Origin of the sequence: Symbioplanes lichenis, assembly GCF_030709675.1 — a bacterium.
GTDB lineage: Bacteria > Actinomycetota > Actinomycetes > Mycobacteriales > Micromonosporaceae > Actinoplanes > Actinoplanes lichenis.
On the sequence record NZ_JAUZQD010000010.1, the window covers coordinates 226,774 to 284,444 of the forward strand.

The window sequence follows — 57,671 nt, forward strand, 5'->3', positions numbered from 1 at the left end:
TCAGCCTGCGGGGCACCGTCGAGGACGCGGTCGCCGCCGCGATCGTCTCCGGCGAGCTCGCCCCGGGCACGCTGGTCACCGCACCGACCCTTGCCGCGCGCTTCGGCGTCTCCGCGACCCCGGTCCGCGAGGCGATGCTCAACCTGCAGAAGCGCGGGTTCGTCGATGTGGTGCGCAACAAGGGTTTCCGGGTCACCGACGTCAGCGAGCAGGACCTGTGGGAGATCGTCCGGCTGCGCCAGCAGCTGGAGAGCCCGCCGATGCGCGAGATCGCCCGCGCCCTGCAACCCGTCGCGGCGGCCGAGCTGCGGGCGAAGGCGCAGGTCATCGTGGACGCCGCCGCGGCCGCCGACCTGGCCGCCTATCTCGCCGCCGACATGGACTTCCACCTGCGGCTGCTCGAGCTGCACGGCAACCGCCGCCTGGTCGCGCTGGTGAAGGACCTGCGGCAGCAGACCCGGATGGTCGGGCTGGCGGACATGATCGGCTCGGCCGAGCTGGCCCGGTCGGCGGCCGAGCACCACAGCCTCGTCGACCTGCTCGAGGCGCGGGACGGCCGGGGGGCGGAGACGCTCATGAACGCGCACATCGGGCACGTGCTCGGCTGGTGGAACGGGCGCGCCGAGGACTGACACCGCTCGCGTCCGGGCCGGTCACCGTACGGTGGCCGGCCTTTCGTCTTGGTAAACAACTTCGTGCGAACTCTTCACGTGCGAGGTGTGACATATTACTGTCTCCCCATGGTGATCCGGGTCGCATCCGGTACCCCGCGCACTTCCTGATCGAGTTATTCGCGGAAGGCAGGACCCCCCTTGAAGAGAACCGCACCTCCCGTGGCCCTGGCCGGCCTTGTCGTCACCACCCTCGCCCTGCAGGCCTGCTCGGGCGGCTCGTCGTCCGGCCCGTCCGGCGCCGCAAGCAACGGCACGGCCGTCAGGGGCGGCACCGTGCACGTGCTGCAGGCCGACGACTTCTCCTACCTCGACCCGGCCCGCGGCTGGGACGGCGGCGTGAACGCCTTCTACCGCCTCGTCTACCGCCAGCTGGTCACCAAGGCGCCGAACGACGCCCAGGACCCCAACGCGATGGTCCCCGACCTGGCGCAGAGCCTCGGGAAGGTGTCCGAGGACGGCCTGACGTGGACCTACACGCTCAAGGACGGCATCAAGTTCGACACCGGCGCCCCGATCACCGCCAAGGACGTCAAGTTCGGCATCAGCCGCAGCTGGGACCCCGAGATCGGCATCGGCTCGCCCTACCTCAAGCAGCTCGTCGACGCGCCGGAGGGCTATGAGGGCCCGTACCGCTCGGGCGACCTGAAGACCATCGAGACGCCCGACGACAAGACGATCGTGTTCCACCTCAAGGCGCCGTTCCCCGAGTTCGACGCGGCGCTGTCGATGCCCAGCGGCACGCCGTTCCCGGCGGGAACCGGTTCCGGTGACTCGTTCATCAACGACATCGTGTCCTCCGGCCCGTACGACCTGGAGAAGTTCACCCCGGGCAGCACCATCCAGCTCAAGCGCAACGAGCAGTGGGACGCCTCCACGGACACCGTCCGGAAATCGCTTCCGGACAAGTGGCAGTTCGACATCGGCATCGACGGCGCGACCATCGACGAGCGGCTCATGGCGGGCCAGGGCGCCGACGTCAACGCGATCGCCGGCAGCGTGCAGACGGCCACCATCGCCCGGCTGCAGGCGCCGCAGTTCACCGGCCGCGTCGTCAAGGCGCCGTCGACCTGCCAGACCTACATGGGTCTCAACTCGACGAAGAAGCCGCTCGACAACGTGCAGGTGCGCCAGGCGGTCAGCTACGCCGTGGACAAGAGCGCGGTGCTCAACGCGACCGGCGGCAACCAGTTCGCCACGGTGTCGACCACGATCCTGCCGGCGACGGTCTCCGGGCACACCGACTTCGACCTCTACCCGAGCGCGAACCACGCCGGCGACCCGGCGAAGGCCAAGGAGCTGCTCACCCAGGCCGGGCTCGCCGGCGGCTTCACGATGACCCTCGACGTACGCTCCAACGCCGTCGCCCAGCGGCAGGCCGAGGCCATCCAGCAGTCGCTGGCCAAGGCCGGCATCACGGTCAAGCTCAACGTGATCGACGTGTCCACCTACTACGAGACCATCGGCACCCCGTCGCAGCAGCACGACGCCGCCATCACCGGCTGGTGCCCCGACTGGGCGTCGAGCGCCTCGACCTTCCTGCCGCCGCTGTTCGACGGCCGGACGATCACCCCCAAGGGCAACCAGAACCTCGCCCAGATCAACGACGACGCCGTGAACAAGGCGATCGACGCGGCGAAGAACCAGACCGACCTGACCGCGGCCAACACCGCCTGGGGCGCGCTGGACAAGCAGATCCTCGAGCTGGCGCCGATCGTCCCGCTCAACGTGGAGAACCGCATCTACCTGCCGGGCACCAACGTGGCCGGAGTGGTCGCGCCGACCGGTGACGTCGACTACGGCATCGTGGGTCTCAAGGACGCGTCGAAGGGCTGAGGCTGACGTGTCGATCCAATCCCCGGAACTCGAGGCCGCCGCCCCCGCGGTGGTCACCGAGGATCCCCGGCGCAGCGTCTGGCACGCGCTCCGGCGCGACTGGGCGGCCGTGGCCTGCCTCGCGTACATCGGGCTCGTGGTCCTGATGGCGGTGTTCGCGCCTCTGATCGTGAAGCTGAGCGGCTGGGATCCGTACCAGTTCGACCAGAGCGCGATCAACCCCGACCTGGGCGGCGTGCCGCTCGGGTCGTGGGGCGGCATCTCCGCCGACCACTGGCTCGGCGTCGAGCCGGGCAGCGGGCGCGACATCTTCGCCCGCATCGTGTACGGCGCCCGGTCGTCGATGCTGATCGCGCTGGGCGCCACCGCGCTGACCACCGTGCTCGGCGTGGTGTTCGGGCTGGTGGCCGGCTACTTCGGCGGCCGCACGGACATGGTGGTCTCGCGGGTCATGGAGTTCCTCATGGCCTTCCCCGCACTGATCTTCATGATCGCGGTGCTCTCCGCGCTGCCGGCCGACGACCGGCAGTACCTGCTGGTGCTGGTGATCTCGGTCTTCGGCTGGCCCTATCTGGCCCGGATCGTGCGGGCCCAGACCATGTCGCTCAAGGAGCGCGAGTTCGTCGAGGCCGCCCGCGCGTCGGGCGCCTCGCGGACCCGGCTCGTCTTCACCGAGATCCTGCCCAACCTGCGGTCGACCATCCTGGTGATGGTCACCCTGGCCGTGCCCGGCTACATCGGTACGGAGGCCGGCCTGTCGTTCCTCGGCGTCGGTCTCGTGCCGCCGACGCCGTCGTGGGGCCAGATGATCGCGAGCTCGGTGAGCTGGTACTCCGTCGTGCCCACGTTCTTCCTCGTGCCGGGCGCGTTCCTGGCCCTGCTCGTGCTGGCGTTCATGGTCCTCGGTGACCGTGTCCGCGCGGCCGTGGACCCGGGAGGCAGGGCATGACCGACTGCACCGAGCGGCACCCAGCCGCACCCGGAAACGGCCTCGCAGGCGAGGGCCAGGAGGGCATGCCGAAGGAGGGCACAGCGTGACTCGCTATGTCGTGCACCGGGTGGCGGGCATGCTGCTCGTGCTCTTCCTGGTGTGCCTGTTCACGTACATCATCTTCTTCGTGCTGTCGCCCGATCCGGCGGTGCAGATCTGCGGCAAGAACTGCACGCCGGACCGCATCGACCAGATCCGCGCGAACCTCGGGCTGGATCAGCCGTTCCTGACGCAGTTCCTGCAATTCCTGCAGGGCCTCTTCGTGGGGCGCGACTACGGCAGCGGCGCCTCGGTCGTGCACTGCCCGGCGCCGTGCCTCGGCTACTCGTTCCAGACGTCGCAGATCGTCACCGACATGATCATGCAGCGGCTGCCCGTGACGGCGGTCGTGGCGATCGGCGCGGCCGTGCTCTGGCTGCTCGCCGGCGTCATCGGCGGCCTGATCAGCGCGGTGCGCGAGGGCAAGTTCGCCGACCGGTTCATCGCCGGGCTGACCCTGGGCGGCATGTCGATCCCGAACTACGTGCTGGCGCTCGCTCTCCAGTACGTCTTCGTGGTCAAGCTGCAATGGCTGCCGTTCCCGCAAGCGGTCCCCTTCGCCGATGATCCGGCGCAGTGGTTCCTCAACTTCATCCTGCCGTGGACCGTGCTGGCGATCGGCTACGCGTCGTCGTACACCCGGCTCACGCGGGCCAACGTGCTGGACACGCTCGGGGAGAACTTCGTGCGTACGGCGAAGGCCAAGGGGTTGCGCCCGGACCTGGTGTGGCGGCGGCACGCGCTGCGCCCGGCCCTGACGCCGATCGTCACGATCGCCGGCATGGACTTCGCCGGGCTGCTCGGCGGCGCGCTGATCACCGAGACGGTGTTCGGCATCAACGGGGTCGGCAAGCTCGCCGCCGACTCCATCACCAAGAACGACCAGCCGGTCATCATGGCGGTCACGCTGCTCGCCGCGTTCTTCGTGGTGGTCGGCAACATGGCCGTCGACCTGCTCTACTCCGCGATCGACCCGCGGGTCCGGGTGGGGATGGGGACATGAGCCTTCTTTCCGTACGCGACCTGACCGTCCGCTTCGGGTCCTCCGCGCCGCCCGTGGTCGACGGCATCGGTTTCAGCGTTCCCGCCGGCGGCGCTCTCGGCATCGTGGGGGAGTCGGGGTCGGGCAAGTCGATGACCAGTCTCGCGATCATGGGGCTGCTGCCGCCCGGCGCTTCTCGTACTGGAACCGTTTTCTTCGATGGTCAGGAGCTCACCGCCCTGAGCGAGCGGAAGATGCGGGAAGTCCGCGGGAACCGGATCGCGATGGTGTTCCAGGACCCGCTCTCGTCGCTGAACCCGTACTACACGGTCGGCACCCAGATCGCCGAGGCCTACCGCTCGCACCGCTCCGGAGTCGGCCGCCGCGCGGCCCGGCAGGTGGCGATCGAGGCCATGGAACGTGTGCACATCAAGGAAGCCGGCCGCCGCGTCGACGACTACCCGCACCAGTTCTCCGGCGGCATGCGCCAGCGGGTGATGATCGCGATGGCGCTCAGCACCGAGCCGGAGCTGATCATCGCCGACGAGCCGACCACGGCGCTCGACGTCACCGTGCAGGCGCAGATCCTCGACCTGCTGGCCGAGGTGCGCCGGGACACCGGGGCCGCGCTGATCCTCATCACCCACGACCTCGCCGTGGTCAGCGAGGTGGCCGACAACGTCGTGGTGATGCGGCACGGGAACGTGGTGGAAACCGGTTCCACCGAGCAGATCTTCTCCGACCCGCGGGAGGCGTACACGCAGGCTCTGCTGGACGCGGTGCCGCGAATCGACGACGAGATCGCCTCACTACGCAGCCTCGGGGGTGACCTGTGACGCTTCTGGAAGCACGGAACCTCGTCAAGGAGTTCGCCGTCGCCGGGACGGCCGGGTTGTTCAAGCCGGCCGCGAAGTTCACCGCCGTGGACGACGTGTCGTTCGAGCTGCACGCCGGGCAGACGCTCGCCCTGGTCGGCGAGTCCGGCTCGGGCAAGTCGACCACCGCCCGCCTGGCCGCCCGGCTGCTCGACGTCACCTCGGGCACGGTCCTGCTCGACGGGCAGGACGTCACCCGGGCCGAGGGCGACGACCTGCTGCGGGTGCGCCGGACGATCCAGGTGGTGTTCCAGGACCCGTTCTCGTCGCTCAACCCGCGGCACACCGTGGAGCAGATCGTCACCGCCCCGCTGCGCTACCAGAAGCGGCCGATCCCCGGCGGGACCCGGGCCGTCGCGCAGGCGTTGCTGTCCCGCGTCGGGCTGAACCCGGATCACGTCGGCCGGTATCCCGCGCAGTTCTCCGGCGGGCAGGCGCAGCGGATCGGCATCGCCCGGGCGCTCGCCGTCGGCCCGCGCGTGCTGGTCTGCGACGAGGCGGTCTCGGCGCTCGACGTGTCGGTGCAGGCGCAGATCATCAACCTGCTGCGGGACCTGCAGCGCGAGGAGGGCTTCGGCTGCCTGTTCATCGCGCACGATTTGGCTGTGGTGCGGCAGATCGCCACCTCGGTCGCCGTCATGACCGCCGGCCGGGTGGTCGAGACGGGCGAGCGGGACGCCGTGTTCGGGGCCCCGCAGCACGAGTACACCCGGAAGCTGCTGGCCGCGGTCCCGCGGATCCGGCCCGAATGGGAAGCCGCGCGGCGGCGGAATGCGGTGGCCCGATGACAGTTGAGTATCCGATTCCCGGGGCGTGGATCCGGGAGTTCACCGTTCCGGTCCCGCTGGACTGGTCGGACCCGTCCGGCGCCTCGATCGAGGTCTTCGTGCGCGAGCTCGTGGATCCCGACCGGCGCCGGGAGGATCTGCCGCTGCTGACCTATCTGCAGGGCGGGCCGGGCGGGGCGAATCCTCGGCCCACGGGTGTGGATGGCTGGCTGGCCGAGGCACTGCCGCACTATCGCGTGGTGCTGGTCGACCAGCGGGGGACCGGGCGCAGCACCCCGGTCGACGGGACCGTCGTCGCGGGTTTCCCCTCCGGGGCGGCCGCCGCCGACTACCTGCTCAAGTTCCGGGCCGACTCGATCGTGCGCGATCTCGAGGAGGTGCGGCGGACGGCGTACCGGGGAAAGAAGTGGGCCACCCTGGCGCAGAGCTTCGGCGGCTGGCTGACCCTCACCTACCTGTCGATCGCCCCGGAGGCGCTGGCCGCCTGCTATGTGTGCGGCGGGATCCCGGGGCTGCCGCCGAGCCCGGACGAGGTCTATCGGCGCACGTTCACCCGGGCGGCGGAGAAGACAGCCGACTTCTACCGGCGCTATCCGCAGGACGTGGAAACGGTTTCAGCGATTGCCGATCGGCTGGCGGACGGGGATGTCTTGCTGCCGGACGGGTCGCCGTTGTCCGTGCGGCGATTCCAGTCGCTCGGCGGCGATCTGGGTTTCGGGCCCGGGCATCTGCGCCTGCATTGGCTGGTGTCGGAGGCGTTCGCGCCGGGCGGCCGGCTGACTGACGACTTCCTGGAATCGGTTCTGGTGCGTTCCTCGACGGCGGGCAACCCGCTCTTCTGGACGTTGCAGGAGACCATCTACGGCGACGGGGCGAACGGGCCGTTCCGCTGGGCGGCGCAACGCGAGCGGGATCGGCGGCCGGAGTTCTCACCCTCCCGCCGGCCTTTGCTCTTCACGACGGAGATGGCGTTCCCGTGGATGTTCCAGGAGATCACCACGCTGCGGCCCTTCGCCGCCGCGATGGAGGAGCTGGCCGCGGTGGAGAAGTGGACGCCCCTCTACGACCCGGAGCGGCTGGCCGCCAACGAGGTGCCGCTGGCCGCGGCGGTGTACTTCGACGACGTGTTCGTCGACTCCGGCCTGCAACGTGACACGCTGGCGAAGGTCGGCGCCACGCAGGCGTGGGTGACCAACGAGTTCGAGCACGACGGCATCGGCAGTGGGCGCGTTTTCACCCGGCTGCGCGAGATGGTCCGCGACCGAGGAGGAGAGCAGCGATGAGCGACACCATCCGACAGGCCGGGGCCATTCCTTCGGCCGGGGCCGTTTCGCCGGCCGGGGTCGTTTCGCCGGCCGGCGTCACCCGGCCGGCCTGGGCCGGGACCAAGCCGCCGCGGTTGGCCGACGACAGCCCTGGCTTCCGGGCGCTGATCGGGCAGGGCTGGGCCGACCAGCACGTTCCGGCGCCGGTGGACTCCGCCGCGGCCCGGGCCGCCGCCGACCACCGCGCCCGGCTCAGCGCCGCGCTGCCCGGGCGGACGATCGTGCTGACCGCCGGGGTCGCCAAGAACCGCAACGGCGACGCCGACCACGCGTTCCGGGCCGACAGCGACTTCGTGTGGGCGACGTCGTGCCAGGCCGAGGGGGCGGTGCTGGTGATGCGCCCGCACGCCGGTGGCCACGATGCCGTGCTGTATCTGCCGCCGCCGGCGCGCCCGGGGGAACGGGACTTCTACGCCAGCGCTGCCTACGGGGAGCTGTGGGTCGGGCCGTCCGCCGGGCTGGACGCGTGGGCCGAGGCGCTGGACCTGCCGGTGCGGCCGCTGGACTCACTGGTCATGCCGTCGGAGGTCGCGGACGCCGGCGAGGTGCTGTCGGACCTGCGCATGATCAAGGACGAGTGGGAGATCGGGCAGCTGCGGGCGGCTGTCGACGCCACGGTCGGCGGGTTCGAGGCGGTCGCGGGCGAGGTGGCTTACGCCGTCTCGCGGGGTCTGGGGGAGCGCTGGCTGCAGGGCACCTTCGACCGGCACGCGCGCACGTTCGGCAATGGTCCCGGCTACAGCACCATCGTCGGATCCGGGCCGCACGCGCCGATCCTGCACTGGGTGCGCTGCGACGGGCCGGTGCTGCCCGGCGAGGCGCTGCTGCTGGACATGGGCGTCGAGGCGCGGTCGCTCTACACGGCGGACGTGACCCGGACGATCCCGGTGGGAACCGGTTTCAGCGCGGCCCAGCGGCAGGTGCACGACCTGGTCGAGGCGGCGCACCGGGCGGGGATGGCCCAGGTGCGGCCGGGCGGGCAGTACTCGGACTTCCACTTCGCGTCGATGGAGGTGCTGGCGCGGGGGCTGGCCGACTGGGGGCTGCTGCCGGTGTCGGTGGACGAGGCGCTCGCTCCCGAGGGCCAGCAGCACCGCCGGTACATCGTCTGCGGAGTCGGACACCATCTCGGCCTGGACGTGCACGACTGCGGAAAGTCGGAGTACGACAAGTACCACGGTGCCGCGCTGGAGGCGGGCATGGTGCTGACCGTGGAGCCTGGGTTGTACTTCCACGCGCACGACGAGACCGTGCCACCGGAGTTGCGAGGAATCGGCGTCCGGCTGGAGGACGACCTGCTCGTGACACCGGCCGGCAACGAGGTGCTGTCCGGGGCGCTCCCGATCGACGCGGAAGGAATCGAGCAGTGGGCTTCCCGTTTCGCGAAGTGACCCTTCTCGACGGGGTGCAGGCTCGGGCGCAGGAGCAGATGCTGCATCTGGCCCGGGTCTATCCCGTGGATCGGCTGCTGGCGGTTTTCCGGGCCAACGCCGGCCTCGACACCCGGGGCGCCGAACCGCCGGGGAACTGGGAGGACTTCGGTCATCCCGCGGAGGAGCCGTGGGGCGAGGCGGACTACCCGGGGGCGGGGGTCGCTCCGACGGCGTCACTGCTGCGCGGGCACTATGCCGGGCATTTCCTGTCCATGCTGGCGCGGGTGCCGGCGTTGCGGGACAAGACGGGCGAGCTCGTGGCGGGGCTCGCGGAAGTGCAGGCGGCGCTGGCGGCCACGGGACGGTTCACGCATCCGGGATTTCTGGCGGCGTACGGGGAATGGCAGTTCTCGCGGCTTGAGGAGCTGGCGCCGTACGGGGAGATCTGGGCTCCTTGGTACACCTGCCACAAGATCATGGCGGGGCTGATCGACGCCCATGTCCACGCCGGGAACGCGCAGGCGCTCGAGGTCGTCACGCGCCTCGGGCACTGGGCCGCGCAACGGATTCTGCGCGTGGATCCGGCGCAGCGGCAGCGGATGTGGTCGCTCTACATCGCCGGCGAGTACGGCGGGATGAACGAGAGCATGGTCGCCCTGCACCGGCTCACGGGTGAGCAAGTGTTCCTGGACGCCGCGGCCGCCTTCGAGATGGATACGTTCCTCGATGACGCGGTCGCCGGCCGGGACGTTCTGGATGGCATGCACGCCAATCAGCACCTGCCCATGCTGGCCGGCCACATCGCCCAGTACGAGGCGACGGGCGAGCGCCGTTACCTGGATGCGGTTCTGAACCTGTGGGATCAGATCGTGCCCGGCCGCACATTCGCGCACGGCGGCACGGGCGAGGGTGAGCTGTGGGGCCCGGCTGGCGCGGTGGCCCGATTCGTGGGCCGGCGCAACGCGGAGAGCTGTGCCACGTACAACCTCATAAAGATCGCTCGGGGGCTCTTCGCGCACACCCGGGACAGCCGCTATTTCGACTATGTCGAGCGGGCGTCGCTCAACCACATCGTCGGATCGCGGGCCGACGTCATCTCGGACACGAGTCCCGAAGTCCTCTACATGTATCCCGTCGACCCCGGCGCGGTCCGCGAGTACGACAACGTGGGCACATGTTGTGGCGGCACCGGCCTGGAAAGCCACGTCAAGCACCAGGACTCGATCTACTTCCGGGACGGCACCGAGCTGTACGTCCTCCAGTACGTGCCGTCCGTTCTCGACGGCGTGCTCACGGTGCACACCCGGTACCCGCGCGACGGGCACGTGTCTCTGACTCTGCACACCCCGGACATCACGGCGCTGCATCTGCGCATCCCGCCCTGGGCCTCCGTACCCGGGGCTGTGAACGGCTTTCTGACGATTCTGGAACCTTCTGGAACCGTTTCCCTCGACCTGCCGATGCCGTTGTGGCTCGTGCCCACGCCGGACGACCCGGCGCTGGTGTCCGTGGAGTGGGGCCCGACCGTGCTGCTGGCCCGCGACGACGCGACGACCACGCTGCCGATTGCCCCGGCCGCCTTCCGGCTGCTCGACGGCAGCATCGGCGACTTCACGGCCGCCGACGACCTGGTGTCCGCGCTGGGCCGCACGTTCGAGCCGGCCTGGTCCGGCGGCGACCACCGCTATCACATGTACCTGCGGCTCGACGACGAGCGGATCGCCTTCCGCGGCGCCGACCCCGGCGTCCCCAACCGCCGCGACCAGGACGGCTGGTCCTTCCTGACGGCGCTGTGGGGCTCGGGCGGCTATCTCTCGGTGAGCGACTTCCTCACCGCAGTTCATCGGTACGCCCTCCGCGCCGCCGACGCGGGCCTGCTCACCCGCTCCGAGGTACAGGCGGTCCTGGTCGCCGCCGCATCAAGCACCCTGGACGCGCCGCCGCCGTCGCCGTCGCCGTCGCCGTCGCAGCCGCCGCAGCCGTCGTCGGTGTTGCCGTCTTCGTCATCGGCTTCCTCGCCGTCGTCGGTGCCATTGTTGTCGGGCGCATTGCCGCGTTCCGGTGCCTTGACTGCGCCCGCCGGGCTCGAATGGGCGCGGGTTGCTGTCGATATCCCGGCCGCCACGGTCTGGCGGTCCTCCACCGCAGAGGTAGTGGTCTGGGACCTGCCGCCGGAGATCGGGGCAGCGGACGCGGTCCCGGTGCTCCGGATCGATGTGGCCGGGGCGCCCGCCGCGTCGGGCTGGTACACGACGATGCCGTCCGCCGCGGTCACCGTGGTGTCGCCCGGCCCCGGCATCGCGTCGGTGTCGTCGCTGGACGAGGTGGTATCCGAGGGGCGTCACGTGCTGCGGGCCCGGGCGACCGACGCCTTGGGCCGCACCGTTCACGCCACGCGCGAGGTGGCCGTGGACACCGCCCCGCCCGTGGTGACCGCGCGCCTCCGCGACCTGGGTACCAATGTCGAGGTGACGCTCGACGCGGTCGACGAGGTGTCCGGTGTGGACCGGATCCAGTGGCGCACGGCGGAAACGTTCTGGGGCGTGTTCCAGGAGCCGTTCACGCGGGTGTTACGCGACGAGCCGCAGACGCTGGAGTTCACCGCGACCGACAGGGCGGGCAACACCACGCCGGTGCAGACGGTCATTCTCCCCGCCTTGTCCCGCGACTGAAGGCCCCCTCCGCCGGTTCCGCATCGGCGGAGGAGGCTCTCTTACGCTGTGCGGAAAAGGCTCCCGCGGCGACCGGGGAACGCGCGTGCTTCAGCTGGAAGCGGTTCCCGCACCGGCCAGAGGAGTTCATGCGTCAACTGGAAGCGGCTTCTGCACCGGGAGAGAGCGGCCTCTGCACCGGACGGGCAAGGCTCCCGCGACGGCGGAAGGTCTTCGCGCCGGAGCGCCGGGCCTTCCTCAGGCATGGGCGGAGGGTCTTCGCGCCGGAGCGTCGGGCTTTGCTCAGGCATGGGCGGCGGGGAGCAGGGTGGGAATGCCGTCGTAAGCGGCGAGGTCGTGGGCCGGCACGATCTGCAGGGTGCCGTCGAGGGCGATCATGCGTTGCAGGCCTTGGTGCACGCGGGTGGGATCCACGTCGGCCAGCTTGCGCATCAGCCACGGGCGTTCGGCGCCGCGGCGGATGCCGTCGAGCTGCCAGGTCAGGTCGCCGATGAAGGCATAGCGCCGGCCGGACGTCGCGGTCACGAAGACGATGACTGAGCCGGTCGTGTGGCCACCGGCCAGGGCGATGACCACGGAACCGTCGCCGTGCACGTCGTGACTCGCGGGGAAGCTGAGGTGGGCGCCGTTGTCGAACGCGTACTCGTGCAGCTCGTGGCCCCGGGAAACGTGGCGGAACACGTCACCGTCCGGCTCGCTGGTCGCGTACCGGAGCTCGTCCTGGTTGATCCAGACGGGTGTGCCGCCGAGGCCGTCCAGGCCGCTGACGTGGTCCCAGTGGGTGTGCGTCAGCACGACGCCGAGCAGCCGGCTCCGGTCGTAGCCCGCCGCGTCGAGCTGGTCGGCGGCCGTGCGGCCCAGTTCGTGGGGTGCGCGCCGATATCGGGGCAGCAGCGCGAGGTGCTGAGCAAGACTGGAACCGAATCCAGCGTCGATCAGCAGGTCTCCGTCCGGGTGCCGGACGAGGACCGCGGAGGCGGCGAACTGCCGCTTGTCCCGCCACGAGCCGCCCTGGACGGCCAGGGCGGCCCGGGTTTCGTACGTGCCGGTGGGCAGGTGGTGGACGGTGATCCCGGCGGGCGCTGGCATGGGGCTCCTCGGTCGGACGGCGGGAAACCGACTGTGCGGCACCCGGGCGGCCGGCGTCCAAGTCCTCTTTCCTGGAACCGATACCAGGCGGGTATCGTCGCTGGTGATGGAGCTTCGACTGCTGCGCTATTTCGTGGCCGTCGCCGAGGAACGGCACTTCGGGCGGGCGGCGGCGCGGCTCACCATGACGCAACCGCCGCTGAGCCGCGCCATCAAGCAGCTGGAGACGGACCTGGGCGTCGTCCTGCTGCACCGCTCGGCGGCCGGTGTCGAGCTCACCGCCGCCGGAGAAGCCCTCTATGCCGAGGCGACAGCCCTTCTCGCCCAGGCCGACCAGGCCCGCGCCCGGGTGACGGCGGCGGGAACGGCGACGCTGACGATCGGCACGCTGGGCGGCGGCGACAAGGCGGCCGGCCGGCTGGCGGCGACTTTCCGGCGCGCTCACCCGGCGGTCGCCGTGCGCTTTCGTGAAGCCGATTTCACCGATCCCACGGCGGGGCTGCGGGCCGGGCTGGCCGACGTGGCGATCACCCGCCGTCCGTTCGACGAGACCGATTTCCACGTACGCGAGTTGCGCGCGGATCCGGTCGGGGTCGTGTTGCGTACGGATGATGCGCTCGCAGGCCGGGCCGCGCTGAGCGTGACCGAGCTCGCCGGCCGTCCCTGGTTCCAGCTGCCGGAGGGCACGGATCCGCTGTGGCGCGCCTACTGGAACGGGGGAGAGCTCGCCGGCGACCGCCCCGCGGGTCTCGTCGTCCGCACGGTCGCCGAGTGCATGCAAGCTGTCCTCTGGAACGGAACGGTGGGCATCGCGCCGCTGCAGACACATGTTCCGACCGATGAGCTCGTGTGCGTCCCGCTGACCGACATGCCGCCGAGCCGGCTCGTCGTGGCCTGGCGCCGGGACCGGGAGAGTCTGTTGGTCCGCTCGTTCGCCCAGATCGCGGTCGACATGTACCGCTCGTGAATCATGGGTCGCGTCAGACGGCTTTCCATCGCAGGCGGCCGTCGACGACTTCGGCCACATAGCTGTCTGCAAACGGTTTCTTCGGTCGTCTGCCAGGCGACTGAAGAACCGTCGTCGTACCAGCCTTCGTCGTCCCGTGCGGGGTCGCACAGCGCCAGGCAGGCCGCCACCAGGCTCAGCGCCAGGAACACGCCGAGAATCAGGAGCACCACCCGCTTCCCGCTCATCGGCCGGCGCGGATGGCGGCCCACCTTGACCGCAGCGATCGGCGTCTCCGCGGTCGTGGAGTCGTCCGACGCCCCCGGTCCGGCCGGTGCTCGACCGGTCTTCTGCCGTCCGCCGGACGCGTGCAACATCGGGTGCAGCCGCTCGCGGGCAACGGCCTCGAAGCCGTTCGCCGCGTCGGTGTCCGACGGGATCCGTCCCGCCGGCGCCACCGGAAGCACGTCGAGCAGATCTCGCAGCGCAGCCTCCTCGGTGGGTGGATCGACAGCACCGGTGGCCTCGACGGGCGGATCGGCGGGTGCGGACACGGCGGCGTCGATCGTGAGGAGGGCGGCCGGGACGGAATGGCCTTCCAGCACGCCGAGGGCCAGCGTCGTGCTGTTCAATGCTTCCGGCCCGGCGCCGGCCAGCAGCACCACGGGCGCGTTCAAGGTGCCGGCCAGGTCGGCGAGGGTCCAGTCCGGGCCGGCCGCCGGCACGAGCAGGCCCGGCGCTCCGGTCACCAGGACGAGTCCGTGCGTGCGGGTCAGGGCACTCACGAGGCGGGCCACGTCGTCGAGCCCGAGCGGATCGGCCTCGCCCGCGGTCAGCTCGACCGTCGTTGCCACGTGCGCGGCCAGCTGCCCGGCGGCGCCGGGGGCCGGCGGGGCCAGGGTCACTACGGCGACGCGTACCCAGGAAGCCGCTGCCAGCGTCAGCGCCGCGTTCTCCCAGCGCACGCCCGCGGTCGTCGGCGCCAGGAGCCACGGACCGCCCGCCGGCCACTCGTGGCCCAGCGGCGTCCTCGCGGCCGTCCCCACCTGCGACCCACCCCCGCACCACGCCCGGACGACGCGCACGGCGGCGGTATCCGAGGCCCCCGTGCCTGGTCAACGCCCTCAGCCTAGCCGCGCACCGGCCTCGGGTACGGGCTTCCACGAGCCTCCGGCCCCGCCGTGTGCCCGCTTCTGGAACCGGCTGGAATCGGTTCCAGCGGGTTTCAGTCCAGGGGTGCGGTCGACTCCCGGGTGATCAGGCGGCAGCCGATCGTCTCGATGCCGGAGCCCAGCGTGCCGTCGATCGCGGCGAACAAGCGCTGAGCGGCGAGACGGCCCAGCGCCTCCAGGTTCATGTCGACAGTGGACAACGGCGGGCGGGCGTTCGCGGCGAGGATGTTCCAGTTGTCGAAACCGATCACGGCGACCTGGCGGGGAATGGCCAGCTTCTCCTGGTGCAGCACGTCGAGGACGCCGCGGGCGATCTCGTCGGAGCCGGCGAACACGGCGTCGATGTCCGGGTCGCGCTCGAGCAGCATGCGGGTGGCGCCCCGGCCCCAGGCCTCGGACCAGGAGCCGAACCAGACCTGGCCGCCCGCGAGCTCGAGCCCCTCCTCGGCCAGGCGGTCGAGCGCCCCGCGCGCCCGGTCGTGCGCGGCCCCGTACGTCGGATCGCCCGTGATGTGAGCAATGCGCCGGCGGCCGTGCCGGATCAAATGGTCGACGGCGAGCCGTCCGCCGCCGACATTGTCGGTGACCAATGAGAGATCGGCCGGATCCTCGGAGGGAGAATACGCATAGATCACGGGTACGGGCAGATCGCGGCCCAGCGACGGCCGCGCGTCCGGCCGGGCGCCCACCACGATCAAGCCGTCGACGCGGCGGGACAGCAGCGCGTTGAGGTGGTGGCGTTCGCGCACATTGTCGCCTCGCGCGTCGCACAGGAAAACCGACGTGCGGCCGGTGCCGAAGGCGTCCTCGGCTCCCATCAGGATCGGGATGGAGAAGCGGCCCTCGAGGTCGGAGGTGAGCAGGCCGACGGTGCCGGTGCGCTGGGTGATCAGCGCCTGGGCGAGCGTGTTGGGGGAGAAGGACAGCTGCTCGGCGGCCCGCAGCACCTTGGCCCGGGTCTCGGCGCGGACCTGCGGCTGGTTGTTGAGAGCCTTCGACGCGGTCGCGATCGACACGCCGGCGAGCCTCGCCACGTCGCGCAGGGTGGGGCGCCCGGGCCCGCCATCCATCGAAGCTCTTGACAACGTTTTTGCCTCCGTATTACGTTTTCGAAAACCTTTTCGGTCGGCTGGGAAACCATGGCGACCAGCGCTGACAGTACCTGCAGAACCCGCCATGACCGAAATGGTCCGGAGGTGCATTGTGCGGCTCGGCAGAAGGAAAATCATCGCGGCGGCGGTCATTGCCACCCTCACTCTGACAGGACTCGCCGCGTGTGGCGACGGCGGGGACAACGGCTCGGCGGCCGATCCGGCCGGTGCGGGCGTCGACGGTGCCGACGACGGCACCAAGCTCACCCTGTGGACCCGGGCACCGCTCGAATTGCAGGCCAAGGCCCTGGTCACCGCCTACAACGGCAGCCACAAGAACCAGGTCGAGCTCACCATCGTCCCGAACGACGACTACGTCGCGAAGGTCGGCGCGGCGGCGGGCAGCGGCGACCTGCCCGACCTCTTCGCCGCCGACATCGTCTATGTGCCCAACTGGGCGCAGGCCGGCCTGTTCGCCGATCTGACGGACAGCATCGCCCGGCTCCCGTACGCGGACAAGATCAATCAGGCGCACCTGCGCGCCGGCACGGTCGAGGACAAGAGATACGTCCTGCCGTTCGTGCTGGATCTGTCCGTCATGTTCTGGAACAAGGACCTCTATCGGGAGGCCGGCCTCGACCCCGAGAAGGGGCCCACGACCCTCGCCGAGTTCAAGGACCAGGCCCTCGCCGTCCAGCGCCTCGGCAAGCCGGGCGTCTCCGGCACCTATTTCGGGGGCAACTGCGGCGGCTGCGGCGTCTTCACGTGGTTCCCGATGATCTGGGCGAGCGGCGAGGAGGTCATGAACCCCGAGGGCACCAGCTCACTGCTCAACGGCGCGGCCGCCAAGCAGGTGTACGCGACCTGGCGCGAGCTGCAGGCCGCCGGCGCCGTCGCCTCCGGCTCTAAGGACGAGACCGGCGCCACGTGGGTCGGCGCGTTCCAGGAGGGCAAGGTGGGCGTGATGCCTTATCCCGCAACGCTTCTGCCCACCGCGGACAAGACGGTGAAGGTCGGTGTGGCACCGATTCCCGGCGTTTCAGGCGGCGCGTCCACCTTCGTCGGCGGGGACGGCATCGGCGTCTCCAAGGACTCGGAGAAGGCACAGCAGGCCTGGAACTTCCTCGCCTGGCTGATGTCCGAGAAGGCGCAGACCGACGTGCTCGCGAAGAACAACAGCAGCCCGGCGCGCAGCGATCTGACCAAGAGCAGCGACCCGCGCGTGACCCTTATCAATGAGGTCGCGGCCGCGGCGAGCAGCAAGACGCCGGTCGCGGTGAACTTCCAGCAGGCGTTCAACGCTCCCGGCAGCCCGTGGGTCACCCTCTTCCGCAACCAGGTGTACGGCGACCCCGGGCGCTTGGACGAGGACAACGACGCCGTCACCCAGGTGCTCGCCCAGTGACCGTGGTGGCGGGCCGGCGCACGAGGGCCGGGGCCGACGGCCGGGGCTCGGGTTCCGGCCGTCCCCGCGGCCGGGGCCCGGGCCGGAAGACGCTGGCCGGCTGGGCCTACGCGACGCCCACGGCGGTCTTCGTCGCCGTCTTCTTCGTCGTCCCCATCGCCCTCGTGGCCCGCATGTCGCTCTCCGAGTGGAAACTGTTCACCGGCGACAACGGCTGGAACGCCCCGGCGAACTACGAGGCGGTGCTCGAGGACCGCCTGCTGTGGCCGGCCGTGTGGTTCACCGTGAAGTACACGGCCCTCACCACGGTCATCCTGCTCGCGCTCGCGCTCGGCCTGGCGCTGCTCGTGCAGGAGTCGACCCGCTGGACCGGTTTTCTGCGGACGTCCTTCCTCGTGCCGTCCGCCCTCGGTCTGGCCTCGGCGTCGCTGCTCTTCTACGCCCTCTACTCACCGCAGAGCGGCCCTTTCGAAACCGCTTTCCTCGGTACGCCCACCAGCGCGCTCTGGTCCACGGTGGCGCTGATCGTGTGGCGCTTCGCCGGCTTCTACATGCTCCTGCTGCTGGTCGGGCTCCAGGGCATCTCCGCCGACGTCTACGAGGCGGCGCGGCTGGACGGCGCGAACCGGTTCCAGACGTTCCAGCGCATCACGTTGCCGTTGCTGCGCCCGTCGATCGCGCTCAGCACGATCATGTGTGTCACCGGCTCGCTGCTTGCCTTCGACCAGTTCTACATCCTCACCAAGGGCGGCCCGGACAACAGCACCATCACCATCGTCCAGCTCGTCTACAACGCCGCCTTCCAGGGCCGCAACGACCTGGGACGCGCGGCCGCCCTGTCGATCCTGGTGCTGGGCGTGCTGCTGGTCGTCAACGTCGTGCAGTTCAAGGGCCTCCGGGGCAGGGAGAACTGAATGCTGCGCACCCCGTCGCGCGTACTCACCGGCGCTCTTGCCTTGTTGTTCCTCTTCCCCCTGCTCTGGGCGGCGGTCGCCTCGGTCAGCCCGCAGGGCGGCACCGCGCAGACCAACGGCTGGGGCTTCGCCAATTACGTGACCCTGGCGCATTATCAGGCGGGCATCGGCCGCTATGTGCTGAACTCCACCGCCGTGTCACTCATGACGGTGCTGTTCACCCTGAGCGTCTCCCTGCTCGGCGGGTACGCGTTCGCGATGTTCCGCTTTCCCGGGCGGAACGCGCTCTTCCTGGTCACGCTGGCGATCCTCATGGTTCCCTACGCCACCCTGCTGATCCCGCTCTACGTCCTGCTCAACAATCTCGGTCTGCAGAACTCGCTGGTCGGGCTGGCGCTCGTGCTCACGATGTTCCAGCTGCCGTTCGCCGTCTTCATGATGCGCATCTCGTTCGAATCGGTTCCGGGAGAGCTCCGCGAGTCGGCACTCGTGGACGGCTGCGGCAGCTTCCGTGCCCTGCTGCACATCCTGCTTCCCGCCGTGCGACCCGGGCTGGTCACGGTCGGCATGTTCGCCTTCCTGGCCGCCTGGAACGACTTCATCACGCCGCTCGTGCTCATCAGCGACTCCGCCAAGGCGCCGCTGCCGCTGGCCGTGGCCAACATGCGGCAGCAGGTCATGGGCATCGTCGACTACGGCGCCACCGAAGCCGGCGTGGTCGTCCTGGCGCTGCCCTGCATCGTGCTCTTCCTCGCCCTCCAGCGGCACTACGTCCGCGGTTTCATGTCCGGCGCACTCAAGGGGTGACCCACGTGACGATCGAAGAAACCGATTCCAGCTGGATCACCCGGGGCGGCACGCCCGCGGCTCCGCACAGCGGCCGGCTGCACCCGCTCGGTCTGCGCGAGGTCCGGCTGCGGCCGGGTTTCTGGCAACAACGCCAAAACACCAACCGCACGGCCTCGCTGAACCACATCGAACAATGGCTGGAACGCGCCGGCTGGCTCGGGAACTTCGACGCCGCCGCCGCGGGAACGCTGCCCGGCGCCCGGCGGGGCCGGGAGTTCTCCGACACCGAGGTCTACAAGCTGCTCGAGGCGATGGCCTGGGAGTACGGCCGCACGGGCGACCCGGGTCTCGACGAGCGCTACCGGGCGATCGTGCGCCGGGTCGCCGCCGCCCAGGAGCCTGACGGCTATCTCAACACGAACTTCGGCCGGCCCGGGCAGGCGCCCCGCTACAGCGACCTGGAGTGGGGCCACGAGCTCTACTCCTTCGGCCACCTGATCCAGGCCGGCGTGGCCCGCGCCCGTACGGCCGGCCACGACGAACTGGTCCACGTGGCCGTCCGCGCCGCCGACCACGTCTGCGAGGTCTTCGCGGACCGCGGCCTGTGCGGCCACCCCGAGATCGAGCCCGCCCTGGTCGAGCTCTATCGCGTCACGGGGGAGCGGCGCTATCTGGACCAGGCCCGCAAGTTCGTCGACCGCCGGGGCCACCACGAGCTCGCCGACATCGAGTTCGGCCGGGCCTACTTCCAGGACGACGTTCCCGTACGCGATGCCGAGATCCTGCGTGGCCATGCGGTCCGAGCCGCCTATCTCGCCGCGGGCGCCGTGGACGTGGCGGTCGAGACCGGGGACACGGCCCTGCTGGATGCGGTCACCCGGCAATGGCACGCGACGGTGGCCCGGCGTACCTATCTGACCGGGGGCACGGGATCCCGCCACCAGGACGAAGCATTCGGCGAGGACCACGTCCTGCCGCCCGACCGCGCCTATTCCGAGACGTGCGCCGCCGTCGGCTCGATGATGCTGAGCTGGCGCCTGCTGCTGGCGCACGGCGACGCGGTCTACGCCGACCTCATCGAACGCACGCTCTTCAACGTCATCGCCACCAGCCCGGCCGACGACGGCCGCGGCTTCTTCTACACGAACACGTTGCATCAGCGCGTTCCGGGAACGGTTCCCGACCCCGGTCAACTCGTTCCCCGCGCCGCCTCCAGCCTGCGCGCGCCCTGGTTCGCGGTGTCCTGCTGCCCGACCAACCTGGCCCGCACCTTCGCCGGCCTCGCGGCCTACCTCGCGACGCGCGACGACGACGGCCTGCAGATTCATCAGTACGCCGCCGCGACGCTCGCCACGACCCTGCCGGGTGACCGCCGCGTCGCCTGCGAGATGGACACCGAGTATCCGGTGGACGGCCGCATCACGATCCGCGTCACCGAGTCGCCCGCCGACCCGTGGACCCTGAGCCTCCGCGTCCCCGCCTGGGCCGTCGGCGCCACCCTGGACGGCACGCCCGTGACGCCCGGCTGGAACCGGTTGCACCGCCGTTTCAGTCCCGGCGACGTGGTCGTGCTCGACCTGCCCGTCCGTGCCCGGATCACCACGCCCGATCCGCGCATCGACGCCGTCCGGGGGTGCGTGGCTGTCGAGCGCGGACCCCTCGTCCTCTGCGCCGAATCCGTCGACCTGCCCGTCGACGTCAATGCCCTGCAGATCGTTCCTCAGCTCACCGAGCGCGACGGCTCGGTGTTCGCCACCGGCCGTCGTGTCAGCGATCCACCCGGTTCCTGGCCCTACAACACCTCCGCCTTCTCCGGCGAGTCGGCCGGCGAGGCTCCGGCCGGTGACCCGGGCGAGGCGGACGGATCCGGCCGTCCGGACGGCACGTTCGAGCTGCCGCTGCACCCCTATCACCGCTGGGCCCGCCGCGGCCCGTCCACCATGCGCGTCTGGCTGCCCCTCGCCCCCTCCGCCGTGCACCGCGAGCCGGCGCGGGCACCGGAAAACCCGGCAGCGCAACGCCCGGACCCCACCCCCGAAGGGACCGCGTCATGACCTCCCGCCGGCACGTCCTCCAGTACGGCACCGCCGCCGCGACTCTCACCGCCCTCGGGCTCCCGGCATCGGCGTCCGCCGCCGCCGCAACTCCCGCTGCCCTCGCTTCTTCCGGCGCCCGGGCGAAGCGGCGCGTCAACGGCTATCCCGTACCCGCCGCCTGGCAGGCCGTCCCGTTCGACCTGGACCAGGTCGACCTGCTCCCCAGCGTCTTCACCGAGAAGCGCGACCGCATCCTCGCCTACGCCCGCGCGTATCCCGCCGACCGCATCCTGGCCAACTTCCGTGCCGCCGCCGGCCTCGACACCCGCGGCGCCGAGCCCCCGGGCGGCTGGGACGACGCCACCGGCAACCTGCGCGGGCACTACAGCGGCCATTTCCTGTCCCTGCTCGCCCAAGCCTGGGCCGGCACAGGGGAAACCGTCTTCAGGGACAAGCTCGACTACCTCGTCGCCGGCCTGAAGGAGTGCCAGGACGCCTGGGCCGCGCAGGCCGGCCGGCCCGGCACGCCGCCGCCCGCACCCAGCTGGACCAGCGGCCGGACCGGCGGCGCCCTGCAGCTCACCGGCGACGGCCGGGACGCGGCGGTCGTGACCGGCACGGGCGGCGCACCCGGCCCGAGTCACGCGGGATTCCTGGCCGCCTATCCGGAGACGCAGTTCATTCTGCTGGAGCAGTACGCCACCTACCCGGGAATCTGGGCGCCCTGGTACACCTGCCACAAAATCATGCGGGGCCTGCTCGACGCGCACACTCTGACCGGCAACGCCACCGCGCTCGACATCGTCACCGGAATGGGGGAGTGGGCGCACAGCCGGCTCGGCAAGCTGCCGCGCGAGCAGCTCGACCGCATGTGGTCGCTCTACATCGCCGGCGAATACGGCGGCATGAACGAAGTCATGGCCGACCTGCACGCGCTCACCGGAAATGCCACCTTCCTCGCCACGGCGCGCTGCTTCGACAACACCGCACTGCTCGCGGCGTGCGAGGCGGGCACGGACATCCTCGACGGCAAGCACGCCAATCAGCACATCCCGCAGTTCCTCGGCTATCTCCGCCTCTATGAGCAGGGCGCCGAGGCCGGTTACCGCACCGCTGCCCGATCGTTCTACGACATGGTGGTGACCCACCGGACCTATGTCCACGGCGGCACCGGCCAGGGCGAGATCTTCCGCAAGCGCGACGCCATCGCCGCGACCATTGCCGGCGACACCAACGCCGAGTCGTGCGCCGCGTACAACATGCTGAAAGTGGCGCGCAACCTGTTCCTGCACGCGCCGGCGGCCCACTTCTTCGACTACTACGAGCGGACGCTGGTCAACCAGATCCTGGCCTCGCGGCGCGATGCCGACAGCACCGAGGACCCGCTGGTCACGTACATGGTGCCGGTCGGGCCAGGCGTCCGGCGCGGCTACGGCAACATCGGCACCTGCTGCGGCGGCACCGGCCTCGAGAACCACACGAAATACCAGGACTCGATCTATTTCCGGTCGGCACGCGGCGACATTCTTTACGTCAACCTCTTCATCCCGTCGACGCTGCGCTGGGCCGAGCGCGGGCTCACAGTGACGCAATCCGGCGACTTCCCGCGCACGGACCGCACCACGCTCACGATCTCCGGCCAGGGCCGGCTGGATCTGCGCCTGCGGATTCCGTCGTGGGCTCGCCAGAATGTCACGGTCACCCTCAACAGCAAACCTTTCCCCGTACGCCCGGAGCGCGACGGTTACGTGCGGATCGACCGCAGCTGGCGCGACGGCGACCGCGTCGATTTCCGTTTCCCGTACCGTCTCGTCGTCGAGAAGACCTTCGACGATCCGACGCTGCGCGCCTTGCGCTTCGGTCCCCTGACATTGATCGCCAAGTCCGCGAGCACCGATTACCTGACCGTGCCCCCGACATATCGGCAGGGAACCGATCCGCTCACTTTCACCGCCGGGGACGTGACCTTCGAGCCGTTCTTCCGCGGCGACACCGACCGCTACCACGCCTACTTCCGGGAGGCGTGACGATGAGACGCCTCATCGGTGCGGCTGCCGTCCTCGCCGTCGTCCTGGTACCGGTTCCGGCCCGGGCCGGCACGCACAAGGTTCTGCAGGCGCCCACCGCCGAGACTCCGTACCCGGTCTTCAAGGGCGACCCGAACCCGGTGCCGGACCAGCGGACGGGGTTTCACGTTCGCAATCAGCTGCAGGCGATCTTCGACGCGGACGTGGCAGCGGGCGCTGGAACCACGGCTGGAAACGATTTCTGGGTCGACCGCATGCTCGCCCGCACCGGTGACCAACCGGGCGGCACCAACGGTGACGCCAACCGGTATCTGTTCAGCCGGGGCCGGGCCGTGTTCATGAAGACGCACCAGCCGGGGACGCTCGGCTTCGGCGGCGAGGTCGCCTACATCGAGACGATCGCCGGTGGGCAGGGCGCCTACACGATCACCGCGGACGGCGTGACGCTCACCGAGGACGCGGCCCAGCGCCGGCAGACGCCCAGTTACTGGCGGGGTGTGTTCACCGGGGACGGGCTCCGCGTGGTGCAGACCAAATACATCATCGACCAGAACGTGGCTGTCACGGATCTCGAGGTGTCCAGCACGGACAACGTCGCACACACCGTCGCCCTGACGGCCACGTCGCCCTTCGCGCGGACGGTCACGGAGAACGAGCTGACCGGTGCGGTGCGGGCCTTCAACAACTTGACGACCGTGTTCCCGCGGTTCTCCGGGAACGGGTTCCGAGCCGTTTCCGGGACGCTGCGGCGGAGCCTTTCCGTGCCGGCGGCGGGCTCCGTGCGTACCAAGGTGCAGTTGGGCTTTGTCACCAAGGAGCTGCCCGCGTCGCTGAGCGAGTATCGGCACTACCGGGAATCCCCGCCGGCGCGCGCCTTCACCGAGCATGTGACGGCCTACAACCGGTGGTGGGCGGAGAACGTGCCCTACCTGGACACGCCCGAGGACAACATCGACAAGACGTTGTTCTATCGCTGGTGGCTCATGCGCTACAACTTCCTCGACGCCGATCTGCCCGGTAACGACTACCAGTTCCCGACGTCGATGGAGGGTGTGCTCGGCTACAACAACGCGATCGTGCTGACCACCGGCATGTTCGTCGACGACCTCAAGTACTTCCGTGATCCGGCCTACTCCTACGGGCCCTGGATCTCCGCCGGTGAAGTGGCCAAGAGCTCGAAGTACGTCGACAACCCGGGCGACCCGGCGAACTGGTCCAACAGCTACACCGAATACATCTCCGAGGCGGCGTGGCGCTCGTATCAGCTGCACGGTGGCCCGGCGGCGGTCGCGGGCAATCTCGCCGAGTATGCCGAGAACGATGTGAAGGGTCTGCAGGACGCCTACGACTTCGACGGCAACGGGCTCATCGAATACAACTGGGGCGCCATGACGGGCAACGACGCCGACGCGGTGTCCTTCCACTGGCGCCCGGGTAACATGGACCGCACCGAGAACGCCTACCTCTATTCCAACGCCCGGGCGAGCGCGGTGGCCTATCGCACTGCCGGCAACACGGCCAAGGCCGCGGAGATGGACGCCTTCGCCGAGCAGATCCAGGCAGCGGTGCTGCGGTACCTCTGGAACGAGGACCGGAAGCTGCTGGAACACCGGCACGTCGAGACCGACAGCCACGTGCCGTGGAAGGAAATCAACAACTACTATCCGTTCTCCGTAGGGCTGATGCCCGACACTGCCGAGTACCGGGAGGCTCTGCGCCTCTTCGCGGACGACGAGCAGTACCCGATCTTCCCGTTCTTCACCGCGAACCAGGCGGACAAGAAGGCCGCCGCCGAGCAGGGCGAGCCGGGCAGCAACAACTTCTCGGTCATCAACTCCACCGTGATGTTCCGGTTGCTGTCCTCGGTGCTGCGGAACTATCCGACCGGTTACCTCGATGCCGAGTGGTACAAGAAGCTCCTCTACTGGAACGCCTGGGCGCACTTCCAGAACAACGGGGACAACCGCTTCCCCGACCAGAACGAGTTCTGGGCCGACGGATCCACCGCCGGCGGCGGCAGCATCGGCTACCGCTCGTGGATCCACCACACGATCCTGGGCGCCACGAACTTCACCGTCATCGAGGACGCGATGGGGCTCCGGCCGCGCGCCGACGCCAAGCTCGAACTGGATCCGATCGACATCGGCTGGGACCACTTCACCGCGAACAACATCCGCTACCGCGACCGGGATCTGACCGTCGTCTGGGACCAGCCCGGCGGCGCGCGGCATTACGGCGGCTCGGTGCCCGAGGGCTATTCGGTGTATCTGGACGGCCGGCTGGCCTTGACGGCTGACCGGCTCGGCAAATTGGTCTATGACCCCGCGACCGGGGAGGTGACGGCCGGCGACGGTGTGCGGGTCACGAACAACCGGGCCGTGCGGGTCAAGGCGCCGCAGGAGGTCACGTTCGCCAAGGATGCGCGGATCACCGACGTGCTGGCCAAGGCGGGCATCACGAGACGGGAACCGGTTCCCGCCGTTTCAGCGTCGGCGACCTTCTCCGCGCCCGGACGTGGTCCCGAGGGCGCGATCAGCGGCACCACGATCAACGAGCCCTTCTGGGGTACGGCCGGATCGCCCTCTGCCACCGACGCGTTCACGGTCACGCTCGACGGCCCTCAGCGGGTGGACGACGTCCGCGTGTACTTCTACAAGACGAGCACCACGGCCACGGTCCAGGGCTATGCGCCGCCGGCCCAGTTCACCGTCGAGTACGACGACGGGTCCGGCTGGCGGACTGTGCCGAGGCAGAGCCGGGCCCCGGCCTATCCGCGTGGAAACCTCAATCAGGTCCGGTTCCCGGCGGTCACTGCCGAACGACTTCGCATCACCGTGCAGCACGCGTCCGGATTCAGGACCGGCATCAAGGAAATTCAGGCCTTCGGTAGTGGCATTCCCGCGCCGGCTGCCACGAATATGCCGCCGCTGGCCGATGCCTGGCTCGACTCCGCTTATCGTCAGGCCGGATCGGCTCGGATCATCGGCGTGGCCCAGGACGACGGTAAGAGCGGCAGTCCGGTCACCGCGCGCTGGTCGGTCGTCAGCGGCCCGGACGGCGGCGCGGTCGCCTTCGACCCGGTGGATGCGCCGACCACGACCGCCCGGTTCAGCGTCTCGGGCCGGTACACCCTGCGCCTGACCGTCGGCGCTGCTACTTGCGCTCCGGCGACGAAGGCAGGCTCGGCGCTGGAACCGATTTCGGCGCCAAAGTCGAGCGGGGCGGGCCACGGGGAGGTGGCGACATCGGCCGGAACAGGGACACCGGCGGCGAGAAGGTGCTCCAGCAAGGACGTCGTCGTCGAGGCCACGGCGCTGGAGGAAGGGGAGATCAATGTGGCGGCCACGGCTACGGCTTCCGCGGAGTTCACCGCGGGCTGGAATGCTGTGACCGCTGTCAATGACGGCAAGCCGGCCTTCTTCGAGGGCGGGGCCCAGGGCGACCTGTGGGGCACCTGGACCGGGGCGGAACCGGCCACGCGCTGGTTGCAGTACGACTTCCCGTCGGCTGTCCGGGTCGACCGGGCGTCCATCGACTTCTGGTCGGACAGCACCACCGGCGGCAGCGGGGTCGCGGTGCCGGCGTCGTGGGGGCTGCAGTTCTGGGACGGGACGGCGTGGCGGGACGTCAGCGGGGCGACCGGGTTCGATCCGGCGGTTCGCGGGCGGACGAATGAGGTTTCCTTCGATCCGGTGACGACGACTCGGCTACGGGCCACCTTCCGGGCGTTGCCCGATGCCGCAGGGACGGCCTGGTCCGCGGTCGGCGTATCTGAGTGGCGCGTGTACGCGGCGGCGGCGAGCGGGATCCGAACGGTGGATGTGCGGACACGGGTGGGAACGATTCCCGAGCTGCCGGCGACGGTCGAGGTGGACTATGCCGACGGCGCCCGGGTCCCGGCGGCCGTGACGTGGGCTGCGATCACACCGGATCAGGTGGCCTCGGTCGGCGACTTCACGGTGGTCGGCTTCGTCGCGGGAACCGCGCTCACCGCCACCGCCCACGTGTGGGTGCGCGGCGGGGATCCGGTGCAGATCACCACGGTGGAACCGGTCTCCGTGGCGACGTCCGCCGGGGTCGCCCCGGTGCTGCCCGGCGGGGTCACGGTCGGATACAACGACGGCTCACGGCAGAGCGGTGTGGCGGTCACGTGGGCGGCGATCGACCCCGCGAGGTACGCCACGCCGGGCACCTTCGACGTGTCCGGGCAGATGGAAGGCACCGACAAGACCGCCATCGCCACCGTCGTGGTCACGTGAGACGGCCGGGGCGTGCGCGCTGCCGGTGAGGGGCCGGCCGCGGCGACGGCGATGGGTCAGGTGGTGGGGCCGGGGCGGTCGGGGGCGGGGTTGCGTACCTCGGCTCGGAGCGCGGCCACATCGGCGCGCAGCTCGCGGATCTCGGCCAGGAGGCCCGCTATGTCGCGGTGGGTTGCCTCGTGTTCCTGCTCGTCTGCGCCGATGCGGTCGACGATCCATGTGGCCAGGGAGCCGGTCACGAAGCCGATCAGGCCGATGCCGCCGATCATCATGGCCAGGGCGACCAGGCGGCCCTCGGCGGTGACGGGGGCGAGGTCGCCGTAGCCCACCGTGGTGATCGTGACGACCGCCCACCAGAGGGCGTCCGGGTAGGTCTCGATGGTGCTGCCGGGGTGGCCGCGCTCGGCGTCGAGGGCGGCCAGCGCGGCCACGGCGACGATGAGGACCGTGGTCGCGCCGACGTAGAGGGCCAGCTTTCCCCTGGTCAGCACCTCGGTGCGGCGGTTGAGGATGCGCAGCGCGGTGAGGAGGCGGAGGGCGCGGACCGGGCGCAGGACGGGCAGCACCAGGATCACCGCGTCGAACCAGTGGGTGCGGGCGAAGCGGCGCCGGTCGCGGGCGAGGACGAGCCGGATCGCGTAGTCGGCGCCGAAGAGCAGCCAGACGACCACGTTCGTGACCGCGCAGGCGTGGCGCCACCCGGCCGGCAGCCCGGGATCCAGGATCGGCGCCGCGTAGACCGCGATGAAGAGCAAGGACAACAAAGTCAACGGCACCGCCGTCGTACGCTCCCAGGCCGCGAGCCGTTCCTCCGTCACAGGCCGATGGTACGGACCGGGGCGCCGTCAGCTGGCCTTCGTCACCGTGACCGCGCTGACCGGGGTGTTGTTGAGCCGTTCCTTGGGCGTGCCGGTGCCGTTGCCCCACGTGCCGTTCGCGACGGCCGCGTCCTTCTGCGCGACGAGCGCGTCATAAGTGGCGCGGGTCAGCCGGTCGACGCGGATCGTCCATTTCTGGCCCACGCCCTCGCCGGAGGCCGAGCCGAGCGTCACCGCATAGGTCCCGGTCTTCCCGATCGGCCCGTCGAGGAAGCACCACCCGGCGACGCACACGGTCAGGGCCAGCCGGGTGTCCTTCGCGGCCGCGTCGGCGCGGGAGATGTCGAGCTTCACCGTGAATTGCCGTGGGACGCGCGAGCCGGAGGCGGGAGTGGCGATTCGGGTGACCATCGGACGGGTCGATGTGGTCTTCGGGCGGGCGGCTGGTGACGTTGCTGGAACCGATTTCAGTGTGCTGGAACGAGCCGCCGCGGACGGGGACGCAGGGGCGGACGCGGGGCTGGAGGTGTTCGCGGGGGCGGGCCGGGTCATCGACGGCAGGGGGAGTGGACCGAGCGGCAGGGCCGGGGTGGCGGCGGGAGGGGCGGCCGAGGGCTGCGAGTCCGGGCGGACCAGCACCACCACCAGCATGACGACGGCAGCGACGACTGCGGCCGCGGCGACGATCCATGGCGTCCGGGAGCCACGCGCCGAGCCGCCGGATGAGCTGGGCGACCCGAGCACCGGTGGCGGTGGGGCGGCAAAAGTGGGCGGCCCAGAGATGGGCGGTCCGGAGGCCGGTGACGTTGAAGGGGCGGGGGACTGCCGGGCGCGGATGACGGCCGGGTGGTCCGGGCCGAGTGCCGCCGGTCCGTGCTCGGCGACGAGGGCGAGATTCCGGCGGGCTTCGTGCCGGTTGCCGAGCTCGTCGGCGACTTCGGCCAGGTCGGACGCCAGGAGCACCATCAGCGGATCCGCCGGCCCGAGGCGGTGACCGGCGGCCTGGGCCTCCTCGAGCAGCCGCCGTGCGCCGGCCGGGTCGCCGGCGCGGGAGTGCAGCCCGGCGAGCTGACGCATGGTCGCCAGCAGTTCTGGGTCGCCGGCCGCGAGACCGGGCCGGCCCTGCTCGACGGCCTGCTCGAGCAGCGCCCGCGCGCCGGACACGTCTCCGGCGGCGGCGAGGTGGTCCGCCTGCTGACGGGTCTGCGGGTACGAAGGCACCCGGACATAGTTCCCGATCAAGCTCGGCCCCGCCAGCCGCCCGACCGCGCGCGGGAACGCCACGGCCGCCCCGGCGACGGACCAAGGCCGCGCGCGGGAACGGCTCGGCCGGCCCGGCGACGGGCTCAGGTCGCGCGCGGGGACGCTGCAGCTGGGGGAGGCGAGGGGCTCAGACCGTGCGCACGATGGTGCCCGCGGCGGTCAGGGCGGCCACGTCCTCCTCGGTCGCGTCGGTGGTGGTCACCACCATGCTCAGGGCGGACACCGGCGCCACGAAGGCCAGGGCCGTGCGGGAGAACTTGGCCGGCTCGGCGACCGCGACGACGCGGCGGGCGGAAGCGATGACGGCGCGCTTGATCGCGGCGTCGGCCAGGTCGAAGGCGGTCAGGCCGGCGGCGGTGAGGCCGCAGCAGCCCAGGACGGCCGTGTCGAAGCGCAGCGCGGCCAGGGCGGACTCGGCCAGCGGGCCGGTCAGGGCCAGCTCGCCGGGGCGGGGCTCGCCGCCGGGCAGCAGGAGCCGGAGCTGCGGCGCGCCGGTCAGGGCGTTGGCGGCGTGCAGGGACATCGGCATGACGGTCAGCCGCCGGGGCGCGAGCGCGCGAGCCACCTCGAGACACGTGGTGCCGCTGTCCACGACCACCGCCTCGCCGTCCACGAGGAGGTCGGCGACGGCCGCGGCGATGCGCTGCTTGGCGTCGTGGCCCTCGTGGTCTCGTACGGCGAAGGGCTGGTCCTCGCCCCGCAGGGCCAGGCTGCGCGCGCCGCCGCGATAGCGCTCGATCAGGTTGGCGGCGGCCAGTTGCTCCAGGTCGCGGCGCACGGTCATCTCGGAGGTGCCGGTCAGCTCGGCCAGCTGCGCCACGCTGAGCTGCCCGGTCTGCTGCACCGCGTCGAGGATCCGGCGGTGCCGGTCGTCGGCTGTCACCCCGGCATTGAACACCAGGCGGCCGCCGATTACCAAACTTCCGAACAAGAAAAGTGTTTGTTATGTTCGGAAGCATGTTCACATCGTTGCGGGCCGCCCGGGTGGCGACCTTCTCGTACTTCGCGCTCAACGGCTTCGTGCTGGGCATCTGGGTCGTGCACATCCCGGCCGTCGAGCAGCGGGCGGGCATCAGCCACGCCACCCTGGGCTGGCTGTTGCTGCTGCTCGGCGGGGGTGCGTTCGCCGGGATGCAGATCACCGGGCCGCTCACCGACCGGTTCGGGGCCCGGCTGGTCGTACCCGTCAGCGGGGTGTTCCTCAGCGCCGCCCTGGTGCTGCCCGCGCTGGCGACCGAGGCGTGGGCGCTCGGTGCCGCGCTGCTGGTACTGGGGCTGGGCAACGGCTGCCTCGACGTGAGCATGAACGCGCACGCGGTGCAGGTCGAGGCCGCCTATCGCCGGCCGGTCATGTCCGCGTTCCACGCGATGTTCTCGATCGGGGGCGTGCTCGCGTCGGTGCTGTCCGCTCGTACATTGAGCTGGGGTTGGGGTCCGGCAACCACGCTGAGCCTGGTCGCGGTGGCCGGAGTGGTCGTGGCCGTCGTGTCCTTCCCGGGCCTGCTGGCCCGTCCGCAGAACGCGCCGGCCGAGGAGGAGCCGGCGGAGCGGAAGCGCCGGCCCGTGCCGTTGCAGATCTGGGTGCTCGCCGCGCTGGCCCTCATGCTGATGCTGAGCGAGGGCGCGGCCGCCGACTGGAGCGCTTTGGCCATGCGGGACGTGCTCGGGGCGAGCCCGGCGACCGCGGCCCTCGCGTACGGCGCGTTCGCCACCGCCATGACCGCCGGCCGGTTCGTCATCGACCGGGTCGCCGCCCGCGTCGGGCCGGTCGCCGTGCTGCGCTGGGGGGCCGCGCTGGCGGCGCTGGCTCTGGTGCTGGTGGTCTGGTCACCGTCGATCCCGGTCGCGCTGGCGGGCTGGACCCTCTTCGGTGCCGGCCTGGCGGGAACGATTCCCCAGTTGTTCAGTGCGGCCGGGCACAGCGATCCGGCCGCCGCGGCCACGAACGTGTCCCGGGTGGCCGGGCTCGGATACCTCGGCATGCTGGCCGGGCCGGCCGTCATCGGCGCGCTCACCCACGTCGTGCCGCTCAACGTCGCCTTCCTGCTGCCGCTGGTCTTCTGCGCGATCGCGGCCGTCAGCGCGGGCACGTTGCGGAAAGGGGGACCCGCCGGCGTCGCTCGGGGGCACGGGACGCCGGCGGGGGTCGGCGAGGGCTACCAGCCCAGATAGCTGCGGGTCAGCGCGGCGACGTGCTCCACGACCGCGATGCCGTCCTGCTGACTCGCGTGGCCGTGGGAGAGGACCGAGATCGACACGTCGGTCTTCTCCCCGGTGATGCGGCCGGTGCTGTTGATGATCCAGCGGTTGTCCTCCTCGGCGCGGGCCAGCCAGCCGTTCTTGAGCGCGACCTGCTCGCCGTCAAGGGCGGCGGCGCTGACACCCCAGGTCTGGTCGGCGTTGACCGACGCCATGAGACCCAGCAGGTACTCGCGTGAGGTCTTGTCGAGCGGGCTGCCGGCGTCGCGCAGGGCGAGCAGCATCCGGGTCTGGTCCTTCGCCGTGGTGCCGCTCAGCCCGGACGACGCGGCCGGGGTGGTGTCGTGCAGCCCGAACTGGTCCAGGGCAGCGCTGAGACCGTCGGCGCCGCCGACCGCCGCGTACATCTTCTTCGCCGCGTTGTTGTCGCTGGCCACGATCATCTTGCGGGCCCGGGTGCGCTCGGTGGCGCTCAGGGCCGGGCCCTGGAGGAGCCGCGCGGCCAGGACCTCGACCTTGATGACGCTCGCCGCCAGGAACTCGCGGTCGCCCCGGTAGTCGTACCGGCGGCCGGTCTTGCTGTCGACGACCGCGACGCTGAAGTCCGGCACCGTGCCCGCGTAGTCCTCGAGGGCGGCGGTCAGCCGGCCGACGCGCTGCGACCAGGATCCGGTTGCCTTCGACTTGTCGACCTGGTCGCCGCGGCGGGGTCCCGGGAAGACGACATTGGGTCCACCGGCCTTCTTGAAGGCGATCAGGCTCTCCGGCGACATCGTCGCGAGCGGCTCGGCGCGGGCGGCGCGACCGACGTTCGCGGCGGGAGCGAGGGGTTCGGGCGTGGCGCCGCGCAAGGCGCGGGCCATAAAGGCTTTCCAGATGTCGTACGGCATCCCGTCGCCATTGATCGCCTTGCCGTCCTCGGTCCGGATCGCGCCCGGCTTGTCCCGCCCGACCCAGGTGACCGCGGCGAGCCCGTCGGCCCAGCCGGCCGTCCAGGCGTCGGAGGTGTCCGTGGTGTCGCCCCACTGCTGGGTGCCCGTCTTCGCGGCGGCCTGCACCCCCGGGACCTCGCCGTCGTGCTCGACGACCTTGGCCAGCACGGCGCCCATGTCCGCGGCCACCTCACGGGACAGCACGCGCGACGACTCGCCCTCGTGTTCGTAGAGCGGAGTGCCGTCGGCGCGCGTGACGGAGTCGGTGAAGTAGCGGTCGGTGCGCCGGCCCCCGCCGGCCAGGGTCGCGTAGGCGGTGGCCAGGTCGGCCGGGGCGACCGGATAGCGGCCCAGCGCGATGTCCGACCGGGTCCGGCCGGGCTGGGGCTCGCCCTTGAGGTCCACGAGCGTGTCCTGCTCGCCGTACTGCTCGGGGACGCCCAGCCGATGGGCCAGATCCGCGACGGTCCCCGCCCCGATCTGCTCGGCCAGCGCGTAGAACGGCGTGTTGAGCGAGTGCACCATCGCCGTGTCGAGTGAGCACATCGGACACTGCAGGTTGTCCTGGTTGTAGAGCGGTGCGCCGCCGCGATCCTTGAAGAGCCGGGGCGAACTGCCGTCGTAGAACGAACTGAAACCGATGCCCCGTTCCTCGGCCGCGGCGAGCACGATCGGCTTGAACGTGGACGCGGGCGGCCGGGGCGCCAGCGCGTCGTCGAAGTAGCCGCTGCCACGGTTGCCGCCGTAGTAGGCCCGGACGGCCCCGCTGGCCGGGTCGACGGCCACCAGCGCGGTCCGCAGCTCCTCCGGCTGGCCGCGCAGGGCGTCGCCGATGCTGCTCGTGGCCGCGGCCTGGGCGGTCGCGTCGATCGTGGTGCGGATCTGCAGCCCGCCGGTGCGGATCTGCTGACGGCTGATGCCCGCCGCCGCCAGCTCGCTCTCGACCCGGTCCGTGATGAGCCCGGCCGGCCCGCCGACGGTGCTCGCGGTGACGGACTTCGAGGCGACCTCCGGGTACGGCTGGGTCAGCTCGGCGGCCGGCAGCCAGCCCGCGTCGGCCATCGCGCGCAGGATCCACTTCCACCGGTTCTGGGCCCACTTCAGGTCGACGGCCGGGTCGCCGATCGTCGGGTCCTTCACCATCGCGGCGAGGACGGCGCCCTGGCCGGCGGTCAGCTTGTCGACGCCCGTACCGAAGAAAGCGCGCGCGGCGGCCTCGATGCCGTAAGCGCCGCGCCCGAAATAGATGGTGTTCAGGTAGCGTTCGAGGATCTCGTCCTTGCTGAATTTGTGCTCCACCTTGAGCGCGAGCGCGGCTTCCTTGGCCTTGCGGCTGACGGTGCGCTCCTGCGTGAGGTACGCGTTCCGCACGTACTGCTGCGTGATGGTGGACGCGCCCTGCCCGTCGTCGTGGGCGATGTTGCTCCACAGCGCGCGCAGCAGGCCGCGCACCGAGACGCCGGAGTGGTCGTAGAAGCCGCGATCCTCGGCCGCCAGGAAGGCCCGCCGCACGGGTACGGGCACCTTGGCCAGCGGCACGTCGGTGCGATCGGTCGTGCCCACCCGCGCGAGCACCGTGCGCCCGTCGCGGTAATAGACGACGGAAGCCTGCGGGGGCACCGGATCCGGCGGCAGGTCGACGCCGAGGACGTAGCCGGCGGCGGCGACACCGAGCGCGAGGGAGGTCGCCGCGAGGGCAGCCACCGTCCGCCGGATCCACCGTGGCACCCGCAGCCACCATGTCGGCGCTCCGGGGATCCAATTCGGCCGCGTCGGTCTCCATCCGGGCATCCGTGCGTGTCCCTTCGCCGGGGGCGAGCGCCGGACCGCGCTCGACGGCTTGACGCCTCCCGGAAGGCGGCAGGTTGCAACGAAACGGAACAAATTCGGAGCGCGATCGGCGAATTACGGAGCAGAAGGTGTCACGGTGTGGCCGCTTCACCGGGCACGATGGGGCGCATGCCGAAGACCTCCGCGCGCCTGCTCGCCCTGTTGTCGCTGCTGCAGGCCCGCCGGGACTGGCCCGGCACGGCGCTGGCCGATCGGCTCGACATCAGCCTGCGTACGGTCCGGCGTGACGTGGACCGCCTGCGCGAGCTCGGGTATCCCATCGCGGCGATCAAGGGTCCCGACGGCGGGTACCGGCTGAGCGCCGGCACCGAGCTGCCGCCCCTGCTCTTCGACGACGACCAGGCGGTGGCCCTCAGCGTCGCCCTGCAGATCGCGGCCACCACCCCCGGCAACGGCATCGCGGAGGCCGCCGCCCGCGCGCTGACCACGGTTCGCCAGGTCATGCCCGCCCGCCTCCGCAACCGGATCAACGCCCTGCGGGTCACCGTGGTCGAGCGCCCGACGACCCGGCCCGCTACGCCGGTCGACGGATCGCTGCTGCTGGCCGTGGGCGCTGCCGTCCACGCGCAGGAGGTGCTCCGGTTCGACTACGGCGCCGAGTCCGACCGGCCGCCGCGCCGGGCCGAGCCGCATCACCTGGTCACCTGGGACGGCCGCTGGTACCTGGTCGCGTGGGACCTCGACCGCGCGGACTGGCGCGTCTTCCGGGTCGACCGCATGCTGCTGCGGACGCCGAACGGCCCGCGCTTCACGCCCCGGGAGCTGCCCGCGCCGGACGTGGCCACCTATGTCGCCGGGAAGTTCCGTGGGTCGTCGGAGGGATCCCGCTGGCCGTGCGAGGGCGTCGTCGTCCTGGACAAGCCGGCGGCGACGGTCGCGCTCTACACCGCCGACGGCATCGTGGAGGAGCTCGGCCCGGACCGGTGCCGGCTCACCCTCGGCTCCTGGTCGTGGCCGGGGCTGGCCGCCGCGATCGGCCGCTTCGACGCCGACATCGAGGTCGAGGGGCCGCCCGAGCTGAGCGCCGCCTTCGCCCTGCTCGCCACCCGCTACTCCCGCGCGGCGGGCTCGTCGGCCGGGCCGAACACCTGAGCCGGAATGTCGGCGGCCACGCTACTCCGGCGCTTCGCCGAAGACCTGAACCGGAATGTCGACGGTGAAAGTGGAACCGATTCCCGGAGTGCTCAGCGCGGTGACGTCGCCGCCGTGGGCGCGGGCGAGCTGGCGGGCGATGGCGAGCCCGAGGCCGCTGCCGCCGGTGGCCCGGGTACGGGAGGTGTCGGCGCGCCAGAAGCGGTCGAACACCTTCGGGAGGTCTTCGGCGCTGATGCCCGTACCTGTATCGGTGACGGCGATGCGCAGACGCGACTCCCGTACGCTCAGGTCGACGGTGACCGAGCCGCCGGGCGGGGTGTGGCGGACGGCGTTCGAGACGAGGTTGCCGACGATCTGGCGCAGCCGCACGGGATCCACCGTCACCTCGGGGTCGCCGGACGCGTGCAGGGCCAGGGTGACGGCGGCGGTGCGGTGGGCGTCGAGGACCTGCTCGAGGAGGTCCTTCACATATGTGGGGGAGGGGTGCACCCGCAGGTTGCCCGCCTCCGCCGCGGCGAGGTCGCGCAGGTCGTCGACCACGTGGTGCAGCAGGACGGCCTCCTCCACCAGCAGGTCGAGCACCTCGGCATCGACCGGGACAGCCCCGTCGCGGGCGGTCTCCAGCCACGTGCGGATGGTGGTGAGCGGGGTGCGCAGCTCGTGGGCGATGTCGTTCACCATGGCCTGGCGCTGACGTTCCACCGCTTGGCGGCGCTCGGCGAGGTCGTTGAAAGCGGTTGCCAGATAACCGATCTCGTCGCGGGTGGTCACCGGGACGGCCTGCTGCGACTCGACGGGGCGGCGGGCGGCGGCGGTCAGCACGCGCAGGGGCCGGACCAGGCGCAGCCCGGCGACGACGGTGACCGCGCAGGCCACGACCAGCACGGCGGCGGCGGTGGCGACGATGCGCAACCGGTTGCCAGGCGAGAGGTCGACGGACGGCGCCGGGACGGCCTGGCCGGTGACGAAGAGCAGGGCGGGCGGGGCCACGTACGGCTGGAGCTGGGCCCGGCGGGCCTCGTCGAGGCACATCTGGCTGCTGCCGTCCGTCTCGCCGGCGACGGTGAACTGCGGCGTGACCTTCACCGGGCCACCACACTCGGCCATCCGCGCGGACAGATCTTGCAGCGGCTCGCGTTCGGAGGCGACGGGCGTGGCGAGCTCCCGGGCGGGGCAGCTGGCTTGGATCCCGGCGCTGATCTGGCGCACGGTGGGGCGGCCGCTCGGTGTGTCGACGACCTCGGCCTGGATCCCGTACGCGGACAGGCAGTCGATCTGGTCCTCGGCGGCCTGGCGGAGCGCCCGCCGTTCGTCGCCGGTGAGCCGGTAGGGGCCGACGGCGCGCGGATCGATGCGGCCGCCGGAGACGCGCGCGATGCCGGGGTCGAGGAACAGCGGGTCGACCGTGGCGGTGGGCACCTCGGACACCGCGACGGCGTCGGCCGCGTCCGGGCTGGAGCCGGCGATGAGCGTACGGCCGGGGGTCGTCAGCGCGATCCGGCTGCGCGTGAGCTCCCCGAGCCGGGTGATCTTGCTGCCCGCCCCGTCCCACGAGTCGTGCGTCGCCGCGTACTCGATGAGCGCGTCGTAGATGTCGGTGTCCGCGGACAGCGTCCGGCTCTGCTCGTGCGTGACGGCCCGCTTGGTGAGCTGGACCGAGAGCCAGGCGGTGGCGGCGATCGCGCACAGGGCGATGAGCAACGACGCGGCGAGCAGTCGCGTCAGCAGGCTGCGGTGCAGCGGCACGGCGTTCATCCGGCGCCGGCCATTTTGTATCCGACGCCGTAGACGGTCAGCAGCAGAACGGGACGCCGTGGATTCGGTTCCAGTTTGCGGCGCAGATTGGAGATGTGCGTGTCGATGGTGCGTTCCGTCGACTCCTTGCCGCCGCCGCTGGTCTGTTCGAGCAAGGCGGCCCGGGTGAACACTCGCTCGGGCCGGCGCATCATCGCCACCAGGATCGCGAACTCGTCGGGCGTGCACTCGACGAGCCGGTCGCCGGCGCGCACCTCGCGGGTGTCCAGCGCGACGGTCACGGGACCGGCGCGGAGGAGGTCGACGGCGACGGGCCGGGTCCGGCGCAGCAACGTCTGGATCCGGGCCAGCAGCTCGCGAGGCCGGTAGGGCTTGGTGAGGTAGTCGTCCGCGCCCTGCGCCAGACCCAGCAGCAGGTCGTCCTCGCTGGTCCGGGCGGTGAGCATGAGCACCGGGACGGCCGACTCGCGGCGCAGGATCCCGCACAGCTCGATCCCGTCCAGGCCGGGCAGCATCACATCCAGCAGGACGAGATCGGGACGAACACGGCGGGCGGTGGCGAGCGCCGTGGGACCGTCGTGGGCGACCGTGGCGCGATGCCCGGCCGACTCCAGACAGCGGCGCAGGATCTCGGCGTGCTTGACGTCGTCCTCGGCGACCAGAACATGGGCTGACACCCGGCCGACTATAGGAGCCCCGGCCACCCTGACAACTTCTTGTCAATCGGTCGGCAGGATCCTCGGCGTGCTCAAACAAGTGTCGGTCGCGGTTGTCGTGCTCGCCGCCGCGGGGGCGACCGCCGTGGTGCTGACCAGGGACGCTCGCGCGCAGAAGACGCCGGGGGCCGAGCGGATCGCGGTCGAGACGGTCGAGATCACCAAGGGCGACCTGTCGACGAGCAGCTCGCTCACCGGCACCCTCGGGTACGGCGCCGCGCGGGTGGTCAAGGGGGCCGCCGCCGGGGTCGTCACGTGGCTGCCCAAGACCGGCAAGGTGGTCAAACGGGGCGGGGTGCTCTATCGCGTGAACGATGCGCCGGTTCCCCTTTTTCTCGGCAGCCCGCCGCTTTATCGCCCGCTCGCGGCCAAGGACACCGTGGGGCGCGACGTCGCCATGGTGAACCGGAACCTCAAGGCGCTCGGCTATGCCACGGGCGTGCAGCCCCGGACGGCCGGCCCGCTCGGGAAAGAGGTCCGGAAAGGCGAGGACGTGCTGACGGACAGCCTGCTCAAGGCGATCAAGCGCTGGCAGCGGGACACCGGGCTGCCCGAGGACGGCAAGCTCGAGGTCGGCGACGTGGCGGTGCTGCCCGCTGCCGTCCGGGTGGAATCGGTTTCGGCCGTTCCCGGCGACGCCGCCGCGGGCGAGCTGATGACGGTCACGCCGACGAAGAAGGTCGTCACGGTCCCGGCGTCGCCGGGCGCGGCCGGGTCGCTCGGCGAGGACGACAAGGTCGGGCTGCGGATGCCCGACGGCACCGAGTCCACCGGCCGGATCAGCGCGATCGCGACCGTGGCGCAGCCGGGCGACGATCCGGGCGCGCAGCAGCAGGTGGCGGTCACGGTGACGATGGACGACCCCGAGGCGGCGGGGCGGCTCGACGGCGGCAGCATCGAGGTGCGCGTACCGGGGGAGAGCCGCAAGGGCGTGCTGACCGTGCCGGTGAACGCTTTGCTCGCGTTGCAGGAAGGCGGTTATGCCCTGCAGTTGCCGGACGGCCGCCTGGTGCAAGCGGAAACCGGTCTCTTCGCCCAGGGCATGGTCGAGGTGTCCGGCGCCGGGCTGCGCGCGGGCCTGCGGGTGGTGACCACCTCATGACGAGCGTGCTGACCCTGCGCGACGTCGGCCGCACCTATCCCGGCGGCGTCACGGCCCTCGACGCCGTCTCGCTCACCATCGGGCGCGGCGAGCTGGTCGCCATCGTCGGGCCGTCCGGGTCCGGCAAGTCGACCCTGCTGAGCATCATGGGGACGCTCGACCGGCCCACCCGGGGCACGGTCGAGCTGGCCGGGCAGGACGCGGGCCGGCTGCGCGACCGCCGCCTGTCCGCACTGCGCGGCCGGTGGCTCGGCTTCGTCTTCCAGCAGTTCCATCTGACCGACGGCATGACCGCGGTGGAGAACGTCAGCACCGGGCTGCTCTACGCCGGGGTGCCGCGGCGGCGCCGGCGGGCGATGGCGGAAACCGCTCTGGAACGCGTCGGGCTCGCGCACCGCGTCACCCATCGGCCGCACGAGCTCTCCGGCGGCGAACGGCAACGGGTCGCCATCGCCCGCGCGATCGTCAACGAGCCCGCCCTGCTGCTCGCCGACGAGCCGACCGGGGCGCTGGACACCGCGAACGGCCGGGCGGTGCTCGACCTCTTCACGCGGCTGCACGCCGAGGGATCGACGATCGCGATCATCACGCATGACCGGGACATCGCGGCCCGGCTGCCCCGGCAGGTGGAGATGCGCGACGGGCGGGTCGTCGCGGACACCGTACGGGCGCGCTCGTGAATGTCGTTGATCTGCTCGCCGTCGGCACGGTCGGGTTGCGGATCCGCAAGACGCGGGCCGTGCTCTCCGCGCTCGGCATCGCCATGGGCATCGCCACGATGGTGGTGGTGACCGGGATTCCGGCGTCGAGCGAGCGCGCCCTCATGGACGAGCTGGCCGCGCTCGGCCCCAACCTGTTGCAGGTCACGACGGCTCCGCGCACGGGCGACGAGCCCGCCCGCCTGCCGCGCGAGGCCCCGGCGATGGTCGGTCGCATCGGCCCGGTCACCAGCGTCGCGGCGGTCGCCAACACCAACACCGTCGTACGTCGTAACGACCGCACCGACCCCCGCGACGGCTCCGGCCTGACCGTCCTCGCCGCCGAGCCGGAGCTGCTGGGCACGTTGCAGGTTTCACTGCTCGCCGGGCGCCTGCCCGACACGTTCCCGACCGTGGTCCTGGGCGCGGTCGCCGCGTCCCGCCTCGGCGTCGCCACGCTGCCGCCCGGGCCGCCGCCGCAGGTGATGATCGGGGACGCGTGGTTCAGTGTCGTCGGCATCCTGGCGCCCACCCCGCTGTCGCCCGAGATCGACCGGTCGGTGCTGGTCAGCTGGGCGGCCGCGGAGAACGAGCTCGGCTTCGACGGCTATCCGACCGTGCTCTACGTGCGGGCCGAGGAGCCGGCGATGGAAGCGGTGCGCGGAGTCCTGCCGGCCACAGTGGACCCTGATGATCCGGCGGGCGTGCAGGTGGCGCTGCCGTCCGATGCGCTCGCCGCGAAACGAGCCGCCGAGCGTACGTTCTCCGTCCTCTTCGTCGGTCTCGCCCTGGTGGCGCTGCTGGTCGGCGGTATCGGGGTGGCCAACACGATGGTGATCTCCGTCCTGGAGCGCCGCGCGGAAATCGGTCTCCGCCGGGCGCTCGGGGCGAACCGCGGCCAGATCAGGGCCCAGTTCCTGACCGAGTCGGTCGTGCTGTCGGGGCTCGGCGGCGTCACCGGCACGGCGCTCGGCATCGCCGCCACCGCCGCGTACGCGTGGCAGCACGACTGGCCGCTCGTCGTCCCGGCGAACGCGGTCGGCGCGGCCCTCGGCGGCGCCCTCCTGGTCGGCGTGGTCGCCGGCGTCTATCCGTCCGTGCGCGCGGCCCGGCTCACGCCGACCGCCGCTCTCGCTTCCGTCTGAAAGGGTGTTCCGGTGCGATTCCTCGTCGTTCCAGTGTTGTGTCTGTCGCTCGCCGCGTGCAGTCAGGCCTCGCCGTCCTCCTCCTCGGCAGGCGGTGGGGAGGTGGCCACTCTGGTCAGCACCGCTCCCTCCGCGGCCCCCTCGAAGAAACCCGCCGAGCGCCCGCTCATCCGGACCGACACGTCCGCCGAGGAGGAGGACCGGCTGACCCAGATCTGGATCGACTGCATGGTGGCCCACGGCGACCCGGACTACAGCGCGAAGAAGGCCCTCAACGACGGTGCCGACCCCGGGCAGATCGTCGCGCAGCGGGGCGCCCCGGGCACGGAGGCGAAGCACAAGCAGGCCGAGAAGGCCTGTCAGGACAAGGAACCCGAGGAGATCTGGCAGCGGGCCAAGCGTCTCGACCCCACCTATCCCGACAAGTTGCGCGACTGGGTGACGTGCATCCGCTCGTACGGGATCGACGCCTGGGAGGACGACGGCTTTCTCGCCTTCGAGAGCCTGCCGCCCGACCCGCAGATGAAGAAGGTCGACCAGTGCCAGGACAAGGTCTTCGGCTCCGCGTGAGGTTTGCCCGCGCCGCCTAGAGTGGCGGCCCATGAGCTTCGCGGACGAGATCCGGGCCACGTTCCGGCGTGGGGACAGCGCTGCCGTGCTGCGGCTGGCGGAGGCCGAGGTGACCCGGGCGCGGGCGGCGGGCGAGCCGGCCGGGGAGGTCGAGGCCCTGTACGCGCTGGCCCGCCTCGCCCTGCGCGGCGAGGATCTGCCCCGGGCGGAGCACCTCGCGCAGGCGGCGCTCGACGTCGCCCTGCGCGCCGGGGACCGCGAGCTCGAGGAGCGTCCGCGGCACGTGCTGGCCGCGGTGGCCCGGCTGTCCGGTGACTACGCGCTGGCCCGCGATCGGTACGAGGCGAGCATCGCGCTCAACCGGGCGCTCGGCCGGGATGAGACCGTCCAGACCGAGCTCTACAACCTGGCGTTCGTCGAGCTGCACCTGGGCAACGTGAGCCGGGCACGGGAGTTGTTCGCGCGGACTGACACGATCGGGAACCGGTTCCAGAAAATGGCAGAAGCGGCAGTGGCCGCTGCCGAGGGGGATCTCGCACGGGCGGCGGACGCGCTCGCGGCGACCGAGGCGGCGTTCGCGGACGCCGGGCAGGTGCCGGATCCGGACGACGCCGCGGAGCTGGCGCGCATCCGGGCCACCGTTTCCGGGGAGGTGTCATGACGCGGTTGGTCGGCTTCAACGCGCTTCTGGGACTCTTCGCCATCTGCCCTCTCACGGCGGCGTTGTCGCTTCTGGCGTACGCAAGCGATGGTCCTTATGCCCCGGGCACGAACCACACCTATGCCACGGTCGGAGGGCAGCCGCCGCCCCTGGAGATCGACACCGACGAGGCCGGGATCGTCGCGATGGGCCTGCTGGTCGCGGCCATGGTGCTCGTGCCGGTCTTCTTCGCGATCAACATTCCGCTCGTACGCCGCCTCCGCCCGCAGGTGCCGGCCGCGCTGTCGTGGTTCGCCGCCCTCGTCGTCGTGGTGCTGCCCTTCTGCGTCGTGCTCGGACTGTGGTGGTGACGGCTCGCCGGAGTTGACGCGATACTCAGATCATCTTTATATTGGCCGGCATGTCCGACGACCCTGGACGCGCGTACCGGCGCCTGCTGCGGGCCTATCCGCCCGGGCCGCGCCGCGTCGAGCTGCTCGGCACCCTCCTCGAGGCCGGAGGGCGGCCCACCGTGCGCGAAGCGGTCAACCTGATCCGGTTCGGCCTGCGGGCCCGGCTCGGCTTCCCGCGTGGCTCGGCGGTCGTGGTGCTGTCGCTGCTCGTCGCGCTGGCCGGAGCCTATGCGGGGGCCGCCGCCGCTCAGTGGGCCGGCTGGCAGGTCGCGGACCCGCTGCCCACCGGCGCGGCCGCCGACCGCATCACCGGCACGGCCCTGCCCGGCCTCAAGGTGTGGGGCGGCGGCGACACCGATCTGATCGTCAGCCAGCCCGACGGCGAGGGCGTCGAATACGGCTCGGTCGGCTACTGGGTCCGGCACACCAGCGACGCCACGCGCGACGTGGCGGGTTACACGCGGGGTGCCCTCGACCGGCTCGCCGCCGCCGGGTGGAAGACCCACGATTACACGTACGAGCCACCGGGCCCATGGTCGACCGGGGCGAGACCAGCGGCGCCCGCTTCTGGGCCGAGCGCGACGGGCTGGTGCTCGGCTTCGACAACGGGCTGTGGAGCGGCATGCCCGCCTACGACGCCGACGGTGGCATCACGCTCAGCCTGCGCCGCGCCGCACCGTCCTGGCTGGGCTGGTTCACGTGGCCCGGCGCGGTGCTGGGCGGCATCCTCACCTGGTTCCTCGCGGCCGGGGTCAGCCGCCGGCTCGACGCCGCCGGGGCCAGCGGGCCGTTCGCCGGGCTGCTCACCGGCGTCGCCCTCCTGCTGCAACTGCCGGCCATGATGCTGTGGCCCGTGCCGGACGTCCCGGGCGACGCGCCGTTCTGGGCCGGATACGGCTCCTTCGGCGTCGGGGCCGCGGTGCTGGGTCTGCTGCCGGCCGGTCTGCTGGTCGCCGCGGCGCTCCTGCCTGCGCTGCGGCGCGCCTTCGGGTGGGCCCGCCGTCGTCCCCGCCTCGCCGGCACGGGCTCCGCTGTGGTGGTCCTCGGCGTGGCCGCCGCTCTGCTGGTGCCGCCTCTGGTGTCGAGTTCGTCCGCTGCTCTGTCGCAGTGCCGTCCCGCGCCGGGGCCGCCGCCCGCGGCCCCGGAGAGTGAGGTCGCCACGAGTCGCCTGGTCCGCGTCTACGTCGACCCGGCGTCCACCGCCGACCAGCGCAATCTGATCACCGCGGCGATCCGGCGCAGCTGGGCCGGCGGGCCGGGTGAGCTGATCTGGGACCCGGGGTCGGACGAGTTCCGGGAGGTCTATTGCGGCGGTGGGGCGGTGCCGGCCGCGGCGGTGCCGTCGCTGCCCTATTTCTTTCCGGTGGATCTCGGGGTGGCGTCGGACTATCCCGCGCTGATGCAGGAGATCGACGGGATGGCGGGGATCGTGGCCGTGCAGCGGGTGCCGGAGTCGTAGCGCTGGTTGCGGGATCGCCCTGCGCCGCTGTGCCGCGAGCGCCGTCGCCTTCTCGCAAGCAGTGCGCCGGGCGTGGCGCCGGGCTGTGCCGCGAGCGCCGTCGCTTCTTACGTCAGGAGCGGTCCGTCGGCCGGCGGTGCCGTGGACACCTGGCGTTCCCCTGAGCGGCCCATCCTGGCCTGGTGAGCACGCCTCCGCGCCCCTTCCCCGCTCGTGGCGCACTTCGGCCCGGCGCTGCGATGTCGTCGCCTTGGCTCCGGCGTCCGCTGATCGGCGTGCTTTCCGCCGGTCGCCCGCTGTTGCGGTGGTGGCGTTTCCTGCTCGGCGGCACGGTCGTGATTGCCGTCGCAGCCGGTCTGCGCGACCGGCTGCCCGATGTCTGCGCGCTGCTCGCGGTGGGCCGGACCATCGACTGGCGCTGGGCGGCGGTGGCTCTCCTGTCCGGAATGCTCTCGCCGGCGGCGGTCGGCGAGCAGGACCGGCTGTTGCTTGCGGGCCTGGGCGTGCGGCTGCCCCGGCGGCGTGCGGTCACGCTCGCGGTCACCGGGGCCGCGATCAGCCTGGCGGTGCCGGCCGGATCGGCGGTGGCGGCCGCGTTCACCTTCCGCACCTTCCGCCGGTACGGCGCCACGCCCGCCGTGGCGGCAACGGTGACCGTGCTGTCGGGCCTGGTGTCGGCGCTCGGGTTGACAATGCTGACCGCCACCGGCTGGTTCCTCGCCGCCGACGACCACGCGGCAGCCGGCTGGCTTCCCGTCGTCGCCGTCGTGGTTCTCGTCGTTCTTGGTGCTGGCGCGGTCTGGTGGTTTCGCGGCCGGCTTTCTCGGCCATCGGCGACGGCCGCGCGGGACCCAGCCGTTCGCCCGGCCGCTGGAACGCGCTGGAACCGATTCCAGACCGACCTCACCGCGATCGCCCGGTCGGTGCGTGCGGTGCCCCTCCGCCGCTGGACCGCCATCCTGTCGGCGGGCATCGTCAAATGGGCCCTGGACCTGACCTGCCTGGCCGCCGCGGCTGCCGCCTGCCACTCCGAGGCCGGCTGGGGGAGCATCGCCATCATTTACGTGGGCGTGCAGCTCGTCCGGCTGATCCCCCTGACCCCGGGCGGCGTGGGCCTGATCGAAGTCAGCATGGCCGCCGCCCTCGTCGCCGCCGGCGCCCCTGATGTCGTGGCGGGGGCGGTGGTGGTGCTCTACCGCCTGATCACCTTCTGGCTGACCCTCCTCCTGGGCGCCGCCGGCTGGCTCCACCTGCGCCGCGACCACCCCACCCCGCCGGCCCGCCGGGCCGCGTGGCCATCGGTCCGCCTCACCTCGTGACCGGCGAGAGGCTGCGTGTTTCTCGTCAGCCGGCAGCTTCTCGGAGCGGGGCCACGGGAGCCCCGGTCGCGGCGGCGATGATGGCCGCGGCGCGCTGGGCGACTTCGGCGTCTGTGCCGGTCCAGAGGGTGTCGAGCCATGGGCCGGCGAAGAGGCCGACCAGGGTGGGGGAGCCGTCCGCGGCGCCGGCGTCGAGCCATTCGCTGATGTCGCCGTCGGCCGGGCCGTGAACACGGTAGTAGCCGGAATTGTGCATCGGCCAGAAACGCCGGTCGAAGCGCAGCACCACCTTTTCGACGCGGCCCATGCCCAGTCGTCCCAGCGCCCCGGCCTGTGCGCGGGGCAGCGGGGGCTCGAATGTGATCCGTCCTGCCTGCAGCACGCCCACGGGGACCGTCACGATCGCCGCGTCGAAACGCTCCGAGAAACCGTTACCGGTGAGAGTCACTTGGTAGTCGTCGTACTGGATGCGTTGCACCGGCCGGCCGGTTCGTACGTTCAGTCCTTCGGCCAGATGCGAGACCAGGAGCCGGTAGCTTCCGACGATCCAGCGGTCGCCCTCTCCGACGCCGGGCTCGAAACCGTGCCGGGCGCTGAGAAAGGACAGGGGCACGCCGGTGTCCATGACGATCTCGGCGTCGACGAAGCGGCGGATCGCCCGCGCTGTCCAGGGCTCAGGGTCGCGCTGCCATGCCTCGACCACGTCGGCGATGCTCTCGCCCTTCGCGGCGGCTGCCAGCCGGCTCCGCAACTCGTGTTCCAGCGCGTCGGGAATCGGTTCCAGCGGTGCGTCAGGAACGCGATCGACGGGCGGAGCCTGCGGGCCGGCGCCGGCGAGGCGGTGGTGAGGCGGGGAGCCGTCGAGGACGAGCGGATCGGTGAAATCGGTGGGCACGGTGGTCAGGCCGAGGCTTTCGGCGAGGCGGGCGAGCGCGTTGCCGGGGTACTGCTGGAGCCAGTTGGCGCCCAGATCGAACGGGAATCCACCCACCTCGACCCCGGCGGTGCGGCCGCCGATCCGGTCGCGCGCCTCCCACACGTCGACGGTCAAACCGCGGGCGCGCGCTTCCCGGGCTGCGGCCAGGCCGGCGATTCCGGCGCCCACCACGGCGATCCGGGTGTGGCCGCGGGCGGCGGCCCAGGCTGCGGCTTCGAGCCCTTGTTCGTACGCTCCGTGGGTCATGCCGGCCCGGGTGGCGTGCGTGGCCTCGCCCGCGAGTCGCAGCCGGTCGCCGATCGGGGCGCCCAGGGTCGTGCGGTCGGCGGGTGTGCCGTTGCGGCCGATCAGGCTCCACGAACCGGCTGACCATGGATCCTCGCCCCACCGCGACACCGCGAACGCCTTCATACGCGCATTGGACTCACCCGGCCACCCCGAGCGCAAGCCCCGCCACGGCCGCCATGGCCATCAACGCGAGGAATCCGAGGATCGTCCGGAGGCGTTGCCGTCGCAATGCTTTCCGGCATTCGGCCATGAGCGTCCGCCACTCGCCCGGGCTCGGTTCGCGTGCCGTCGTCCGTGGGCCGAAGTGGTCGCGCAGCTCGGCGACCAGCCGGCTGTGGCTGTCGGGATACCACTCGTCCATCCCCAGCTCGTCGCTCCACAGCCGGAAGTCCTCCTCATGTGTCACACCACTTCGACGTCGCGCAGCCCCACGGAGGTTGCCTCACCCGCCCCACGACACCTCAGGCGCCGGAGGCGACGGGCTCAGGGAAACAGCCGGCGAACGGGTCCGGCAGCCGGCGCCACCCCTCCTCACCCCCGGCGATCTCGGCGTCGGTGAGCAGGCACGTGCGCAGCAGCGCCGTCATGCCGTCCACATCGAGCCCGAAGCCCACGAACGACAGAACGGTTTTCCGGTCCCCGTAGTACGGCTCCCAGCCGGCGTCCGCGGCCAACCGGCGCATCGGCACGACCGAGGACCAGCGGTCCCGGGGCAGGGCGGCCAGCCACGGCCCGAGACTGCCCATCCGCAGCCCACCCCCGGCGGACTCGAACGCGATCGCCGTGTCGCCCTGGCTGGCGAGCCAGAGCTGACCCCGCCCTCGCAGCGGCGCGCCGGTCAGGTCGTCGAGCGCGTCGTGCAGGCGCTGCGGGTGGAAGGGGCGGCGGCTGGGGAACAGCAGGGCCGTCACGCCGTCGGGGGCCGCCGGCTCGTGGATGCCGATCGGGTAGTCCTGCAGCGCCCGGCCCGGCAGACCCGGGACCTCGGGGTCGTGGCGGCCGGTGCGGAGCACGTGGGCGGCCAGGGCCCGGCAGTCGACCTGGGCCGTCTCGCCGGTGCGGACCAGGGCGGCCCACGGTGCGAGGTGGTGCAGCAGGGTGGCCGCGGCGGGGGCGGCGCCCCACACGACGAGCGTGTCGGCGAACTCGATCTGGCGGTTCACCACGTCCGCCACCGCGCGGTCGTCGTTGGCGGCGGCGTGCAGGTCGCGGTCGCGCAGGTCGTCGGTGGTGGCCAGGTCGGCGACGAGGGCGGTGGCCTCGACGACGGTGACGAAGGAGTCGAAGCGGAACGCCTCGAGGTCGTGCGGGCCGGCCGCGAGCGCGACCGCTTCGGGCTCGACGGCCGGCGGCAGCGCCAGCAGGATGTCGTCGCCCGGGTGTTGCCGGCTCAGGCGTACGAGGGTCGGCAGCACGTCCTCGCGCAGCGTGCACGACACACAGCCGTGGACCAGCTCGGTCAGACCGCTTTCGAGCACGTCACCAGTACCGGAAGGCGAGGAAGTCCGCACGGTGCGGTGCACCAGGCCCTCGCGTACGGCCGAGGACCTCCGAGAAGAGCGCTAGGGCCGGAGCAACGCCTCGCGGGCGGCGGCGAGGATGCGGTCGGAGACGTCGGTGCCCCGGGTGGCGCGGGCGAGGATCATCGCGCCGACCAGGGTGGACACGGCGGCCAGGTCACCCTCGCCGCCGGGGCCGAGAGCCCGGGCGTACGCCTCCACGCCCTCGGCGTAGGTTCGCACGGCGTCCTGCGGCCCGCGGGCCAGGTCGCCGCCGAAGCCCGCGCAGGGGCAGCCGGTCGCGGGGTGGTCCCGGTGCTGGGCCGACAGGTACCGCTCCATGTAGGCCGCGCGCGCCGCGTCGTCGCTGCCCTCGGCGGGGAGTTGCGCCTCGGTGAAAGCTTGCTGGAGGGCCTCGGTGACGAGGGCTTCCTTGGAGGCGAACTGCTTGTAGAAGCCGCCGTGGGTCAGCCCCGCCTCGGCCATCAGGTCGGCGACGCTGACCCCGGCGATGCCCCGCTCGCGGAAGAGCCGGGCGGCCGTCTCGACGACGCGCTGCCGGTTCGCCTCGGCCTGGACCTTCGACACCCGTCCCATGCGCGCGAGCTTAGCCGGGGCGGGGGGTTGTATGACGAATGACATCTATCACGTGCGGGCCCGGGGGCGTCACTAAGCTGATCACCATGACTGACAAGCCCCTGCCGTCGGAGATCGCCGGCTTCCTGCGGCGGCCGAACCCCGCCGTCATGGCCACCGTCGCCGCGGACGGCCGTCCCGTGACGGTCGCGACGTGGTACCTGCTCGAGGACGACGGGCGGATCCTGCTCAACCTCGATGCCACGCGCGCCCGGCTCAAGCACCTGCGCACCGATCCCCGGGTCTCGCTGACCGTCCTCGTCGAGGACAACTGGTACACCCACGTCAGCCTGCAGGGCCGCGTCACGGAGATCACCGACGACGAGGACCTGAGCGACATCGACCGGCTGTCGACACTGTACGGCGGGCGGCCGTACCCGAATCGGGAAAGCCCCCGCGTGAGCGCGCGCGTCGTGATCGACCGCTGGCACGTGTGGGGTGAGCTGCCGGAGGAGTGACCGAAGCCGGCACGAGAGACGGCGCTGCCGGAGACAAGCCCGGACCGAGGCGAGACAACCCTCGGTGAAGATCAGACAGAGCACGGCGAGGACGCCGGAGGCGCGCGCGGCGAGACTGTCGCGCAGCGGGACACCGTACGGAATCCGGGCGAGGATCGTCTCCTGTCGGGCGGGACTGCCTTTCCGCCTTGCTGCGAACGGTGCCCGGGGGATCGGACAGCCGGTTCGCGATTTCCGTTCCAAGATCACTCGAAAGCTGTCCGTCGAAGAGGCATGGGCAATTGCCCGAATGGCCGCTTCGGCGCGGGCGGGCAAAGAGAGATCACTTCGGCCGTCACCAGGTCGCGCAATAGCCGTTTTTCATGACGAGTCACACGAATCCGGCCTTATCGGACTCGTACGGCTCCGACCAAGGAGAATGTTCATGAACATGGTGAAGCGCACCCTGGCGATGGCTGGTCTGGTCGTCGCCGCCGGCGCCGCAATGGGCGTCAGCCCGGCCATGGCCTCCCCGGCGGCCTCCGCCGGCACGGCTGCGACCGAGTCGACCGCCACGCAGCAGGCTCAGACGCCGCGGCGCAGCCGCGTCGTCCGGGTCTACCGGTCCGCCCGGGCCTGCGAGATCGCCGGCTGGCGCGGCGAGCGTCGTGACCTGTGGGACGACTACCGCTGCATCCGTCTCCGGGACAACTTCCGTTCCGCGTACGCGCTCCGCGTGTACTGGGACAGCTGGGGTCACGGCAACGGCCACAACGGTCACGACGGTCACGACGGCCGCGACCACGACGGTCGTGGGCACGACGGTCGCGGTCACGACGGCCGTGGGCACGACGGTCGCGGCCCGCGCAAGTAATTGACCGCGGCAAGCTGAACACCGGCCGGGGGTCGCGCACACAGCGCGGCCCCCGGTCGTTCTGTGTGAGAGACCGCCCAACGACCTCAGGAGTTCCCATGTCTCGGCGCTGCCTTGCCCTCGCCGGTGCCGTTCTCGCCGGTGGCCTGGTGGGTGCCACACCGGCGGCCGCCGCGGTGCGATACGACCCCCAGGCCAGAACCGGATTCGTCGGCGTGACCGACATCCGCGGCGCATTCGGCTGGAGCGGCCGGACGCTGGCCGAACGGGCCGCCGGCCTCGAGTTCGACCACAACTTCTTCGCCGACGACACCTATTCCGTGACGTGCGGCGCGGGCGTCTTCCCGGTCGTGCACCATCGCGAGTTCGGCCGCTATCAGCTGAACGACACCGTCACGCGCACCGGCGGCGGTTACGGCGGGGGCGTCGCCGGTTTCCGGCTCACCGGGCCGATCGCCGGCATCTCGGGCACCTCGGTGGCCCCCGCGGCCGGTCAGCCCTGCCCGGAGCGCCCCGGCGCCCTGATCGCCGAGGTGCGTCTGACGGCGACCACCGTCGGCTGGACGCTGAGCGTCAGCTCGGAGGGGGAGACCCGGGAGCTGCTGCGTCACTGAGTGTGCGCAGGAGCAGCCGCCCGGTCGCTTCGAGGTGGGTGCGCATGGCCGCCTCGGCCGCGGCGCCGTCGCGGGCGAGCACGGCCGACACCAGCGGTACGTGCTCCGCGTGGATCTCCGCGAGCGTCCGCCCGCTGGCTGTCGTGGGCGGGCCGAGCAGCGCGGTGGTGCTGCGCAGGCCCGCCACGAGCGCCGCGGTGCGGGGCTTCCCGGCCGTACGCAGCAGCAGGTCGTGCAGGGCCCGGTCGGCCGGCCAGAAATCCGGCTCGGCCGCGCCCTCCATGGTCTTCAAGGCCGCGCGGATGGCGGCGTGTTGCTCGTCACTGCCCCGCTCGGCGGCGAGCCGGGCGGCGGGCGGCTCGAGGGCCAGCCGGATGCCGAAGATCTCCTCGATGTCGTGCGCGCGCGGCGGCAGCACGCGGAAGCCCCGGTTGCGCAGGATCTCGACCAGCCCGGCCTCGGCCAGGCGCAGGAGCCCCTCGCGCACCGGGCTGCGGGAGATGCCGAGCAGCTCCGCCAGCTGATAGACCGAGTACGTCCGGTCGGGCACGAGCTGCCCGGCGGCGACCCCGTCCCGCACGGCCTGGGCGACGGCGTCGGCGAGGGTCGGGGCCTCGGACGGCAGGACAAGCGACGGCACGAGTAACATGTTACGCATGAACGAACTGCTGGGAACGCTCGGCCGGGCCGGGCTCGAGGTGCGGTCGGATCCCGGCACCCTGGGCATGTATGCGACGGACGCCTCGCTCTACCGGATTCCGCCGCTGGCCGTGGTCCGCCCGCGCGACGCCGCCGACGTGGCCGCCGCGCTGGCCGTCGCCCGGGAGACCGGCGTGCCGCTGACCTCGCGCGGCGCCGGCACGTCCGTGGCGGGCAACGCCGTGGGGCCCGGCATCGTGCTCGACTTCTCCCGGCACTTCAACAAGGTGCTGTCGATCGACCCCGAGGCCCGGACCGCCATCGTCGAGCCGGGCACGGTCCACGCCGTGCTCCAGAGGGCCGCCGCGCCGCACGGCATCCGCTTCGGGCCCGACCCGTCGACCCACCCGCGTTGCACGATCGGCGGCATGATCGGCAACAACGCGTGCGGGTCGCGCTCACTGGCGTACGGCCGCACCTCGGACAACGTGGTCGACCTGCAGCTGATGTCCGCCGCCGGCGAGACCTTCGTCTCGGGATCGCCCGGCGCGTGGAAGGACCGGCTGGGCGAGGTGATGAGCCCGCACCTCGCCACCGCGCGGACCGAGTTCGACCGTTTCGGGCGGCAGGTGTCCGGCTACGCCGTGCAGCATCTCCTGCCCGAGCGCTTCGACCTGACCCAGGCGCTCGTCGGCTCGGAGGGCACCCTCGCGGTCATCACCCAGGCGACCGTCAAGCTGGTCGTCGACTCGCCGGTCCGGGTCGTCGTCGTGCTCGGCTTCCGGGACATCGTGGCGGCGGGCGAGGCGGCGCCGGCGGTGGTCGCGCACGGTCCCACCTCGTGCGAGGGGCTCGACTCCCGGCTGCTCGACGTGCTGCGCGCGCGCCGGGGTGCGGATGCTGTGCCGCCGCTGCCGCGCGGTGGGGCGTGGCTGTTCGTGGAGCTGGCCGGCGACGAGCTGGGGGAGGTGCTGTCCCGGGCGCAGCGGCTGGCGGGCGACGGCATCGCCGACGAGGCGCTCGTGGTCGAGGACCCGGCGACCCAGGCCCGGCTGTGGCGCATCCGCGAGGACGGGGCCGGGCTGGCCGGTCGGGCGCCCTCCGACAAGCCCGCGTGGCCGGGCTGGGAGGACGCCGCCGTCCCGCCGTCCCGCCTGGGCGCCTATCTGGCGCGCTTCGACGAGCTCGTCGCGTCGTACGACATGACCTCGGCGCCGTTCGGGCACTTCGGTGACGGGTGCATGCATGTGCGGCTGGACTATCCGCTGGACCAGCCGGGCGGGACGAAGGTGCTGCGCGAGTTCCTGACCGACGCGGCCAAGCTGGTGGGGGAGTTCGGCGGGTCGCTGTCCGGCGAGCACGGCGACGGCCGGGCCCGCTCCGAGCTGCTGCCGCACATGTATTCCGCGGACGCCTTGGCATTGTTCGCCGGGGTCAAGCAGGCGTTCGACCCGGACAATCTCCTCAATCCGGGTGTGCTCGTCGATCCCGATCCGGTCGACGCCGACATCCGGCCCGCCGGCCGCTTCCCCGTCAAGCACCTCGCCATGGCGTACCCGCATGATCAGGGTGACCTGGCGCAGGCCGTGCACCGGTGCACCGGGGTGGGCAAGTGCCGCGCCGACAACTCGGCGGCCGGCGGCGTGATGTGCCCGTCGTTCCTCGCCACGCGGGAGGAAAAGGACTCGACGCGTGGGCGCGCCCGGGTGCTTCAGGAGGTGGTGCGGGGCGAGCTGTCCTTCGCGCACCCGTCCGTGCACGACGCGATGGACCTGTGCCTGGCCTGCAAGGGCTGCGCGTCGGACTGCCCGACCGGCATCGACATGGCGACGTACAAGTCCGAGGTGCTGCACCAGACGTACAGCGGCAAGGTGCGGCCTCGCTCGCACTACTCGCTGGGGAAGCTGCCGTTCTGGGCGCGGCTGGCCGGGTGGACGCCGCGGCTCGCCAATGCGGCGACGCGCCTGCCCGGTTTGCGTTCGCTCGCGTTGTGGCTGGCCGGGGTGGACAAGCGACGGTCGGTGCCGGCCTTCGCGCGCAAGCCGTTCCGCCGGACGTTCCGGGCTCGGCCTTCGGCTTTGAAACCCGTCGTGCTCTTCGCCGACTCGTTCTCCGACGCGTTCTCGCCCGAGGTCGCGGAGGCCACCGTCCGGGTCCTGCGCGCGGCCGGCTACGAGCCGCGCCTGCCGTCGGGGTCGGTCTGCTGCGGCCTGACGTGGATCACGACCGGTCAGCTCGACGCGGCCAGGAAGATTCTCGCGCGTACGGTCTCAGCGCTGGCCGCGGACGCGCACGCGGGCATTCCGATCGTCGGCATCGAGCCCTCGTGCACCGCGGTGTTGCGCTCCGACATCCACGAGCTGCTGCCGGGCTCCGCCGACGCTCTTGCCGTGGCCGGATCCGTGCACACCCTCGCCGAACTGCTCGCGTCGACACCCGGCTGGACGCCGCCCGACCTCTCCGGCGTCGAAGTGGTCGCGCAGCCGCACTGCCACCACCACGCCGTCCTGGGCTGGAAGACCGACGCCGACCTGCTCGCCTCGACCGGCGCCACGGTCAAGCGGCTCGCCGGCTGCTGCGGGCTGGCCGGCAACTTCGGCGTGGAGATCGGCCACTACGAGGTGTCCGTCGCGGTGGCCGGGCAGAACCTGTTGCCGGCCCTCGACGCGGCCCCGGACGCGGTGGTCCTGGCCGACGGCTTCTCCTGCCGCACCCAGGTGGCCGACCTGCGCGAACGCCCGGCCGTCCACCTGGCCCAGCTGCTCGACCGCTGACGCCGCCGCCCCCTGGACTCGGCTGGTCACCGGCGGCCGGACCACGCCGTCAACGAGGACGCCGGCGCCGGTGACACTTGCCCCGTGCATCGTTGTCGTTGATCCTTGACGGAGAAATTGTCCACCGCCGATGGTGACAGGGATCGCGGTTGGATCAGCTGCGTCGTCCCTGGTGTGCGTTGACTATCCTCGACCCATATCGTGGATAGAAGCGGGATCGACGACGGGGGTGGTGGGCCATTGTTTCTCTCGATCTTGCGGACACGCCGCGAGGACATCACTCTGTTCTTGTCGCGACTGGTTCCCTTCGCGCCGCTGTTCGTCTTGTCGGTGGCGGCGGTTCCGCCGAGTTCCGTACGCATATATGCTGCCCTCGGGACTCTGCTGGCCGCCTTCTTGGCGGCAATTCGGGTGATCAATGATCACGTGCAGTTCGCGCGTCAACGCCGTCGTCAGGCGTCCATGTGGACAGCGCTGCAGGGCTTCATGACGATCACTGCGCTGGTCGCGAAGGACCATGCCTCGTCGAGTCATGAGACCCTGCACAAGCAGCTCAATCGCATCGCTCTGGAGTCAGCGCAGCGGGCCGGCATGCGGCGGACGGGTTCGGGCGGCAGCACGCTGCGCATCGTCTTCTACCTGTTGCTGCGAGCCGATGGAGCCGCCTCGAAGGACATGGCCTCTCCGGCGCGGGAGCTGCGTCGATATCAGTGGCGTGGCTACAAGAACGGGAAAGAGCCGTTGAGATCGCTGATCGCCGAAAAGTCCGAACATGCGAAACAGCTCTTCGGCGTGGCGCTCGACGGCGAATCGGATCCGCTGTTCCATGACGGGCCGGGAGATGACGGAACATCTGTCGCCTCCCTCACAGTTCCGGTGCGGCACGCGGAGTTGGTGTGGGGCGTACTGAGAGTTGAGTCGGATGACCACAACGTATTCACCGCCACCGACAGCATCTATTTGACCTTGATTGCGTCAGGGTTGGCACAGTCACTGACACTTCTCGGCGATGACGCCCATGCCCTGTTGAATTACAGTGAAGGTTCGGACTCTGCCGCTGAGCGCAGTGATGATGGGGGTTCCGGCGATGAGTGATGTCCGACATCTGTCCATGGATGCCGCGTCCGCGTCGGCGCGAGCGAATTCGCAACCCTGGGAGCTGGGCCGGCGCTACATGAGAGGGGAGCTGGACGCTGCGGCGTTCCTGGACCAGTCGTCACGGGCGTTGCCGGTCCGCCTGGATCTTGCCCGGGCGATCTCCGCTTTCATCGGCTTATTCGTCGCGATCTCCTACGCGGTGCTGGCGGTCTATCTGTTGTGGGAGAGCAGGCCGACACCTGCCGCCTTCAGCCTCGGTGGAGCGGTGGCTGTCACTGCTGTCTCGGTAACCCGATGGCGGAGAACACGCTGATCACCAGATGTGCCGGGCCAGCGCGGCGACCGCCTCGCCGTGGTAATCACGCAGCAACCGGCGCAGATTCCCCATCGCTGTGCGGTCTGCTTCACCGGTGAGTTTCAGCCGGACCAAGGCATGGCTCCATTGGGAGTCGTCGCCGGCGACGTGCGCGAGTTCGTCGAGGACGCGCCACCCCGATGCCAGTGTGCCCGCGTCTTCGCGTAAGCCCGGCGGCGGCGTGGCCGAGGCCTGCAGACGGCCGCGCAACGCGGGCCAGCGAGTGACGATCTCGGCGAAGATCACCAGGTTACGGGCTCGGCGGACGACATGGTCCCCGGCGAGGATGTCGCCGCTATCGGTGCGATCCAACACGCGGACGTAATACTGCCAGACGGTGAGCAGCCGTTTGATGTCGCGCGGCGACCGCTCCGCCTGATTCTTGATGCGCTCGGCGAGCAGATCCCGCACCAGGGGATGACGATCCCGAGCGACGCGCATGACAACCGTGAGCGGCGCATCCTGATCGTCCCGGCCGGAGGACTCCTGTTCATCCGATGGAGTGGCGCTGCCGGGTAGGGCTTGTTCCTGCTCGTCGGCCTCGACTCCATGAACAGAGGACAAAGCTGGTCGAGCCTCGTCGGGCGTCGTCGAAGCCTCAGGAACAGCCTCGCCGTCGCCGTCGGGCGCCGTGCCAGGAACTGTCGGTTGCCGCGCTTCGGTCATCGCCGGTTGCAAGAGGTCAGCGACGAGTCGATCGATAGTGGCGTCGTGCAGCCGCGGCAACACGATCGGCAGTTGGATGAGCTTGCGCAGGAAGGTCCAGCCGAAGGACGGATCTTCACCGCTGCTGCGCGCGGCGAGGTCGGGATAAACGCTGTCCAGGTGGGCGGCCACGATGGCCGGGTCAAGACCAAGGACGAAACGGGTGCCGTTCAGCCGCTCGGAGAGAAACAGGTTGATCGCTTCGAGCACTTCGGCGGTGGTCCCGGGATTGCAGCGGTCGAGGTCGTCGACGAAGACGATCACGTCGACATTGGCCCGCCGCAGGTCGTCGAGCACTGCGCCGACGTCGTGCTGGACGAGGTACAGGTAACCGGCGCGGGCACTGTAGAAGGGATCCCGGATCGAATCGGGCAAGGCCGCCGTCGCGGAGCTCTGCCCGCCGCTGGGAAGGGGCCCGGCGAAGACTTCAGGAGGTAGCCATCGAGACGCCCGGCCACAGTAGTAGCGGAACACCGAGTGAATGACCCCCAGCGCGAGGAGGACGGCCGGGAGCGCCATCGCCACTTGGGACCCCCGCAACGAGTGACCCCACAACGAGTATTTGATCGACGGATCGAGCAGCCGGGCGATGACCGGCACGAGCAGTCCCGCGACGGCAATGGCCAGTAAGGGAGACAACGCTCGCCGACGCAACGTCCACCGCAACTGCCGGGTCTGCGCGTGCCTGCGATTGCGGCTGAGCCAGTACCACTCCTTGTTGACATCTCGCCGCCGTCTGCTGCGGCGTTTCTGACGCCGGGCACGGAAACTGGTCCAACGGCTGTCGCTGCCCGCTACGGCTGGGGCTTCCGGCTCCGAAGGGTACAGAACTTGGCCCGCGGCGTTGAGGATCGACAGAGTCAGTCCGGCCCAGATCTGTTCGCTGGTCTGGTGCGCCCAAGGGTTGAACCATGCGGTGACCCAGCGTGGTGGCTCGGGCTGCGCCGCGGGCCGGCTGTGCAGATCGGCGGCGATGGTTCTGAGATAGCTCCATGGCGAGGGCCGGCCGAGCAGCACATCGGCGCGGGCAGCGGTCAGCCGGCGCCGGCTCACAGCGCTGACCGGGTGGTGGCCGGCCTGATCGAGTTTGCGGCGTACCACTTCGAGCACGCTGCTCTTACCCGATCCCCAAGCGCCTTCGGCAGACAGCACCGTCGGCCCGGACTCCTGCGGATTGTCGGTGGTGCGGTGCAGGAGGTCGACGATCTCGGCGATGAGATTCTTGCGATGCAGCCGGTCGTACCGTACAGCCCGGTCGGAGGCACCGCGGAACCGCAGATCGCCGTACTCGGCGACAAGGTCGATGAGCCGTATCCGTCCGCCGCTGCTGCCGGCGGCGGCGGCGTGCACCCGACCGGCGGCCGGCACGGCGCACAACGCGGAGACCTCGGGGATCCGCGTGTCGATGGGCATCGGCTGGTCCACGGCGTTGAGGTCCAGGTATTGGACGCGGCGATCCTCTCCGGTGGAGATCAGCAGCTGGCGGCCGTCGGGCATGCCGAGGATGAGCAGGTCGAGCACGGTGTCGTCATGGCGGACCAGGACTCTGCTCCCGGTGCG

At 71.2% G+C, this 57,671-nt stretch carries 46 protein-coding genes and 1 pseudogene (2 of these 47 only partly in view); 32 read left to right on the forward strand and 15 right to left on the reverse strand.

All coding sequences use genetic code 11. The features are described from left to right. From RAN62_RS24790 to RAN62_RS24830, 9 genes are all read left to right on the forward strand, one after another. Nucleotides 1-632: the 3' portion of a GntR family transcriptional regulator gene (locus tag RAN62_RS24790; protein ID WP_305787147.1), read on the forward strand. Its footprint begins 37 nt before the window's first position; the window shows 632 of its 669 coding nt (coding positions 38-669); the start codon falls outside the window, past its left edge; its stop codon occupies nt 630-632. 180 nt (nt 633-812) lie between these two features. Then, nucleotides 813-2,507, forward strand: coding sequence for an ABC transporter substrate-binding protein (locus RAN62_RS24795; protein ID WP_305787148.1), 1,695 nt, complete (start codon nt 813-815; stop codon nt 2,505-2,507). Nucleotides 2,508-2,514: 7 nt separating this feature from the next. Next, nucleotides 2,515-3,456 carry an ABC transporter permease gene (locus tag RAN62_RS24800; RefSeq protein ID WP_305787149.1) on the forward strand — a complete coding sequence of 314 codons (942 nt, stop codon included), beginning with the start codon at nt 2,515-2,517 and terminating at the stop codon, nt 3,454-3,456. Nucleotides 3,457-3,541: 85 nt separating this feature from the next. Beyond that, nucleotides 3,542-4,540 (forward strand): ABC transporter permease, encoded by a 999-nt coding sequence (locus tag RAN62_RS24805; protein ID WP_305787150.1) that lies wholly within the window; start codon nt 3,542-3,544, stop codon nt 4,538-4,540. After that, complete coding sequence (locus RAN62_RS24810; protein WP_305787151.1) at nt 4,537-5,355, forward strand: ABC transporter ATP-binding protein; 819 nt, start codon at nt 4,537-4,539, stop codon at nt 5,353-5,355. The genes RAN62_RS24805 and RAN62_RS24810 overlap by 4 nt, the downstream gene beginning before the upstream one ends. Continuing rightward, the gene (locus RAN62_RS24815) at nt 5,352-6,182 is read left to right on the forward strand and encodes an ATP-binding cassette domain-containing protein (RefSeq protein WP_305787152.1); all 831 of its coding nucleotides are present in this window, start codon (nt 5,352-5,354) and stop codon (nt 6,180-6,182) included. The genes RAN62_RS24810 and RAN62_RS24815 overlap by 4 nt, the downstream gene beginning before the upstream one ends. After that, nucleotides 6,179-7,465, forward strand: a complete 1,287-nt coding sequence (locus RAN62_RS24820) for an alpha/beta fold hydrolase (protein ID WP_305787153.1) — start codon at nt 6,179-6,181, stop codon at nt 7,463-7,465. Before RAN62_RS24815 ends, RAN62_RS24820 begins: the two co-directional genes overlap by 4 nt. Then, nucleotides 7,462-8,898: an aminopeptidase P family protein gene (locus RAN62_RS24825; RefSeq protein WP_305787154.1), complete on the forward strand. Its 1,437-nt coding sequence runs from the start codon at nt 7,462-7,464 to the stop codon at nt 8,896-8,898. Before RAN62_RS24820 ends, RAN62_RS24825 begins: the two co-directional genes overlap by 4 nt. After that, nucleotides 8,895-11,552 carry a beta-L-arabinofuranosidase domain-containing protein gene (locus RAN62_RS24830; protein ID WP_305787155.1) on the forward strand — a complete coding sequence of 886 codons (2,658 nt, stop codon included), beginning with the start codon at nt 8,895-8,897 and terminating at the stop codon, nt 11,550-11,552. The genes RAN62_RS24825 and RAN62_RS24830 overlap by 4 nt, the downstream gene beginning before the upstream one ends. A 282-nt stretch (nt 11,553-11,834) precedes the next feature. On the opposite strand, the gene RAN62_RS24835 is transcribed toward RAN62_RS24830, so the two are convergent. Further along, on the reverse strand, nt 11,835-12,641 hold the full coding sequence (locus tag RAN62_RS24835; RefSeq protein ID WP_305787156.1) for an MBL fold metallo-hydrolase: 807 nt from the start codon (nt 12,639-12,641) through the stop codon (nt 11,835-11,837). A 106-nt stretch (nt 12,642-12,747) separates the two neighbouring features. Between RAN62_RS24835 and RAN62_RS24840 the strand changes: the two genes are divergently transcribed. After that, nucleotides 12,748-13,608 (forward strand): LysR family transcriptional regulator, encoded by an 861-nt coding sequence (locus RAN62_RS24840; protein ID WP_305787157.1) that lies wholly within the window; start codon nt 12,748-12,750, stop codon nt 13,606-13,608. Between the two features lie 569 nt (nt 13,609-14,177). On the opposite strand, the pseudogene RAN62_RS41245 reads toward RAN62_RS24840, so the two are convergent. Together RAN62_RS41245 and RAN62_RS24845 are read right to left on the reverse strand one after the other, a co-directional pair. Beyond that, nucleotides 14,178-14,672: pseudogene (locus tag RAN62_RS41245) on the reverse strand (AAA family ATPase); the annotation flags it as partial. A 140-nt stretch (nt 14,673-14,812) separates the two neighbouring features. Then, on the reverse strand, nt 14,813-15,793 hold the full coding sequence (locus RAN62_RS24845) for a LacI family DNA-binding transcriptional regulator (protein WP_305787158.1): 981 nt from the start codon (nt 15,791-15,793) through the stop codon (nt 14,813-14,815). Nucleotides 15,794-15,962: 169 nt separating this feature from the next. Here RAN62_RS24845 and RAN62_RS24850 point away from each other — a divergent pair, with 169 nt between their 5' ends. From RAN62_RS24850 to RAN62_RS24875, 6 genes are read left to right on the forward strand one after another with little or no spacing between them, the layout of a single operon-like run. After that, nucleotides 15,963-17,255: an ABC transporter substrate-binding protein gene (locus RAN62_RS24850; protein WP_305787159.1), complete on the forward strand. Its 1,293-nt coding sequence runs from the start codon at nt 15,963-15,965 to the stop codon at nt 17,253-17,255. Then, a complete protein-coding gene (locus tag RAN62_RS24855) occupies nt 17,252-18,169 on the forward strand; it encodes a carbohydrate ABC transporter permease (RefSeq protein ID WP_305787160.1) in 918 nt (305 codons plus the stop codon). The genes RAN62_RS24850 and RAN62_RS24855 overlap by 4 nt, the downstream gene beginning before the upstream one ends. Then, the gene (locus tag RAN62_RS24860) at nt 18,170-18,976 is read left to right on the forward strand and encodes a carbohydrate ABC transporter permease (protein ID WP_305787161.1); all 807 of its coding nucleotides are present in this window, start codon (nt 18,170-18,172) and stop codon (nt 18,974-18,976) included. 5 nt (nt 18,977-18,981) lie between these two features. Beyond that, entirely contained in the window at nt 18,982-21,012 is a 2,031-nt protein-coding gene (locus tag RAN62_RS24865; protein WP_305787162.1) for a glycoside hydrolase family 127 protein, read from the forward strand. After that, nucleotides 21,009-23,021 carry a beta-L-arabinofuranosidase domain-containing protein gene (locus RAN62_RS24870; RefSeq protein WP_305787163.1) on the forward strand — a complete coding sequence of 671 codons (2,013 nt, stop codon included), beginning with the start codon at nt 21,009-21,011 and terminating at the stop codon, nt 23,019-23,021. The genes RAN62_RS24865 and RAN62_RS24870 overlap by 4 nt, the downstream gene beginning before the upstream one ends. A 2-nt stretch (nt 23,022-23,023) precedes the next feature. Continuing rightward, nucleotides 23,024-27,280 carry an Ig-like domain-containing protein gene (locus RAN62_RS24875; protein WP_305787164.1) on the forward strand — a complete coding sequence of 1,419 codons (4,257 nt, stop codon included), beginning with the start codon at nt 23,024-23,026 and terminating at the stop codon, nt 27,278-27,280. A gap of 56 nt (nt 27,281-27,336) precedes the next feature. Here RAN62_RS24875 and RAN62_RS24880 read toward each other — a convergent pair whose 3' ends face one another. The 3 genes from RAN62_RS24880 to RAN62_RS24890 all read right to left on the reverse strand — a co-directional run bounded on the left by RAN62_RS24880 (nt 27,337) and on the right by RAN62_RS24890 (nt 30,244). Continuing rightward, on the reverse strand, nt 27,337-28,098 hold the full coding sequence (locus tag RAN62_RS24880) for a potassium channel family protein (protein WP_305787165.1): 762 nt from the start codon (nt 28,096-28,098) through the stop codon (nt 27,337-27,339). A gap of 27 nt (nt 28,099-28,125) precedes the next feature. Further along, nucleotides 28,126-29,319 (reverse strand): tetratricopeptide repeat protein, encoded by a 1,194-nt coding sequence (locus RAN62_RS24885; protein ID WP_305787166.1) that lies wholly within the window; start codon nt 29,317-29,319, stop codon nt 28,126-28,128. A 169-nt stretch (nt 29,320-29,488) separates the two neighbouring features. Then, nucleotides 29,489-30,244, reverse strand: a complete 756-nt coding sequence (locus RAN62_RS24890) for a DeoR/GlpR family DNA-binding transcription regulator (protein WP_305787167.1) — start codon at nt 30,242-30,244, stop codon at nt 29,489-29,491. Nucleotides 30,245-30,306: 62 nt separating this feature from the next. On the opposite strand from RAN62_RS24890, the gene RAN62_RS24895 reads away from it, so the two are divergent. After that, a complete protein-coding gene (locus tag RAN62_RS24895; RefSeq protein WP_305787168.1) occupies nt 30,307-31,533 on the forward strand; it encodes an MFS transporter in 1,227 nt (408 codons plus the stop codon). Here RAN62_RS24895 and RAN62_RS24900 read toward each other — a convergent pair. After that, nucleotides 31,518-34,220, reverse strand: a complete 2,703-nt coding sequence (locus tag RAN62_RS24900; RefSeq protein ID WP_305787169.1) for a transglycosylase domain-containing protein — start codon at nt 34,218-34,220, stop codon at nt 31,518-31,520. The genes RAN62_RS24895 and RAN62_RS24900 overlap by 16 nt on opposite strands. Nucleotides 34,221-34,451: 231 nt before the next feature. Between RAN62_RS24900 and RAN62_RS24905 the strand changes: the two genes are divergently transcribed. Further along, the gene (locus tag RAN62_RS24905) at nt 34,452-35,435 is read left to right on the forward strand and encodes a helix-turn-helix transcriptional regulator (RefSeq protein ID WP_305787170.1); all 984 of its coding nucleotides are present in this window, start codon (nt 34,452-34,454) and stop codon (nt 35,433-35,435) included. 21 nt (nt 35,436-35,456) lie between these two features. On the opposite strand, the gene RAN62_RS24910 is transcribed toward RAN62_RS24905, so the two are convergent. Together RAN62_RS24910 and RAN62_RS24915 are read right to left on the reverse strand one after the other, a co-directional pair. Next, nucleotides 35,457-37,193: a sensor histidine kinase gene (locus tag RAN62_RS24910; protein WP_305787171.1), complete on the reverse strand. Its 1,737-nt coding sequence runs from the start codon at nt 37,191-37,193 to the stop codon at nt 35,457-35,459. Then, nucleotides 37,190-37,870, reverse strand: coding sequence for a response regulator (locus RAN62_RS24915; protein ID WP_305787172.1), 681 nt, complete (start codon nt 37,868-37,870; stop codon nt 37,190-37,192). The genes RAN62_RS24910 and RAN62_RS24915 overlap by 4 nt, the downstream gene beginning before the upstream one ends. Before the next feature lie 67 nt (nt 37,871-37,937). Here RAN62_RS24915 and RAN62_RS24920 point away from each other — a divergent pair, with 67 nt between their 5' ends. The 8 genes from RAN62_RS24920 (at nt 37,938) to RAN62_RS24955 (ending at nt 45,255) form a co-directional block, all read left to right on the forward strand. Beyond that, nucleotides 37,938-39,011, forward strand: a complete 1,074-nt coding sequence (locus RAN62_RS24920; RefSeq protein WP_305787173.1) for an efflux RND transporter periplasmic adaptor subunit — start codon at nt 37,938-37,940, stop codon at nt 39,009-39,011. Beyond that, nucleotides 39,008-39,691, forward strand: a complete 684-nt coding sequence (locus RAN62_RS24925; RefSeq protein WP_305787174.1) for an ABC transporter ATP-binding protein — start codon at nt 39,008-39,010, stop codon at nt 39,689-39,691. The genes RAN62_RS24920 and RAN62_RS24925 overlap by 4 nt, the downstream gene beginning before the upstream one ends. Beyond that, nucleotides 39,688-40,854 (forward strand): ABC transporter permease, encoded by a 1,167-nt coding sequence (locus tag RAN62_RS24930; protein WP_305787175.1) that lies wholly within the window; start codon nt 39,688-39,690, stop codon nt 40,852-40,854. Before RAN62_RS24925 ends, RAN62_RS24930 begins: the two co-directional genes overlap by 4 nt. Nucleotides 40,855-40,956: 102 nt before the next feature. Next, entirely contained in the window at nt 40,957-41,424 is a 468-nt protein-coding gene (locus RAN62_RS24935) for a hypothetical protein (RefSeq protein ID WP_305787176.1), read from the forward strand. 31 nt (nt 41,425-41,455) lie between these two features. Then, on the forward strand, nt 41,456-42,085 hold the full coding sequence (locus RAN62_RS24940) for a tetratricopeptide repeat protein (protein ID WP_305787177.1): 630 nt from the start codon (nt 41,456-41,458) through the stop codon (nt 42,083-42,085). Next, nucleotides 42,082-42,435 carry a hypothetical protein gene (locus RAN62_RS24945; protein WP_305787178.1) on the forward strand — a complete coding sequence of 118 codons (354 nt, stop codon included), beginning with the start codon at nt 42,082-42,084 and terminating at the stop codon, nt 42,433-42,435. Before RAN62_RS24940 ends, RAN62_RS24945 begins: the two co-directional genes overlap by 4 nt. A 574-nt stretch (nt 42,436-43,009) precedes the next feature. Continuing rightward, nucleotides 43,010-43,936, forward strand: a complete 927-nt coding sequence (locus RAN62_RS24950) for a hypothetical protein (protein ID WP_305787179.1) — start codon at nt 43,010-43,012, stop codon at nt 43,934-43,936. A gap of 275 nt (nt 43,937-44,211) precedes the next feature. Then, the gene (locus RAN62_RS24955; protein WP_305787180.1) at nt 44,212-45,255 is read left to right on the forward strand and encodes a lysylphosphatidylglycerol synthase transmembrane domain-containing protein; all 1,044 of its coding nucleotides are present in this window, start codon (nt 44,212-44,214) and stop codon (nt 45,253-45,255) included. Between the two features lie 25 nt (nt 45,256-45,280). Here the strand turns inward: RAN62_RS24955 and RAN62_RS24960 are convergent, their stop codons facing one another. From RAN62_RS24960 to RAN62_RS24975, 4 genes are all read right to left on the reverse strand, one after another. Then, nucleotides 45,281-46,603, reverse strand: a complete 1,323-nt coding sequence (locus RAN62_RS24960) for a flavin monoamine oxidase family protein (protein WP_305787181.1) — start codon at nt 46,601-46,603, stop codon at nt 45,281-45,283. Between the two features lie 13 nt (nt 46,604-46,616). Then, nucleotides 46,617-46,886, reverse strand: coding sequence for a hypothetical protein (locus tag RAN62_RS24965; protein ID WP_305787182.1), 270 nt, complete (start codon nt 46,884-46,886; stop codon nt 46,617-46,619). Between the two features lie 55 nt (nt 46,887-46,941). Beyond that, nucleotides 46,942-47,958, reverse strand: a complete 1,017-nt coding sequence (locus tag RAN62_RS24970) for a CobW family GTP-binding protein (RefSeq protein WP_305787183.1) — start codon at nt 47,956-47,958, stop codon at nt 46,942-46,944. 84 nt (nt 47,959-48,042) lie between these two features. Then, nucleotides 48,043-48,576, reverse strand: coding sequence for a TetR/AcrR family transcriptional regulator (locus RAN62_RS24975; protein ID WP_305787184.1), 534 nt, complete (start codon nt 48,574-48,576; stop codon nt 48,043-48,045). An 86-nt stretch (nt 48,577-48,662) separates the two neighbouring features. Between RAN62_RS24975 and RAN62_RS24980 the strand changes: the two genes are divergently transcribed. The 3 genes from RAN62_RS24980 (at nt 48,663) to RAN62_RS24990 (ending at nt 50,540) form a co-directional block, all read left to right on the forward strand. Continuing rightward, nucleotides 48,663-49,073, forward strand: coding sequence for a PPOX class F420-dependent oxidoreductase (locus RAN62_RS24980; RefSeq protein WP_305787185.1), 411 nt, complete (start codon nt 48,663-48,665; stop codon nt 49,071-49,073). Nucleotides 49,074-49,497: 424 nt separating this feature from the next. After that, entirely contained in the window at nt 49,498-49,926 is a 429-nt protein-coding gene (locus tag RAN62_RS24985; RefSeq protein WP_305787186.1) for a hypothetical protein, read from the forward strand. Nucleotides 49,927-50,024: 98 nt separating this feature from the next. Beyond that, nucleotides 50,025-50,540, forward strand: coding sequence for a hypothetical protein (locus RAN62_RS24990; RefSeq protein WP_305787187.1), 516 nt, complete (start codon nt 50,025-50,027; stop codon nt 50,538-50,540). On the opposite strand, the gene RAN62_RS24995 is transcribed toward RAN62_RS24990, so the two are convergent. Beyond that, nucleotides 50,500-51,180 carry a GntR family transcriptional regulator gene (locus RAN62_RS24995; protein WP_305787188.1) on the reverse strand — a complete coding sequence of 227 codons (681 nt, stop codon included), beginning with the start codon at nt 51,178-51,180 and terminating at the stop codon, nt 50,500-50,502. The genes RAN62_RS24990 and RAN62_RS24995 overlap by 41 nt on opposite strands. A gap of 16 nt (nt 51,181-51,196) precedes the next feature. On the opposite strand from RAN62_RS24995, the gene RAN62_RS25000 reads away from it, so the two are divergent. The 3 genes from RAN62_RS25000 to RAN62_RS25010 all read left to right on the forward strand — a co-directional run bounded on the left by RAN62_RS25000 (nt 51,197) and on the right by RAN62_RS25010 (nt 55,364). Then, nucleotides 51,197-53,953 (forward strand): FAD-binding and (Fe-S)-binding domain-containing protein, encoded by a 2,757-nt coding sequence (locus RAN62_RS25000; RefSeq protein ID WP_305787189.1) that lies wholly within the window; start codon nt 51,197-51,199, stop codon nt 53,951-53,953. Between the two features lie 240 nt (nt 53,954-54,193). Further along, a complete protein-coding gene (locus RAN62_RS25005) occupies nt 54,194-55,048 on the forward strand; it encodes a GAF domain-containing protein (RefSeq protein ID WP_305787190.1) in 855 nt (284 codons plus the stop codon). After that, on the forward strand, nt 55,041-55,364 hold the full coding sequence (locus RAN62_RS25010; RefSeq protein WP_305787191.1) for a hypothetical protein: 324 nt from the start codon (nt 55,041-55,043) through the stop codon (nt 55,362-55,364). The genes RAN62_RS25005 and RAN62_RS25010 overlap by 8 nt, the downstream gene beginning before the upstream one ends. Here RAN62_RS25010 and RAN62_RS25015 read toward each other — a convergent pair whose 3' ends face one another. After that, a protein-coding gene (locus tag RAN62_RS25015) for a P-loop NTPase fold protein (protein WP_305787192.1) crosses the window boundary here: on the reverse strand, nt 55,365-57,671 show its 3' portion. 1,596 nt of this gene lie beyond the right edge of the window; 2,307 of the gene's 3,903 nt are visible here — the last part of the coding sequence; its start codon lies off the right edge, out of view; its stop codon occupies nt 55,365-55,367.

Excerpts from the sequence above, each read along its gene's own strand:
- RAN62_RS24870 (WP_305787163.1), top strand. The coding sequence starts at position 21,009 with ATGACCTCCCGCCGGCACGTCCTCCAGTACGGCACCGCCGCCGCGACT.
- RAN62_RS24840 (WP_305787157.1), top strand. The coding sequence starts at position 12,748 with ATGGAGCTTCGACTGCTGCGCTATTTCGTGGCCGTCGCCGAGGAACGG.
- RAN62_RS24985 (WP_305787186.1), top strand. The coding sequence starts at position 49,498 with ATGAACATGGTGAAGCGCACCCTGGCGATGGCTGGTCTGGTCGTCGCC.
- RAN62_RS24980 (WP_305787185.1), top strand. The coding sequence starts at position 48,663 with ATGACTGACAAGCCCCTGCCGTCGGAGATCGCCGGCTTCCTGCGGCGG.
- RAN62_RS24960 (WP_305787181.1), bottom strand. The coding sequence starts at position 46,603 with ATGAAGGCGTTCGCGGTGTCGCGGTGGGGCGAGGATCCATGGTCAGCC.
- RAN62_RS24810 (WP_305787151.1), top strand. The coding sequence starts at position 4,537 with ATGAGCCTTCTTTCCGTACGCGACCTGACCGTCCGCTTCGGGTCCTCC.
- RAN62_RS24940 (WP_305787177.1), top strand. The coding sequence starts at position 41,456 with ATGAGCTTCGCGGACGAGATCCGGGCCACGTTCCGGCGTGGGGACAGC.
- RAN62_RS24905 (WP_305787170.1), top strand. The coding sequence starts at position 34,452 with ATGCCGAAGACCTCCGCGCGCCTGCTCGCCCTGTTGTCGCTGCTGCAG.
- RAN62_RS24895 (WP_305787168.1), top strand. The coding sequence starts at position 30,307 with ATGTTCGGAAGCATGTTCACATCGTTGCGGGCCGCCCGGGTGGCGACC.
- RAN62_RS24820 (WP_305787153.1), top strand. The coding sequence starts at position 6,179 with ATGACAGTTGAGTATCCGATTCCCGGGGCGTGGATCCGGGAGTTCACC.
- RAN62_RS24975 (WP_305787184.1), bottom strand. The coding sequence starts at position 48,576 with ATGGGACGGGTGTCGAAGGTCCAGGCCGAGGCGAACCGGCAGCGCGTC.
- RAN62_RS25010 (WP_305787191.1), top strand. The coding sequence starts at position 55,041 with ATGAGTGATGTCCGACATCTGTCCATGGATGCCGCGTCCGCGTCGGCG.
- RAN62_RS24825 (WP_305787154.1), top strand. The coding sequence starts at position 7,462 with ATGAGCGACACCATCCGACAGGCCGGGGCCATTCCTTCGGCCGGGGCC.
- RAN62_RS24925 (WP_305787174.1), top strand. The coding sequence starts at position 39,008 with ATGACGAGCGTGCTGACCCTGCGCGACGTCGGCCGCACCTATCCCGGC.
- RAN62_RS24875 (WP_305787164.1), top strand. The coding sequence starts at position 23,024 with ATGAGACGCCTCATCGGTGCGGCTGCCGTCCTCGCCGTCGTCCTGGTA.
- RAN62_RS24910 (WP_305787171.1), bottom strand. The coding sequence starts at position 37,193 with ATGAACGCCGTGCCGCTGCACCGCAGCCTGCTGACGCGACTGCTCGCC.
- RAN62_RS24950 (WP_305787179.1), top strand. The coding sequence starts at position 43,010 with ATGGTCGACCGGGGCGAGACCAGCGGCGCCCGCTTCTGGGCCGAGCGC.
- RAN62_RS25000 (WP_305787189.1), top strand. The coding sequence starts at position 51,197 with ATGAACGAACTGCTGGGAACGCTCGGCCGGGCCGGGCTCGAGGTGCGG.
- RAN62_RS24990 (WP_305787187.1), top strand. The coding sequence starts at position 50,025 with ATGTCTCGGCGCTGCCTTGCCCTCGCCGGTGCCGTTCTCGCCGGTGGC.
- RAN62_RS24860 (WP_305787161.1), top strand. The coding sequence starts at position 18,170 with ATGCTGCGCACCCCGTCGCGCGTACTCACCGGCGCTCTTGCCTTGTTG.
- RAN62_RS24945 (WP_305787178.1), top strand. The coding sequence starts at position 42,082 with ATGACGCGGTTGGTCGGCTTCAACGCGCTTCTGGGACTCTTCGCCATC.
- RAN62_RS24835 (WP_305787156.1), bottom strand. The coding sequence starts at position 12,641 with ATGCCAGCGCCCGCCGGGATCACCGTCCACCACCTGCCCACCGGCACG.